The following is a 57,671-nucleotide window of genomic DNA, read 5'->3' as shown; positions in this document are numbered from 1 at the left end:
CCGTGGGCCATATCGCCGACGAACTGGTCGAGCGCCTCGCGCCGCGCGTGAAGGCGCTGCAGATCGGCAGCGGCATGGATGGCGCCTCGGAAATGGGCCCGCTCGTCACGGGCGCGCATCGCGCGAAAGTGCAGGGCTATATCGAGGCGGGCGTGGCCGCGGGCGCGAAGCTCGTCGTGGACGGGCGCGGGCACAAGGTCGATGGCCATGAGGACGGCTTCTTCCTCGGCGGCACGCTGTTCGACGACGTGAAGACCGACATGACGATCTACAAGGAAGAGATCTTCGGGCCGGTGCTTGCGGTCGTGCGTGTGCCGGACTTCGCGAGCGCCGTCGAGTTGATCAACGCTCATGAATTCGCCAACGGCGTGTCGTGCTACACGTCGGACGGCGGCGTCGCGCGCGCGTTCTCGCGCCAGATCAAGGTGGGCATGGTCGGCATCAACGTGCCGATTCCGGTGCCGATGGCGTGGCACTCGTTCGGCGGCTGGAAGCGCTCGCTGTTCGGCGATCACCATGCGTACGGCGAGGAAGGCGTGCGCTTCTACACGCGCTACAAGAGCATCATGCAACGCTGGCCCGACAGCATCGCAAAGGGCGCCGAGTTCACGATGCCGGTGGCGAAGTAGGCGAGGCGGAGCCGGGCGGCTTATCAAGCATAACGAAACAGATGGGGCCGCCCCGCGCAGCAGTGGCAGTTCAATAAAGCGCCAAAAGAACGGAAACAGCAGGAGACACATCATGCCCGCAACGAGCGAAGCCCCGGGGGCACGGGGCGCGTCCTCGCGTCGCCTCGAAGGGGAATTCGACTATGTGATCGTCGGCGCCGGCACCGCAGGCTGCGTGCTCGCCAACCGCTTGACCGAAGACGCAGACGTTTCCGTGCTGCTCATCGAGGCGGGCGGCAAGGACGACTATCACTGGATCCACATCCCCGTCGGCTACCTGTACTGCATCGGCAATCCGCGTACCGACTGGCTCTACAAGACCGCCGCCGAAAAGGGCCTCAATGGCCGCTCGCTCGCGTATCCGCGTGGGCGCGTGCTGGGTGGGTCGTCGTCGATCAACGGCATGATCTACATGCGCGGCCAGCGCGAGGATTACGACAGCTGGGCGCGCGAGACCGGCGATTCCGCGTGGTCGTGGGACAGCGTGCTGCCCGTGTTCCGGCGCAGCGAGGATCACCACGGCGGCGCGAGCGAGTTTCACGGCGCGGGCGGCGAATGGCGCGTCGAGAAGCAGCGCCTGAAGTGGCAGATTCTCGAATCGTTCGCGAGGGCGGCGCAGGAGCAGGGCATTCCCGCCACCGACGACTTCAACCGCGGCGACAACAGCGGCGTGGGCTATTTCGAGGTGAACCAGAAGCGCGGTGTGCGCTGGAACGCGTCGAAGGCATTTCTGCGCGCGGCGATGAAGCGGCCCAATCTCACCGTCGTGACCGGCGCGCTCACACAGCGCGTGATTTTCGAAGGCAAGCGCTGCGTGGGCGTGGAGTATCGCGGCGATGTCGATTACGTCGCCCGGGCGCGCTGCGAGGTCGTCCTGAGCGCGGGCGCCGTGAATTCGCCGCAATTGCTGGAGCTTTCCGGTATCGGCGATGCGGATCGCCTCGCCCGGCTCGGCATCGACGTCGTGCAGGATCTGCGCGGCGTGGGCGAAAACCTCCAGGACCATCTGCAATTGCGCATGGCGTTCCGCGTGAACGGCGTGCGCACGCTCAACACAGCTTCCGCGCATTGGTGGGGCAAGCTGATGATCGGCATGCAGTACGCGTTTTTGCAGAGCGGACCGATGTCGATGGCGCCCTCGCAGCTCGGCGCATTCGCGAAATCGGACCCCGGCGATCCGGCACTCACGCGGCCCGACCTCCAGTATCACGTGCAGCCGCTGTCGCTCGACCGCTTCGGCGAGCCGCTGCATCGTTTCAACGCGTTCACGGCCTCGGTATGCAATCTGAGGCCGACTTCGCGCGGCAGCATCCATGCCGTTTCTGCGGACCCGTCGCAGGCACCGGCGATCGCGCCGAATTATCTCTCGACCGATCACGACCTGCGCGTCGCCGCCAATGCATTGCGGCTCACACGGCGCATTGCCGCTTCGGCGGCGCTCGCGCGTTATGAGCCGCACGAGATCCTGCCGGGCCTCGCTTTTCAAACCGAGGAGGAACTGCGCGAGGCGGCCGGCAACGTGGGCACGACCATCTTTCACCCGGTGGGCACTTGCCGGATGGGCCGCGCCGACGACCCCGATGCCGTGGTCGACGCGCGCCTGCGCGTGCGCGGCGTGGCGGGCCTGCGAGTGGTCGATGCTTCGGTCATGCCGACCATCACCTCGGGCAACACGAATTCGCCGACGCTGATGATCGCGGAACGCGCCGCCGAGATGGTGCGCGCCGATCGCCGCGAGGGGCTGCGGGCAGGCAGGGAGGCCGCCGCGATGGTGACGATGACGACCGCCTGAGAGCGTTGGGGAAAGGCGCGAAGCAGCTAGAGGCACGTCGTTTTGGCGACTATGTGGGACGCACGAGAGGAACCCTCGGTGCGTATTTCTGCACGCCTGTCATTCATCGCCGTGTGCCGATTTTGCAGCTATCTTGTCCGTTTCTTTCGAGAATTTGCTGCGAACGTGCGTTTGTGTAGTGCGCTTTTCGTTGTGGCGCTCCCTTAAGTGCAAATCCCAATGATTGCGCTGCATCATTGGCGAGACAATATCTCGAAAGTGGACAGGCGCGCGTTGCGCGCATCGGGAGGCGCGCCGCAAACTCCGCGCCGGACCGCACCGTGCACTGTCACGCACGGACGGTCTGCAGTGTTACGCCCTATCACGCTCGGAAGGGGACATGATTCTCGGCGACACGATTCTGGAGACGCGCGGCCTCACGAAACAGTTCAAGGGCTTCACGGCCGTGAACGGCGTGAACCTGCGCGTGTGCCGCGGCTCGATCCATGCGCTGATCGGACCGAACGGCGCAGGCAAGACCACGTGCTTCAATCTGCTCACCAAGTTCCTCGTGCCGAGCGCGGGGCGCATCGTCTTCAACGGCATCGACATCACGCATGAGCGGCCCGCGCAGATCGCGCGGCGCGGCATCATCCGCTCGTTCCAGATCTCGGCCGTGTTTCCGCACCTCACGGCGCTGCAGAACGTGCGCGTGGGGCTGCAGCGCTCGCTCGGCACCGCGTACCACTTCTGGAAGAGCGAGCGCACGCTCGCCGAACTGAACGACCGCGCCATGGACCTGCTCACGCAGGTGGGGCTCACCGATTTCGCCGATGTGCCGACCGTCGAACTCGCCTACGGCCGCAAGCGCGCGCTGGAGATCGCCACGACGCTTGCGATGGAACCCGAACTGATGCTGCTCGACGAACCGACCCAGGGCATGGGCCACGAAGACGTGGACCGCGTGACGGCGCTCATCAAGAAGGTCTCGGCCGGCCGCACCATCCTCATGGTCGAGCACAACATGAACGTGATTGCCGGCATCTCCGACACCATCACCGTGCTCCAGCGCGGCGAGGTGCTCGCAGAAGGCACTTACGCGGAAGTCTCGAAGAACCCGCTCGTCGCCGAGGCCTATATGGGCAGCGCGGACGCGGCGCTGACGGGGGCGCACGCATGAACACGGTCACCGAACGCGAGACGGCCGCCGCCGCGGGTGCGGCCGGGGGCGAGAACGCGCTGGAAATCGCCGGGCTGCAGGCGTGGTACGGCGAGTCGCACATCCTGCACGGCGTGGACCTCACCGTCGGACGCGGCGAGGTCGTCACGCTGCTCGGACGCAACGGCGCGGGGCGCACGACGACACTGCGCGCCATCATGGGACTCACCGGACGGCGCACAGGGTCGATCCGCATCGGCGGGCGCGAGACCATCCAGATGCCCACCTATCGCATCGCGCATTGCGGCGTGGGCTATTGTCCCGAAGAGCGCGGTATTTTCGCGAGTCTCTCGTGCGAAGAGAACCTGCTGCTGCCGCCGCACATCGGCGCAAAGGGTGCGAAGCTCGCCGAAGGCATGTCGCTCGACGAGATTTACGCGATGTTCCCCAATCTAGCCGAGCGGCGACACAGCCAGGGCACGCGCCTCTCGGGCGGCGAGCAGCAGATGCTGGCCGTGGCACGCATCCTGCGCACCGGCGCCAACCTGCTGCTGCTCGACGAGATTTCCGAAGGCCTCGCGCCCGTGATCGTTCAGGCGCTCGCGCGCATGATCCTCACACTGAAGGCGCGCGGCTACACCGTCGTGATGGTCGAGCAGAACTTCCGCTTCGCGGCGCCGCTTGCCGACCGCTTCTATGTGATGGAGCACGGGCGCATCGTCGAGCATTTCGGCACTGCCGAGCTCGAAGCGAAGATGCCGGTGCTGCACGATCTGCTGGGCGTTTAATCCGACGTACACATTGCGCGCGACCCACGCGGTAAGGCGGGCGCGACGCGGATTGCCTTGCCTGAGCAGTTCATGGAGTGTTCCTGAATAACTACGCGATAACTACGCAACCAAAGAAGGAGACTGCAATGAAGAAAACCACGTTCGCGCGGCTCGCGGGCCTGTTTGCCGCCTCGGCAGCTGCGATGGCGTTCAGCGCGGGGGCAGCGCAGGCCGCCGACGACGCGGTGAAGATCGGCTTCATCACCGACATGTCGGGCCTCTATGCCGACGACGACGGTCCGGGCGGCCTCACGGCGATCAAGATGGCGGTTGCGGACTTCGGCGGCAAGGTGCTCGGCAAGCCGATCCAGGTCGTGTACGCGGACCACCAGAACAAGGCGGACATCGCCGCCTCGAAGGCGCGCGAATGGTTCGACCGTGACGGGCTCACCTTGCTGCTCGGCGGCACGAACTCGGCGACCGCGCTGGCGATGAACAAGGTCGCAGAAGAGAAGAAGCGCGTGTACTTCAACATGGGCGCGGGCACGGATGCGCTCACGAATGAGCAGTGCACGCCGTACACGGTTCACTATGGCTACGACACGGTGGCGCTCGCGAAGGGCACGGGTCTCGCGGTGCTCAAGCAGGGCGGCAAGACGTGGTTCTTCCTCACCGCCGACTACGCGTTCGGCAAGTCGCTCGAGAAGAACACGGCGGACGTCGTGAAGGCGAACGGCGGCCAGGTGCTCGGCGAAGTGCGCCATCCGCTTTCGGCGTCGGACTTCTCGTCGTTCCTGCTGCAGGCGCAGTCGTCGAAGGCGCAGATCCTCGGCCTCGCGAACGCGGGCGGCGATACGGTCAACGCGATCAAGGCCGCGAAGGAATTCGGCATCAACAAGACGATGAAGACGGCGGCACTGCTGATGTTCCTGCCCGACATCCACAGCCTCGGGCTCGACACGACCCAGGGCCTCGTGCTGACGACGGGCTGGTACTGGGATCAGAACGACGACACCCGCAAGTGGGCGCAGCGCTATTTCGACCAGACGAAGAAGATGCCTTCGGAACTGCAGGCGGCCGACTATTCGGCGGCGACCAACTACCTGAAGGCCGTGCAGGCCGCCGGCACGACGGACGCCGACAAGGTCATGGAGCAGCTGAAGAAGACGAAGATCAACGACTTCTATACGAAGGGCGGCTATATCCGCCAGGACGGCGTGCTGATCCACGACATGTATCTGGTCGAGGTGAAGAAGCCGTCGGAATCGAAGAAGCCGTGGGACTACTACAAGGTGGTGCAGACGATCCCGGGCGAGCAGGCGTACACGACCAAGCAGGAATCGAAGTGCGCGCTGTGGAAGTAAGCGCGCTCGCGTAACTGCGGCAGTCGCATGCCGCGTCTCGCGCCGGGTTCGCGCGCGGGGCGCGGCATGAATGCGTATTCCGTTAATGCGTTAATGCGTCAATGGGCGGCTTTCATGACGATTTTTGGCATTCCGCTTCCGGCAATGCTGAGCCAGTTGCTTCTAGGGCTCGTGAACGGCTCGTTCTACGCGATCCTGAGTCTTGGCCTCGCGGTGATCTTCGGCATGCTCAACGTGATCAACTTCGCCCACGGCGCGTTGTTCATGCTGGGCGCAATGCTGACCTGGATGGGGCTCGCGTACTTCGGTCTTCCGTACTGGGCGATGCTCGTCGTCGCCCCGTTGGTGGTGGGCGTATTCGGCGTCGTGATCGAGCGCTCCATGCTGCGCTGGCTCTACCGGCTCGATCATCTGTATGGACTCCTGCTCACTTTCGGTCTCACGCTCGTGGTGGAGGGCGTGTTCCGTTCGATCTACGGGTCGTCGGGGCTGCCCTATGACGTGCCCGACCTGCTCGCGGGCGCGACCAACCTCGGCTTCATGTATCTGCCCAACTATCGCGCGTGGGTGGTGGTGGCATCGCTCGCCGTGTGTTTCACCACATGGTTCGTGATCGAAAAGACACGTCTTGGCGCCTATTTGCGCGCGGGCACGGAGAACCCGAAGCTCGTCGAGGCGTTCGGCATCAACGTGCCGCTCATGATCACGCTCACGTACGGCCTCGGCGTCGCGCTCGCGGCGTTCGCGGGCGTGCTCGCGGCGCCCGTGATCCAGGTGTCGCCGCTCATGGGCCAGCCGATGATCATCACCGTGTTCGCCGTGGTCGTGATCGGCGGCATGGGCTCGATCATGGGCTCGATCCTCACGGGCCTGCTGCTTGGCGTGATCGAGGGCTTCACGCGCGTCTTCTGGCCCGAGGCCTCCGCAACGGTGGTGTTCGTGATCATGGCGATCGTGCTGCTGATTCGCCCCGCTGGCCTCTTCGGCAAGGAACGATGATGCAAAGAAAAGCGCTTTATGGTTTGTTGCTGATCGGGCTGATCGCCGCGCCGTTCATTGGCGCCTATCCGCTCTTCGTCATGAAGGTGCTGTGCTTCGCGCTGTTTGCCGCCGCCTTCAATCTGCTGATCGGCTATACGGGCCTGCTCTCGTTTGGCCACGCGATGTTCCTTGCGAGCGCGGGCTATACGGCGGGGTTTGCGATCCAGTCGCTCGGGTTCACGCCCGAGCTGGGCGTGATCGCGGGCACGGCGGTGGCTACGGTTCTCGGGCTCGTCGTGGGGCTCTTCGCGATCCGTCGGCAGGGCATCTACTTCTCGATGGTCACGCTCGCGCTCGCGCAGATGGTCTACTTCGTGTTTCTCCAGGCGCCGTTCACGCATGGTGAAGACGGCCTCCAGGGCGTGCCGCGCGGCAAGCTCTTCGGCTTGCTCGGGCTCAATTCGGATCTCGCGCTCTACTACGTCGTGCTCGTGGTGATGGTGCTCGCGTTCATGCTGATCGTGCGCATCGTGCATTCGCCGTTCGGGCAGGTGCTCATTGCGATCAAGGAGAACGAGCCGCGGGCGGTTTCGCTCGGCTATGACACCGATCGCTTCAAGCTGCTCGCCTTCGTGCTTTCGGCGGGGCTCGCGGGCCTTGCCGGCGCGCTCAAGGTGCTGGTGCTCGGCTTCGAAACGCTCGGCGACGCGTACTGGACCATGTCCGGCCTCGTGATCCTCATGACGCTCGTGGGCGGCATGGGAACGCTGTTCGGGCCGCTGCTCGGCGCGGCGTTGATCGTCGCGCTGGAGGACCGGCTGGGCGACATCGGCACGGCGCTCGCGCGAGGCACAGGCGTGGAGTGGTTCCGCTCGCTCGGTGAGTCCACGACGATCGTCACGGGCATTATCTTTATCGCCTGCGTGCTGGCGTTCCGGCGCGGCATCGTCGGCGAGATCGTGGCGCGCGTGCGCCCGTTGCGGGCGTGACGCTACGGCGCCGCGCCGCCTCGTGGCAGACGGTTCGCAGTGCCGGTTCGCACTGCGATAAAATGCCGGCGATTCGCATAAGCGTGCGGCGTTGCGGCATACCGGAGCGCCCCGCCGTGCGACAAACTCGTGGCAATCCGCCCCATTTCGGTGCCGCACTGCACCACTAGGGTAAATGCTAGTTGCCGGTCAAGGGGTCGAAGTTTAAAGTTGCACCTAGTTCTGATGCACCGAATTTGCAGGTGGAGAACGAGGAGACAACTGAGGCACCAAGTGCCCGGACAAAGAAGCGCTGTTGGATGAGAATCCAACAGCGCTTTTTACATTTCTGCGCGTGCTTTCGACGTCGATTCGGTTGTCTTTCCCCCGCCGTCGCGTGCCGCTCGACACGCGCTTTTCACTCTCTCATAAGCCGGCATTTCGCCTCCCGAATTACGCATAGTCGAGCCGCGAGGCATCGTTTGCCCGCTGCACAAGCGTTTGCGCGTTACGCAAAACGAGCGCCTGCTTCCTTGTGTTGTAAGCAGATAGAAAGCACTTGCCATCTGAATGCGCAGACCGCTACACTCGCCAATCACCGACCGCGCGGTCAGCGATTTCGCATTGATCTCCCGCAACGCTTATCGATTCACCCGGATTTACCCGGGGCGTAATCGGCGGCCATGCGCCACACAATGCTTTGCAAAAAACGAGTATCGAAGGAGTGCAGATGCAATTGGTTCGGCGTTGGATCGGGGCGGCGGGCGTCGCGACCGGGGTTTTGGCCACCGGGCCGGCCGCATTCGCTCGGCATTCCGCAGAGGAACACGGTCGCGCTGTTGCCGAAGGCGATGCTGGAAATCGTCGGCGGCAGGCGGCTCGCCGGCGAGTGGTCGTCGGTTGAACGCCACACGGAACACCAGAAAGGCACGCATTGCAGTGCCTTTTTTGTTGCGCTCGCAATGGCTTCGCGGGGCAGGCGGCAAGGCAGCAAGCAAGGCAGGGGCAGCAAGGAGTCGATAAAGCGGAGAGCGTCTGGCGGCTTGTGCAGCGCCGCAGGCAGGGAAAACCATGCATTACAGGCGCGGTCCCGATTACTACACTCAAGGGCCGGCACCGAATTTACGTAGATCGTAGTGATTTCGCGGTAAGCGGTGCAGGATCAACAGAGACAACACGCAGAAGGCGTTTGGAGACGCGCAATGAAAACGAAGAAGTGGGTTTTGAGGTCGATGAGTGCCGGACTCGCAGCGGCACTGATGGGTACGGCAGGTCTTGCCGCCGCCCAGGTGAAAATCGGCGTGACGCTCTCGGCAACGGGGCCGGCGGCGTCGCTCGGCATTCCCGAGAAGAACACCATCGCGCTGCTGCCCAAGGAGATCGCGGGCAAGAGCGTGCAGTACATCGTGCTCGACGACGCCTCGGACACGAGCAAGGCCGTGCAGAACACGCACAAGCTGATCGACGAAGACCACGTGGACGCCATCATCGGCTCCTCGGTCACGCCGAACTCGCTCGCGATGCTCGACGTCGTCATGCAGGGCAAGACGCCGATGATCTCGCTCGCCGCCTCGGCCGCGATCGTCAGTCCAATGGACGCCAAGCGTCAATGGGCCTTCAAGACGCCGCAGAACGACAGCCTGATGGCCGATGCGCTCGCGGGCTACATGGAGAAGCAGGGCGTGAAGACGGTGGGCTTCATCGGCTTCACCGACGCGTATGGCGACAGCTGGTACAAGGAGTTCGGCAACGCGGCCGCGAAGCACAACCTCAAGATCGCGGCGAGCGAGCGCTATAACCGCACCGATTCTTCGGTGACGGGCCAGGTGCTCAAGCTCATGTCGGCGAACCCCGATGCCATCCTGATCGCCGGGTCGGGCACGCCCGCCGCGTTGCCGGCGACAACGCTCAAGGAGCGCGGCTACAAGGGCAAGATCTATCAGACCCACGGCGTCGCGAACAACGACTTCCTGCGCGTTTGCGGCAAGGACTGCGAAGGCGAACTGCTGCCCGCCGGGCCGATCCTCGTGGCCGACCAGCTGCCCGATTCGAACCCCGTGAAGAAGTCGGCGTTGGCCTACAAGGCAGCCTATGAGAAGGCCTACGGCGTTGGCACGGTGGCGACCTTCGGCGGTCATGCATGGGATGCCGCCCAGTTGCTCCAGCACGCGATTCCGGTCGCGCTGAAGGCGGGCCAGCCCGGCACCGAGGCGTTCCGTGTGGCGCTGCGCGCCGCGCTCGAAAACTCGCAGGACGTGGCCGGCGCGCATGGCATCTTCAACATGAGCGCGACGGATCATGCGGGCCTCGACCAGCGCGGGCGCGTGATCGTCGAGATCGTCAACAACAAGTGGAAGCTGCAGAGCGAGTGACGCGCGAGGCACGGGAGAGCGCGGCGCGCTTTCCCGTGAAATACACGCACGTACCGCAGCGTCATTCTGGCCACTGAAAATCATGTCCGGTGTGCGGCTTCAGCGCGGCGCACCGGCTTCTCACACGCGAAGCCCAGGCTGGCGTTCGCCGGTTCTTCCCGCATTGCCGTATTTCGACGTCGCTGTTTTTCCGCGCTGTTTTTCCGGATTCTTTGCGGGCTCCATAAGGTTTCAGGAAGAGGGGAGTATGGATTTATCGATCGCCACGATCCTCGCGCAGGACGGCATCACTACCGGTGCGATCTATGCGCTGCTTGCGCTCGCCCTGGTGCTGGTGTTCTCCGTCACGCGGGTGATCTTCATTCCGCAGGGCGAATTCGTTTCTTATGGCGCGCTCACGCTCGCCGCGCTGCAAGCGCAGAAGTTTCCGGCCACCTGCTGGCTGCTCGTCGCGCTCGGCGCGGGGTGCTTCGTGGTCGAGACGGTCGCACTCGTGCGCCACGCCGAGCGGCGCCGCCACGCGGCGCGCACGCTCGTCACGCTCGCGGGCACGTATCTGCTCTTTCCCATCGCGCTCTACGCGATCACGCGCGGTGTAGCGAGCCAGCCGTTGCCGCTGCTCATACAGATTGCGCTCACGCTCGCGATCGTAGTGCCGATGGGGCCGTTCATCTATCGCCTCGCGTATGAGCCCATCGCCGAGGCGACCACGCTGCTGCTGCTGATCGTCTCCGTGGCCGTGCATTTCGCGATGGTGGGCCTCGGGCTTGTGATGTTCGGTGCGGAAGGCTCGCGCACCAACGCGTTCTCCGACGCCGCGCTCAACATCGGCAGCCTGTCGATCTCGGGCCAGAGCCTCTGGGTGATCGGCACGGCCGCCGTGCTGATCGTCGCGCTGTATCTCTATTTCGATCGCACGATTTCGGGCAAGGCGCTGCGCGCGACCTCGGTGAACCGGCTTGGCGCGCGGCTCGTCGGCATCGGCACCACGCAGGCCGGGCGCCTCGCGTTCACGCTGGCCGCGGGCCTCGGCGCGCTGTGCGGCATTCTCGTTTCGCCGCTCACCACCATCTACTACGACTCGGGCTTCCTGATTGGCCTCAAGGGCTTCGTAGGCGCCATTATCGGCGGCCTGGTGAGCTATCCGCTGGCTGCGGCAGGTTCCGTGTTCGTGGGACTGCTGGAGTCGTACTCGTCGTTCTGGGCGAGCTCTTACAAGGAAGTGATCGTGTTCACGCTGATCATCCCCGTGCTGCTCTGGCGTTCGCTCTCGACGCCGCACGCCGAAGAGGAAGAGGAGTGATGCGATGAAACGATTCGTCATGCACAACCGCTTCTTCTGGCTGTTCCTCGTGGTGATGTTCGCGCTGCCGGTGCTGCCGCACCCGCTGCGCGTCCCCGAGTACTGGATCACGCTGCTCAATTACATCGGCCTCTATTCGATCGTCGCGATCGGCCTCGTGCTGCTCACCGGCATCGGCGGGATGACGAGCTTCGGGCAGGCCGCGTTCGTCGGGCTCGGCGCCTATGCGACCGCGTATCTGACGACGCAGTACGGCGTCTCGCCATGGCTTGCACTGATCGTCGGCGTCGTGATCACGGGGCTCGTGGCGCTCGTCCTCGGGCTCGTCACGATGCGTCTGTCGGGCCACTTCCTGCCACTCGGCACGATCGCCTGGGGCCTCGCGCTGTTCTTCCTGTTCGGCAACCTCGACATGCTCGGCAAGTACGACGGCATCAACGGCATTCCCGTGCTGAACGTGCTGGGTATCGATCTGGTGTCGGGCCGCCACATCTATTACCTGATCTGGGTCGTGGTCCTCGCCTCGGTGGTGTCCGTTCAGAATCTGCTTAATAGTCGCATGGGCCGGGCGATTCGCGCGCTGCGCGGCGGCGGCATGATGGCCGAGGCAATGGGCGTGAACACCGGCTGGATGCGCGTGGTGATCTTCGTCTATGCAGCCGTCCTCGCGGCCGTTTCGGGCTTCCTGTACGCGCATTTGCAGCGTGCGGTGAACCCGACGCCGTTCGGTCTGAATCACGGCATCGAGTACCTGTTCATGGCCGTGGTGGGCGGCGTGGCGCACGTCTGGGGTGCGGTGCTGGGCGCAGCCATCCTCACCGTGCTGCAGGACTGGCTGCAGACGCTGCTGCCGAAGCTGCTCGGCGAGAACGGCAACTTCGAGATCATCGTGTTCGGCGTCCTCATGGTGCTGCTGCTGCAATACGCGCGGCGCGGCGTCTGGCCGTTCGTGGCACGCTTCTTCCCGCGCGGCCCGCGGGCGCATGTGCCCGAGCACGCCGAGGTTTTGCCGCAGCGCAGCAAGCCGGCCGCGGGCGAAATGCTCCTCACGGTGAACAAGGCGCGCAAGCAGTTCGGCGGCCTCGTGGCCGTGAACGACGTGAGCTTCGAGGTGAAGGCCGGCCAGATCATCGGCCTGATCGGGCCCAACGGCGCGGGCAAGTCGACGACTTTCAACCTCGTCACCGGCGTGCTTCAGCCGACCAGCGGCGAGATCACGTTCCGCGGCGAGCGCATCGACCGGCTCACTTCACGTGAAATCGTCGCGCGCGGGATTGGCCGCACGTTCCAGCACGTCAAGTTGTTGCCGACGATGACCGTGCTCGAGAACGTGGCCATCGGCGCGCATCTGCGGGGCCATGCGGGCGTGCTGCGCAGCGTCGCGAAGCTCAACGCGGCAGAGGAAGGGCGGCTGATGAAAGAGGCGGCAGCCCAGATTCGCCGCGTTGGGCTCGAGCAGCATATGTATGACGAAGCGGGCAGCCTCGCGCTCGGCCAGCAACGGATCCTCGAAATTGCACGCGCGCTTTGCTGCGATCCGACGTTGCTGCTGCTCGACGAGCCTGCGGCCGGCCTGCGTTACCAGGAAAAGCAACAGTTGGCGGCATTGCTGCGCAAACTACGGGAAGAGGGGATGAGTGTGCTGCTGGTCGAACACGACATGGATTTCGTGATGAATCTCACCGATCGGCTGGTGGTGATGGAATTCGGCACGCGCATCGCCGAAGGGTTGCCGGAAGCGGTGCAGAAGGACCCGGCGGTGCTGGAAGCGTATCTGGGCGGGGTGGAATGATGACGGCTCCCGTACTGGAAGTATCCGGACTCGCGGTTCGCTACGGCAAGATCGAGGCGCTCCACAAAGCGGCGATCAAGGTAGGCGCGGGGCAGATTGTCTCGGTGATCGGCCCGAACGGCGCGGGCAAGTCCACGCTCCTCAACGCCATCATGGGTGCGCTGCCCCAGACCGGGTACGCGAGCGGCCGCATCGCTTATATGGGCGAAGAGATCGGCGCGCTGCCCATCGAGCGGCGCGTGGCCCGCGGCATGTGTCTGGTGCCGGAAAAGCGCGAACTCTTCGCCTCGATGACGGTGGAGGACAACCTCGTGCTCGGCGCCTACCGCCGCAAACGCGCCGGTGAGCGTAATTTTCTCGATCAGCTCGATCCGGTGTTCGCGCTGTTTCCGCGCTTGAAGGAACGCCGCGCGCAGGCGGCTGGCACGCTCTCGGGCGGTGAACGCCAGATGCTCGCTGTCGGCCGCGCATTGATGGGCAAGCCCGATCTGTTGATGCTGGACGAACCGAGCCTCGGTCTCGCACCGCTGATCGTGAAGGAAATCTTCCACATCATCAGTGCGCTGCGGCAGACGGGGGTTGCCACGCTCCTCATCGAGCAGAACGCGCGCGCCGCGCTGCAGATCTCCGACTACGGATACGTGCTCGAGACCGGCGACCTCGCGCTTGAGGGCTCGGCGGACGCGTTGGCACATAACCCGCGCGTGATCGAAACCTATCTCGGCCTCGCGAAGAAACCGGTCTGACTTCGTCTATGGCTGTAGAAATGGGCGGCGTGTTTCACGTGAAACACGCCGCTTTTCTTTTCGGGGAGGGGCTGACCGGGACGGAACATTATTCGGGTGTGAACGGCCTAAAACCCGAAACCGTTATAATTCGTGGATACCACTTTTTCTGAGAAGGCTCGCGCGGTCATATCCGTCCATGCGTGAGGTTCCCCCATGCTTTTTCCCACAGAGTTTGACGTAATCGTCGTCGGCGGCGGTCACGCCGGTACCGAGGCTGCACTTGCCGCCGCCCGCATGGGCGTAAAGACGCTCTTGCTCACGCATAACATCGAAACGCTCGGCCAGATGAGCTGCAATCCGTCGATCGGCGGCATTGGCAAGGGCCATCTGGTCAAGGAAGTCGATGCGCTCGGCGGCGCCATGGCTGCGGCGACGGACGAGGGCGGGATTCAGTTCCGCATCCTCAATTCGTCCAAGGGGCCAGCGGTCCGGGCGACACGCGCGCAGGCAGACCGTATTCTCTATAAGGCGGCGATCCGCCGGCGTCTCGAAAATCAGCCCAATCTCTGGCTGTTCCAGCAGGCCGTGGAAGACCTGATGGTCGAAGGCGACCGCGTGGTCGGCGCGGTGACGCAGGTCGGCATTCGCTTCCGCGGCCGTGCGGTGGTGCTGACGGCGGGAACCTTCCTCGACGGCAAGATCCACGTGGGCCTGAACAACTACACAGGCGGCCGCGCGGGCGATCCCGCTGCGGTGACCCTGTCGTCGCGCCTGAAGGAGCTGAAGCTGCCGCAGGGGCGCCTCAAGACGGGTACGCCGCCGCGCATCGACGGCCGGACGATCGACTTCTCGGTGCTCGAAGAACAGCCCGGCGATCTCGATCCCGTGCCGGTATTCTCGTTCCTCGGCCGCGCGGATCAGCATCCGCGCCAGATTCCGTGCTGGGTCACGCACACGAACGAGCGCACGCACGACATCATCCGTGGCGGCCTCGACCGCTCGCCCATGTACACGGGCGTGATCGAAGGGGTGGGGCCGCGCTATTGCCCGTCGATCGAAGACAAGATTCACCGCTTCGCCTCGAAGGAATCGCATCAGATCTTCCTCGAACCGGAAGGCCTGACGACGAACGAGTTCTACCCGAACGGCATCTCGACGAGCCTGCCGTTCGACGTGCAGCTGGAACTGGTGCATTCGATGCGCGGCCTCGAGCACGCGCACATCCTGCGGCCCGGCTACGCGATCGAATACGACTATTTCGATCCGCGCGGACTCAAGGCTTCGCTCGAAACCAAGGCCATCAACGGCTTGTTCTTTGCGGGCCAGATCAATGGCACGACGGGCTATGAGGAAGCCGCTGCGCAAGGTCTGCTCGCAGGTATGAACGCGGGCCTGCAAGTGCAGGGCAAGGACGCCTGGTGCCCGCGTCGCGATCAGGCTTACCTTGGCGTGCTCGTCGACGATCTGGTCACGCGCGGTGTCTCCGAGCCTTACCGCATGTTCACGAGCCGCGCTGAATACCGCTTGAGCCTCCGCGAAGACAACGCGGATATGCGCCTCACGGAGATCGGTCGCGAGCTCGGCGTTATCGACGATGTCCGCTGGGACGCGTTCTGCCGCAAGCGCGACGCTGTTTCACGTGAAACAGAGCGCCTGAAATCGACGTGGGTGAACCCGAAGACGCTTTCGTCTGAGGAAGCGACCGCGTTGCTCGGCAAGTCGATCGACCGCGAATACAATCTGGCGGATCTGCTGCGCCGTCCCGGCGTGAGCTACGACGGCGTCTGTGGCCTACGCGCGGGCGCCTGCGCACCGGAAACCCCGCTTGCCGACGACGAGATTCTGCTTGCCCAGATCAAGGAGCAGATCGAAATCGGCATCAAATATCAGGGCTACATCGACCGTCAAGCGGACGAAATCGAGCGCAATGGCGCGCAGGAAAATACGCGCCTGCCGGAAGGCATCGACTACGCGGAAGTGCGCGGCCTCTCTTTTGAGGCGCGCCAGAAGCTGAACCAGTTCCGTCCCGAGACCATCGGTCAGGCGTCGCGCATTTCAGGCATCACGCCCGCCGCGATCTCACTGCTGATGGTGCACCTCAAGCGTGGCTTGGGCCGCCGTCGCCAGAGCACGGGGGCCGCTGACGACGCAGGCACCGACACGACGCCGGTGGCGCAATGACGGGCCGCGCAAGGCAACCCGGCATCGCGGACCGCGAAGCACTCGCATGCCTGCTGAAAGAGGGCGCTGAGGCGCTGGGCGTGGAGCTGACCGAGCGCCAGCACGAACAGCTGCTCGATTACGTCGCGCTGCTCGCGAAGTGGAACGCCGTGTATAACCTCACGGCGATCCGCGACCCGCGCCAGATGCTGATCCAGCATATTCTCGATTCGCTTTCGATCGTGCCGCATCTGCCGGCGCGCGCCGACGCGACCGTGCTCGACGTCGGCTCGGGCGGCGGTCTGCCCGGCATCGTGCTCGCGATCGTGCGGCCGGGCTGGCAGGTCACGCTCAACGATATCGTGCAGAAGAAGTCCGCGTTCCAGGCGCAGGCGAAGGCTCAGCTCGGTCTCACGAACCTCTCGGTGGTCACCGGTCGCGTCGAATCGCTACGTCCTGGCGTCGAGGTGCCGAAAAAATTTGACATGATCGTCTCTCGGGCATTCGCGGATCTCGCCGATTTCGTTACACTGGCCCGTCATCTCGTTGCGGACGGCGGCGCGATCTGGGCCATGAAGGGTGTGCGTCCGGAAGGTGAGATCGAGCGCTTGCCCGGCGGCACGAAAGTGTTGAACACCATCCGCTTGAGCGTGCCGATGCTCGATGCGGAGCGCCATCTGATCGAGGTGTCGGTTGAACCGGTTGCCGCAGCCTGAGCCGGCCACGGCGATGGCCAGTCGACCGGATGGCGGGCCCGGCGATCGAGCTGTAATGTAAGCAAACTTCTCAAGGTAGTAAAAGGGACACCCAAAAGATGGCAAAAATCTTCTGCGTTGCGAACCAGAAGGGCGGCGTCGGCAAGACGACGACAACGGTCAATCTCGCCGCGAGCCTCGCATCGCAGGGACAGCGTGTCCTTCTCATCGACCTCGATCCGCAGGGCAACGCCACGATGGGCAGCGGCATCGACAAGGCCGCGTGCGAGAACACGGTCTACGAGGTGCTCGTCGATGGGGTAGCGGTGAACGCTGCGCGTACGCGGCCGGAGCAGGTCGGCTACGACGTCGTGCCCGCCAACCGCGAGCTCGCGGGCGCCGAAGTCGAGCTGGTCCCGGTCGAGCAGCGCGAGCGGCGGTTGAAGACCGCGCTCGCCGAAGTCGACGCCGAGTACGATTTCGTGCTGATCGATTGCCCGCCGGCGTTGTCGCTGCTCACGCTCAACGGTTTGTGCGCGGCGCATGGCGTGGTGATTCCGATGCAGTGCGAATATTTCGCGCTGGAAGGGCTGTCCGATCTCGTCAATACGATCAAGCAGGTCCACGCGAACATGAATCGCGACCTCAAGGTGATTGGTCTTCTGCGCGTGATGTTCGATCCGCGCATCACGCTGCAACAGCAGGTTTCCGAGCAGTTGAAGGAACACTTCGGCGACAAGGTCTTCGACGCCGTGATCCCGCGCAACGTCCGCCTCGCCGAGGCGCCGAGCTACGGCTTGCCGGGCGTGGTGTTCGATCGCGCCTCGCGCGGCGCACAGGCCTATGTGCAGTTCGGCGCGGAAATGATCGAGCGCGTACGCGCACTCTGAAGAGAGACTGGGGAAGCACGATGAACGCAGTAGCACGGAAGAAGGGGCTGGGCCGAGGGCTGGAAGCATTGCTCGGCGGCAGCGCGGACATCACCGAGGCGGTGAAGATCGACGGCGCGCCCAACACGCTGCCGCTCACGCAGATGCAGGCGGGCAAGTACCAGCCGCGCACGCGCATGGACGAGGGCGCGCTTCAGGAACTGGCCGCGAGCATCCGCGCGCAAGGCCTGATGCAGCCCATTCTCGTGCGTCCGGTTGCGACGGGGCGCTACGAGATCATTGCGGGCGAGCGACGCTTCCGTGCGGCGCATATCGCCGGGCTGACCGAAGTGCCCGTGCTCGTGAAGGACGTGCCCGATCAGGCGGCCGCGGCGATGGCGCTGATCGAGAACATCCAGCGCGAGGACCTGAATCCGCTGGAAGAGGCGCAGGGCATCCAGCGCCTGCTCGACGAGTTCAATTTCACGCACGAGCAGGCGGCGGAGTCGGTGGGACGTTCGCGCAGCGCCGTCTCGAATCTGCTGCGTCTGCTCAATCTCGCGACGCCGGTGCAGACCATGCTGCTCGCGGGCGACCTCGACATGGGTCACGCGCGCGCGCTCCTCGCCGTGGATGCCGCGACGCAAATCACGCTCGCGAACCAGGTGGTCAACAAGCGGATGTCGGTGCGGGAAACGGAGAAGCTCGTCTCGGCGACGACCAAGGCCACGCCCGCAGTGAAGGCGAAGGCGGCGCACGACGGTGGCCGCGATACGCGCCGCCTCGAAGAAGAGCTTTCGGACCTGCTCGCCGCCTCGGTGAGGATCAAGCTTGGCCGCCGGGGGCGAGGGCAGCTCACGGTCGATTTCGGCGATCTCGACGCGCTCGACGGCATCCTGCTACGACTGCGCGGCGAAACGGCGGCATGACGCGCGCTTCGGCAAACGCGCACCTCGGCGTATAAACGGTGAGCGAATCACAGCGGGGCGCACGGCGGCCCTGGAACCAGCTGCGCCGTCTCGGCGCGATCGCCGCGTCCGAGCCGGTGCTCGCGATCCTCGTCGTCGCGTTCGTGGCGCTGCAGGTTCTCGCGCCGCGGCCTATCGCCACACTGCCTGCGCTGGTCGACTGGCAAACGGTGATGACCCTCGCCGGGCTGCTCATCCTGACCAAGGCCATCGAATATTCAGGACTGCTGACGTGGCTCGCACACAAGCTCGTCCACCATATTCACTCCGAGCGCGGGCTCGCGTTGCTGCTCGTCGGGCTGGCCGCAGCACTATCGATGATCGTGACCAATGACGTCGCGCTTTTTGTCGTGGTGCCGCTCGTGCTTTCGCTCCACAAGCTCGCGCCATTGCCGCTCAAGCGCCTCGTGATCGTCATCGCGATTGCCGTGAACGCCGGTTCGGTGCTAACGCCGATCGGCAACCCGCAGAATCTGTTTCTGTGGCAGGTGAGCGGCGTGTCGTTCGCGCGCTTCATCATCGAACTCGCACCCCTGTGCGCGTTTCTGATGACAATGCTCATCCTGCTGGCCGCATTTCTATTCAAGGCCACACCGCTGGATTTTTCGAAAGACAGCGCGCCGCAGCGTGTCGATGGCGCACTGGCGACTGTCGCGGCCGTCCTGTTCGTCGCATTCGTGCTGCTCGCCGATGCGCACCACGCAGGCGTCGCGCTGGCCGCGGTCGGCGCGGGATTCGTGATCTGGCGCATACGGATCGTGCTCAAGATCGACTGGCTGCTGTTGCTGATCTTCGTGCTGATGTTCATCGTTCTGCGCAGCGTTGCCGCGTTGCCCACGATTCATGACGCGTTGACCGCGCTCTCGCTGCAGACGCCCATGCGTGCTTTTGCCGCAGGGGCCCTGCTGTCCCAGGTCATCAGCAACGTGCCGGCCGCCATCGTCCTGGCGGGTTTCACGCACGACTGGCGCGCGCTCGCGTTCGGCGTGAGCGTGGGGGGCTTTGGTTTCGCCATCGGCTCGCTCGCGAATCTGATTGCCGTGCGTTTGTCCGGCGAACGGGGCGTTTGGCTGCCGTTTCACCTGATCGCGGTGCCGTTCTGGATCGCGGCCTTCCTGGGCGGCGCGTTGCTGTTGCGTCTGCTCTGACGCCAGCGCTTCCCGGATCGCCGGCTGCGCGACGTCCGGCCGCCATTTGCCTGGTTGTCCTGATGACTGTTCGCTCCCTTACAGTTACCGGTCGCATCTTTGCGGCCCCGCGTTTTCCGCATCATGAAGTCGCGTTTCACGGGGTTTATTGAACGGCCTAAAGTCTTGAATTGCCTGCAACTATCGCTTACAATCGCCCCGATTTATTTGGTTGGCGATGCTGTAGGCACGCTGTAATAAAGCGCGCGCACGGCGAATATCCGGAATAAGGCGATGGTGGGTCAGAGGCCAGGCAAAGCGCCAGAGGCGCATGAAGGGCTCGATGTTCCACCGGGTGCAGTCGGAGCATCCGGCCGGGGGCGGGATGCAGCGGCTAGTTCCGCGCGCATCGATCACAACGCGCGCTGGGATGAACTGGACGCCAGCCAGCAAGATAACAACGACATCGTTCCGCTCACCCGTGGCGAAGCCGAGCAGCTCTTCGGCGCACAGGTGAGTCGCCCATCGCGCGTCACGCCGTTTCGCGTCGTGGCGGCGCAAGTGGTTTTGTCCCTGGTTGCAACGCTGGTGTGGTGGCTGTTTTATAAGCAGCCTGCCGATGCTGCGCTGTCTGCGTTCCTCGGCGGAGCGATCTGCTGGTTCCCCGGTGCACTGTTCGCAGCGCGCCTGAAGCAGTTGAGCCAAGCCGGCACCGTGTTTAACTGGATGCTCGGTGAAGCATTCAAGATGGGGGCGACGATTGCGATGTTCGTCGCCATCGCGTTCTGGTATCGCGACGTGCAGTGGATTCCTTTGCTCGTCACCTACCTGATCGCACTGAAGACATACTGGATCGCGCTCGCGTGGCGCTGACCCGCCCACATCGCGCCGCCTGAACTCAAGGCGTCGAGGCGATGCAGGTGGAAGTCGGCTGGCCGATGCGAAGCAGATAAGACACGATCCACGGCGGCGCGTTCCCGCAATACAGAATTGCGGCGGGAGCGGCCGAAAACGTTTTTCGACAATTTGGGTGGCTTTAACAATATGGCAGCTAGCGAAGGCACGAGCGCTCCGGGTCCGTCCGAGTACATTGCTCACCACTTGCAGAACTTTGCGACCTCGCACCAGACGTCGATCGTCGACTTCAGCGTCTGGAACCTCGACACGTTGTTCTGGTCGATTTTTTGCGGTGTCGTGACCCTACTCATCCTGCGTCTGGCTGCGCGCAAGGCGACCCCGGGCGTGCCGGGCCGCTTCCAGTGCGCCATCGAAATGCTGGTCGAAATGGTCGAGGACCAGTCCAAGTCCATCGTCCACGGCAATCGCACTTTCATTGCACCGCTCGCGCTGACCGTGTTCATCTGGGTCGGCCTCATGAACTCCCTCGACTTCATCCCCGTCGACCTGCCGGGCCGCGTGATCGGGTGGCTCGGCCTGTCCGAAGTGCTGCCGCATCATCGCATCGTCCCGACGGCGGACCTCAACGGCACGTTCGGCATCGCGCTCGGCGTGTTCGTGCTGATGATCTACTACAACCTCAAGATCAAGGGTCCCGGCGGCTTCGCACACGAACTGCTCTCGGCCCCGTTCGGCGCGCATCCGCTGCTGTGGATCCCGAACCTTGCACTGAACATCATCGAGTTCGTCGCCAAGACGGTTTCGCTCGCCCTGCGGTTGTTCGGCAACATGTATGCAGGCGAACTGCTGTTCCTGCTGATCGCGCTGCTGGGCGGTCTGTGGAGCTTCGGCGCGGACACGACGGTGCTTGGCTTCATCGGCCACGTGATTGCGGGCAGCGTCTGGGCGATCTTCCACATCCTGATCGTTCTGCTGCAGGCGTTCATTTTCATGATGCTGACGCTGGTGTACATCGGCCAGGCACACGACAAGCACTAAGTGCGCGTCGAACCAGATTTGCAGTTTTAAATCCCCAGTTCCAAAAAATCTCACAAAGGAGTGATCATGCAAGCTTTCATCGCCAACATCCAGGGTTTCACGGCCATCGGTATCGGCATCATCATCGGCCTGGGTGCAATCGGCGCCTGTATCGGTATCGGCCTGATGGGCGGCAAGTACATCGAAGCCTGCGCACGTCAGCCTGAACTGATGAACCCGCTGCAGACGAAGATGTTCCTGCTGGCTGGTCTGATCGATGCAGCGTTCCTGATCGGCGTGGGTGTTGCAATGCTGTTCGCGTTCGCTAACCCGCTGCTCTCGAAGCTCGCGGGCTAAGTTCCCTGGAAGGTTGCGCCTGACCTATAACGGGTAGTGGGCGCATGGCGGAACGGGAGACGAGGCGCTGATCGAGTTCACAACCGATGAGCGCCTTGCCGTTTCAATTCCCCGGAATAGCAACGATTAAGGAAACACCGTGAATCTCAACGCAACCCTGTTTGCGCAAATGGTCGTGTTCCTGATCCTCGCGTGGTTCACGATGAAGTTCGTGTGGCCGCCGTTGATCAACGCCCTCGACGAGCGCTCGAAGAAGATCGCAGACGGCCTCGCCGCTGCGGAAAAGGGCAAGGCGGAACTCGAAGCGGCGCACAAGCGCGTCGGCGAAGAGCTCGCTACCGCCCGTAACGAGGGTCAAAGCCGTATCGCCGACGCTGAAAAGCGCGCGCTGGCCGTCGCAGAAGAAATCAAGGCCCAGGCACACGCCGAAGCGGCACGCATCATCGCTCAAGCGAAGGCCGACGCTGACCAGCAGGTCGTGAAGGCACGCGAAGCCCTGCGCGCCGAAGTCGCGGCCCTCGCTGTGCAAGGCGCCGAGCAGATCCTGAAGCGCGAAGTCGATCAGTCGGCCCACGCCGAACTGCTGAATCAACTGAAAGCCGAGCTCTGATCATGGCCGAACTTGCAACCATCGCCCGCCCGTACGCAGAAGCATTGTTTGGCGTGGCCGAAGCTGGTGACACCGCCGCCTGGTCCACGCTCGTCGCGGAGCTGGCACAGGTTGCGGCCTTGCCCGAGGTGCAGTCGGTCGCGACGAGCCCGAAGGTGAGTCAGCCCCAGGTCGCCGAGCTGCTGCTCGCGGCGGTGAAGTCGCCGGTCAAGGAGTCGGCCGAGGCCAAAAACCTCGTGCGGATGCTGATCGAAAATCACCGCCTGGCACTGCTGCCGGAAATCCAGTCGCAGTTCGAAGCGCTCAAGAACGCCAAAGCAGGGGCCGCAGACGCGATTATCGTCAGCGCGTTCCCGCTGGAAGGCGCGCAGTTGAACGATCTCGTCGCCAGCCTCGAACGCAGGTTCAAATGCAAGCTGAACCCGGCCGTCGAAATCGACAAGTCGCTCATCGGCGGCGTGCGCGTCACGGTCGGCGACGAAGTGCTCGATACCTCGGTCCGCGCGCGGCTCGCCAGCATGCAGGCGGCGCTTACAGCCTGAGCGCCTGAGCGCCCCGACCAAGGGCGCGGCGGCTGGCACGCAACAGAATTGAACATCAGGAGCGAATAATGCAACTCAATCCCTCTGAGATCAGCGAGCTGATCAAGAGCCGGATCCAGGGCCTTGAAGCGAGCGCAGACGTTCGCAATCAAGGTACCGTGATCTCCGTGACCGACGGTATCGTGCGTATCCACGGCCTGTCGGACGTGATGCAGGGCGAAATGCTCGAATTCCCGGGCAACACCTTCGGTCTCGCGCTGAACCTCGAGCGTGACTCGGTCGGCGCCGTGATTCTGGGCGAGTACGAGCACATCTCGGAAGGCGACATCGTCAAGACGACGGGCCGCATTCTCGACGTGCCGGTCGGCCCGGAACTGATCGGCCGCGTGGTCGATCCGCTCGGCAACCCGATCGACGGCAAGGGCCCGGTCAACGCGAAGATGACCGACGCGATCGAAAAGATCGCTCCGGGCGTGATCTGGCGTGAAGGCGTTTCGCAGCCGGTGCAAACGGGTCTGAAGTCGATCGACTCGATGGTGCCGATCGGCCGTGGCCAGCGCGAGCTGATCATCGGCGACCGTCAGTGCGGCAAGACCGCGGTGGCCGTCGACACGATCATCAACCAGAAGGGCAAGGACCTCATCTGTATCTACGTCGCCATCGGCCAGAAGGCTTCGTCGATCCAGAACGTGCTGCGCAAGCTCGAAGAAACGGGCGCGATCGAGTACACGATCGTCGTTGCCGCTTCGGCTTCGGAATCGGCCGCGCTGCAGTACCTCGCGCCGTACGCCGGTTGCACGATGGGCGAATACTTCCGCGACCGCGGTCAAGACGCCCTCATCATCTATGACGACTTGACCAAGCAAGCCTGGGCATACCGTCAGATCTCGCTGCTGCTGCGCCGTCCGCCGGGCCGTGAAGCTTACCCCGGCGACGTGTTCTATCTGCACTCGCGTCTGCTCGAGCGCGCCGCGCGCGTGTCGGCCGACTACGTCGAGAAGTTCACGAACGGCGAAGTGAAGGGCAAGACCGGTTCGCTCACCGCACTGCCGATCATCGAAACGCAAGCCGGCGACGTGACCGCGTTCGTTCCGACGAACGTGATCTCGATTACCGACGGCCAGATCTTCCTGGAAACCGACCTCTTCAACGCAGGCATCCGCCCGGCAATCAACGCCGGCGTTTCGGTGTCGCGCGTGGGTGGCGCGGCACAGACCAAGGTCGTGAAGAAGCTGTCGGGCGGTATCCGTACCGACCTCGCGCAGTACCGTGAACTGGCTGCATTCGCCCAGTTCGCATCGGACCTCGACGAAGCGACCCGCAAGCAGCTCGAGCGCGGCCGCCGCGTGACGGAACTGCTCAAGCAGCCGCAGTATCAGCCGCTGCAGGTGTGGGAACTGGCTGTTGCGCTGTTCGCGGCGAACAACGGCTATCTCGACGACATCGACGTGAAGGACGTCCTGCCGTTCGAAAAGGGCCTGCGCGAATACCTGAAGTCGAAGCACGCCGACCTGATCGGGCGCATCGAGGACAAGAAGGACCTGGCGAAGGACGACGAGAACGCGCTGCATGCGGCTCTCAAGGACTTCAAGAAGTCCGGCGCATATTGATCCGTCCGGGAATCAACCACGATAAACGGACTGGGCCCGAGTCGGCGCTTTCGCGCTAGCTCGGGCCGACAAAGGAGCAAGCTATGGCTGGAATGAAGGAAATTCGCGGCAAGATCAAGAGCGTGCAAAACACGCGCAAGATCACCAAGGCGATGGAAATGGTCGCGGCGTCGAAAATGCGCCGTGCCCAGGAGCGCATGCGCGCCGCCCGCCCGTATGCCGACAAGGTCCGCGACATCGCTGCGCACATGAGCCGTGCGAACCCCGAGTATCGTCATCCGTTCATGACGGAAAACAACGATTCGAAGGTCGCCGGCGTGATTCTCGTCACGACCGACAAGGGTCTGTGCGGCGGGATGAACACCAACGTGCTGCGCGCGACGCTGCAGAAGTTCAAGGATCTCGAAGCCTCCGGCAAGTCGATCGAAGCAACCGCGATCGGCAGCAAGGGCCTCGGTTTCCTGAACCGACTGCGCGCGAAGGTCGTTTCGAACGTCGTGCAACTCGGCGACACGCCGCACCTCGAAAAACTGATCGGCGCCGTGAAGGTGCAGCTCGACCAGTACGCGGAAGGCAAGCTCTCCGCCGTGTACCTCGCGTACACGCGCTTCGTCAACACGATGAAGCAGGAGCCGGTGATCGAGCAGTTGCTGCCGCTGTCTGCCGAGCGCCTCGAAGCGAATGACGACGGCACGACGCCGAAGTCGGCGTGGGACTACATCTACGAGCCGGACGCGCAAACCGTCGTGGACGAACTGCTGGTGCGCTATGTCGAAGCCCTGGTCTATCAGGCCGTGGCGGAAAACATGGCATCGGAGCAGTCGGCCCGCATGGTGGCGATGAAGGCGGCGTCGGACAACGCGAAGACGGTCATCAACGAGCTGCAGCTCTCGTACAACAAGAGCCGCCAGGCCGCGATTACGAAGGAACTTTCGGAAATCGTCGGCGGCGCAGCCGCTGTTTGATCGAGCGACAAGCGCGAACCGATTGCGAAACCGCGTCGGTGCCGCGCCGGTGCCGAACCGGTGGGCGAGTGAAGAATTCAGGTATCTAAAGGAAAATCGATGAGTACAACTGCTTTGGTAGAAGGCAAGATCGTACAGTGCATCGGCGCGGTGATCGACGTGGAATTCCCGCGCGAGACCATGCCGAAGATCTACGACGCGCTGATTCTCGAAGGGTCGGACCTGACCCTGGAAGTGCAGCAACAGCTGGGCGACGGCGTTGTCCGCACCATCTGTCTGGGTGCTTCCGACGGCCTGCGCCGCGGCACCGTGGTCAAGAACACGGGCAACCCCATCAGCGTGCCGGTCGGCAAGCCGACGCTCGGCCGCATCATGGACGTGCTGGGCCGCCCGATCGACGAAGCAGGCCCGATCGTCAGCGAAACGACGCGTGCGATCCACCAGAAGGCTCCGGCGTTCGACGAGCTGTCGCCTTCGGCGGAACTGCTCGAAACCGGCATCAAGGTTATCGATCTGATCTGCCCGTTCGCGAAGGGCGGCAAGGTCGGTCTGTTCGGCGGTGCTGGCGTGGGCAAGACCGTCAACATGATGGAGCTCATCAACAACATCGCGAAGGAGCACGGCGGTTTCTCCGTGTTCGCGGGCGTGGGCGAGCGTACCCGTGAGGGCAACGACTTCTACCACGAAATGAAGGACTCGAACGTTCTCGACAAGGTCGCGCTGGTGTACGGCCAGATGAACGAGCCGCCGGGCAACCGTCTGCGCGTCGCGCTGACGGGTCTCACGATGGCCGAGCACTTCCGTGACGAAGGCCTCGACGTGCTGTTCTTCGTCGACAACATCTATCGTTTCACGCTGGCTGGCACGGAAGTCTCGGCACTGCTCGGCCGTATGCCTTCGGCAGTGGGCTATCAGCCGACGCTGGCCGAAGAAATGGGCAAGCTGCAAGAGCGCATCACGTCGACCAAGAAGGGCTCGATTACGTCGGTTCAGGCCGTGTACGTCCCTGCGGACGACCTGACCGACCCGTCGCCGGCTACGACCTTCGGCCACCTGGACGCAACCGTCGTGCTGTCGCGTGACATCGCCTCGCTGGGTATCTACCCGGCAGTCGACCCGCTCGACTCGACCTCGCGCCAGATCGACCCGAACGTGATCGGCGAAGAGCACTACTCGATCACGCGCGGCGTGCAGCAAACGCTCCAGCGCTACAAGGAACTGCGCGACATCATCGCGATTCTGGGCATGGACGAACTGTCGCCGGAAGACAAGCTGACGGTGGCACGTGCGCGCAAGATCCAGCGTTTCCTGTCGCAGCCGTTCCACGTCGCGGAAGTCTTCACGGGCTCGCCGGGCAAGTACGTGCCGCTGAAGGAAACGATCCGCGGCTTCAAGATGATCGTTGGCGGCGAGTGCGATCACCTGCCGGAGCAGGCGTTCTACATGGTCGGCACGATCGACGAAGCCTTCGAAAAGGCCAAGAAGATCCAGTAAGGATCACGTTGCCGGCAACAAGGCGGGTAGCGCCTGGCGCATGCCCGCCGCCGCAACTGTTTGATCCGAGCCATGCATGGGATCGGAACAAGCGCGCAAGCGCCCACTCCGATCGACAGGAGTCGACACATATGGCAGCAACCATCAAGGTAGACGTCGTCAGCGCCGAAGAGAGCATCTTCGACGGCCAGGCGAAGTTCGTCGCGCTTCCGGGCGAGGCGGGCGAGCTGGGCATTCTGCCGGGCCACACGCCGCTCATCACGCGCATTCGTCCGGGTGCCGTGCGCATCGTGGCGGAAGACGGCGACGAGGAGTTCGTGTTCGTCGCAGGCGGCATTCTCGAAGTGCAGCCGGGCGCCGTCACGGTGCTCGCCGACACGGCGATCCGCGGCAAGGATCTCGATGAGGCGAAGGCGACGGAAGCGCGCAAGCGCGCCGAAGAGACGCTGCAGAACGCGGGCTCGAACCTCGAGTACGCCACCGCTCAGGCTGAACTGGCCTACGCGGTCGCGCAGCTCGCGGCGATCCAGCGCCTGCGCAAGATGAACCAGCACTAATTGGTTCTCGTACGCGCGCCTTCGCGGCGCGACGGCCGAAGCGAAAAGGGCTCCCCAACCGGGGAGCCCTTTTTGCATTTCGGCGCCGATCAACGGGCACGGCCCGATGGCATCGCGATGAAAAACACGGCATAAAAGGCGTGAGCAGGAGTGGTCGACAAGAATGCTCTGACATACTTGACGTTTACGGAAAGGTAATGCCAAATCATGCGTTCGCGGCCGGCTCGGAAGGCGTGGCCGCGTTCGACGGAAGTCACTGCGAGCAAGACTTGATGCCGCCGCCAGGAAAGCCGGTGGCGCAATGGTTTTCACATCGATTTCAAGAGTGGGAGTGACGCTCCCCAGGAGACAGCCATCATGGCAATCGACGCAGCAGGCGCGCGCCCCGCGCACGGTGTACCTGAGCCGCTCATCGCGCCCAAAGACGGGCTTTCGTACGTGCGAGGCACGACCGAGGTGCCGCTCAGCGACGCGACGCTCGGAACCTTCCTGCAGGACACGGCCAACCGGTTTCCCGAGCGTCCTGCCGTGGTGTTCCGTGAGCAGGGCATCCGCTGGACCTGGCGCGAGTTCGCCGCCGAGGTCGATGTGCTCGCAGCCGGTTTCGCCGAACTGGGCATCGTCAAGGGCGACCGGGTCGGCATCTGGTCGCCCAACCGTGTCGAATGGCTGCTGACCCAGTTCGCGACGGCGCGCATCGGCGCGGTGCTCGTCAATATCAATCCCGCCTATCGACTCGCCGAACTCGAATACGCGTTGAACAAGGTCGGCTGCAAGGCGATCGTCTGCGCGGAGAGCTTCAAGACGTCGAAGTATCTGGAGATGCTGCAGACGCTCGCACCCGAGCTCGCGACCGCGGCGCCAGGCCAGCTGCAGGCGGCGCGCCTGCCCGAGCTGCGTGCGGTCATCCGCATGTGCGATACGTCGACACCCGGCATGCTGTGCTTCAGCGAAATCGTCGAACTCGGCCGCGAGCGCATTGTCCGCGACGGCACGTCATGGCTCGATGCCATCGACGCGACGCTATCGTCGGGCGACCCGATCAACATCCAGTTCACGAGCGGCACGACCGGCAATCCGAAGGGCGCGACGCTCACGCACCGCAACGTGCTCAACAACGGGCGTTTCATTGCGCAGGCGATGCGCCTCACCGAAGCGGACTCGCTCTGCATTCCCGTGCCGCTCTATCACTGCTTCGGCATGGTGCTCGCGGTGCTCGCGTGCGTTTCGGTGGGCGCGAACATGGTCTTCCCGGGCGAGGCCTTCGATCCGCGCGCGACGCTCGAGGCCGTCTCGGAAGAGGGCTGCACGGCATTGCACGGGGTGCCCACGATGTTCATCGCCGAGCTCGATCATCCCGAGTTCGCGCGCTTCGATCTCTCGAAGCTGCGCACAGGCATCATGGCCGGCTCGCCGTGTCCGATCGAGACGATGAAGCGCGTCGTTTCGAAAATGCATCTCGCCGAGATCACGATCGCCTACGGCATGACGGAAACGAGCCCCGTGTCGTTCCAGAGCTCGACCACCGATCCGCTCGACAAGCGCACGACCACGGTGGGCCGTATCCAGCCGCATCTCGAAGTGAAGATCGTCGATGCGCTCGGCAATATCGTGCCGGTGGGCGAAACGGGCGAACTTTGCACGAAGGGATATTCGGTGATGCTGGGCTACTGGGGAGACGAGGCCAAAACGGCAGAGTCGATCGTCGACGGCTGGATGCACACGGGCGATCTCGCGACGATCGACGCCGAAGGCTATTGCAACATCGTCGGCCGCCTGAAGGACATGCTCATTCGCGGTGGCGAGAATATCTATCCGCGCGAGATCGAGGAGTTCCTGTTCCGCCATCCGAAGGTGCAGTCGGCCCAGGTGTTCGGCGTGCCCGATGCGAAGTACGGCGAGGAAGTCTGTGCGTGGATCGTGCTGCGTCCGGGCGAAACGGCCACGGCCGAGGAGATCCAGGCGTTCTGCCAGGGGCAGATTGCCCACTACAAGATTCCGAAGTACATCCGCTTTGTCGACGAACTGCCGATGACGGTAACAGGCAAAGTCCAGAAGTTCGTGATGCGCGCGCGCATGATCGACGAATTGAAGATCAGCGAGCAGAAGACCGCTTGAGGGTTTAGCGCCGAAGCACGACGGCCGCGGCGAACGGATCACCACGCCGCGGCGCTTTTACTCGAGCGCACGAAATTGATTGGGAAGCCGAATGATTATCTCGCGGCGCAACAGCTCGCGCAGTGGAATACACGGCGAACTCAGCAAGCATCGAGGAAAATGAGGGCGAAAAAAAAGCGGGCCTGGAGCCCGCTAAAAACCACACGCTACGGGGTTAGCGCGAGGAGACCAAAGGAGGAGCCGGGTCATGAAACGTCGTCGACGCCGGTCACGGCTCCAGCAAGGATGCCCCTCGAGAGGGCTTCGGCGCAGTGCCGACCGGCTGAGTGCTTTGTGTCCGCTCACACTTGCACCGAACCACATCCGTGTTGAAACCGTTGAAGGCATTGTGGGCGAATTAACTGGCGTTCGCGGTAACAAAGTGTTTCAGGTTGTAACGCCCGTCAGATAAGGCTTTGGCGGCTTCTTTGCATTCCTGAGCGTTTGGTGGCAGTCATTCTTACCGGTTTGTCGGACGCTATCTGACAGCGCTCATCCCGGGTTTGCAGGCGCGAATTCGTGGCGCATGAACGGAGGCCCGTTGCCCCGGTTGTTAGCGGGCGATGCGATGGGTACGGAATTACCGACTGCGCACATGCGCAATGCGTCGATGAGGCGCGCATGCATGGAATGCAAACTTTGCGCGCCTCGCGCCGCGGCGCATCGTGCAACTGATGGTAGCAATTCGAAGGGCCATAACATTGCCGCCAACGGAAGGCGCGCACGGTCGCCGTGCACTTCACTTGAGCCACTTGTCGGAGGTTGCCTGATACTCGCCGCTCGCGCGCGACAGGTGCAGCCACTGATCGACGTACTGCTGGAACACCACGTCGCCGCGCGGCACCATCCACGCTTTCTCGCCGTACTGGAAAGGCTTGTCGGGATGCACCGAGCACAGCCCCGGATTGAGCTTCTGCTGCAGCATGGTTTCGGAAGCGTCGGTGACCATCACGTCGGCCTTGCCCGCGAGGATCTGCTTGAAGATCGTGACGTTGTCCGGATAAGGGACGAGCGTCGCATGCTGCAGGAACTGTTTGGCAAAGCGCTCGTTCGTGCCGCCCGGATTCACGATCACGCGTACCGAAGGCCTGTCGATCTGCGCGACGGTCTGGTACTTGTCGACGTCGGCGCATCGCACGATCGGCGTCTTGCCGTCGACCTGATAGGCCTCTGTGAAGAACGCGCGCTTCTGGCGATCGAGCGTCGTGGAGACGCCGCCCACGGCGACATCGCACTTCGCGAGGAAGTCGTTCATGAGGTTCGGCCACGAGGTCTTCACAAACTCGGCCTTCACGCCGAGCGACTTCGCGAGCGATTCCGTCATGTCGATGTCGATGCCTTCGAACGTGCCGTCCTGCCTGTAGAACGAGTAGGGCTTGTAGTCGCCGGTCGTGCAGGCGCGCAGCGTGCCGCGCGCGAGGATATCGTCGAGTCGCGAAGGGGCGGCGGCGGCCGGTGCTCCGGCGGACGGGGCGGCGACGCATGCGCTCAGCAGCACGGCGCTCGCGATCGTCAGGCCGAGGGCGGCGTTTTTCATCGTATCTCCAGTTGGGTTCGATTGATCCAATGTTTTGAAAGCCGTCCGATCATAGCCTTCGCATACGCTGTGGATAAGCCCGGTCTTACCTGGGTATGCAGGTTCTATCGTTCAGTGGCGTTTCGCTTGCCGATTGCGCGCGTCGGCGGCGTGGCGCCGCGGCCGCTCCGGTAAAATGGCCGCTTGCTTCCGAACCTTGGCGCGACTTCGCGCAATCCGCCCGTGGCCCACACTCTCCTGAACGACACTTTCCTGCGCGCGTTGCTGCGCCAGCCGACCGAGTACACGCCGATCTGGCTGATGCGCCAGGCCGGCCGTTATCTGCCGGAGTACAACGCCACGCGCAGCCGCGCGGGCAGCTTCCTCGGTCTCGCGAAGCATCCCGACTACGCGACCGAGGTCACGCTGCAGCCGCTCGAGCGCTATCCGCTCGACGCCGCAATCCTGTTCTCCGACATCCTCACCGTTCCCGATGCGATGGGCCTCGGCCTCTCGTTCCAGGCCGGCGAAGGGCCGAAGTTCGCGCATCCCGTGCGCACCGAAGAAGACGTGGCGCGTCTCGCGGTGCCCGATATCGGCGAGACGCTCGGCTACGTGACGGACGCGGTGCGCGAGATCCGCCGCGCGCTGACCAACGCGGATGGACGCCAGCGCGTGCCACTCATCGGTTTCTCCGGCAGCCCGTGGACGCTCGCCTGCTACATGGTCGAGGGCGGCGGCTCGGACGACTTCCGTACGGTCAAATCGATGATGTACGCGCGGCCGGACCTCATGCAGCGCATTCTCGAAGTCAACGCGCAGGCCGTGGCGGCCTACCTGAACGCGCAGATCGAAGCCGGCGCGCAGGCCGTGATGATTTTCGACACCTGGGGCGGCGCGCTCGCCGACGGTGCCTACCAGCGTTTTTCGCTCGCGTATATCGCGCATGTCGTGGCGCAACTCAAGCGCGAGCACGACGGCGAGCGCGTGCCCGTGATCACGTTCACGAAGGGCGGGGGGCTCTGGCTCGACGAAATCGCGAATACGGGCGTGGATGCGGTCGGTCTCGACTGGACCGTCAATCTGGGCCGTGCGCGCGAGCGCGTGGGCAATCGCGTGGCGCTCCAGGGCAACCTGGATCCGACGGTGCTCTTCGCCTCGCCGGCTGCGATTCGCGAGCAGGCGCGCGCGGTCCTGGACAGCTTTGGCGCGCACCCCGGCCATGTGTTCAACCTCGGCCATGGCATCTCGCAGTTCACGCCTCCCGAAAATGTGGCCGAACTCGTGGACGAAGTGCACCGGCATAGCCGCGCGATTCGCGCGGCCTGCGCATGACGGTCTTGTTGCGCTGCAGCGGGCTGGGCTCCCGGCATCAGGGTAAGACCGGCCCCCGGAGTCCATCCAGACGCCATTGCGGTCCTGTCAAGACTTGACTTATGCACACTTGCCACGTTGCGGCGCGCAAGAGCGAAAGGTTGTCGCAGGTGGTCGCCCAGCCTTGGGCTGGATCAATCAGACCCTTGACAGACAAGGCTTTCGCCGCTCCACGGCGCTCTGTGCGGTATCGCACATAACGGCCCCGCGCCGGCGCGCCGCGGCGGCGCCCGGCGAGTTCTCAACAAAGTTATCCACAGGCGCAGATTCGGGGGCGCGATTGTTCTGCGGAATCCAAAACTTAGCGCGAAATTTAAAGTATTACTTTAGGTTGGCGTATCTGTGCGGTGGCGTACGGAACTTCCCTGGGAGTCGGGGATGACGGGACGGTACGTGCGGGTGGCGTTGGATCATCCGCTGGATGCGCTCTACGACTATCGCTACGGGCTCGACAGCACGCCCGAACCCGGCATGCTCGTGCGGGTGCCGTTCGGGCGGCGCGACGCGGTGGGCCTCATCTGCGAAGTGAATGCTCACAGCGACGTGCCGGCCAACAAGCTGCGCGACGTGAGTTCGATTTGCGCCGCCTGCCCGCCGCTTTCGGCGCAATGGCTCGCGCTGGCTGGCTTTGCCGCCGACTACTATCAGCGCGGACTCGGCGAAGTCGCGTTGCCGGCGCTGCCGCAGGCGCTCCGTGATCCCTCGCGCTGGGCGCGCCTCCTGGCGCCCGAAGAGCGCTACCGCTTGTTGCCAGAAGGGCGCGCCGCGCTGCCCGAAGCCTTGCCCGCGCGCGCCCAGGCGCTGCGCAGGCTCGCCGAGGCGCTCGTCGAGGCCGGCGAACTCGACGCATCCGCGGCCCGCGCGCTGCACCCCAAGGCGATAGCGACACTCGACGCCTGGTGCGAGTCGGGCTGGGTAGAGCACCAGCGCATCGAATTTGGCGCGGACGCAAGTGTGCCCCGCAAAGAGTCGCGCCGTATTTCGGACGACGGAGGCGCCGATGTGCCCCGTCTGAGCGACGAGCAGGCTGAAGCCGTCGACGCCATCGGCGCGGCGAGCGGCTTTGCGCCTTTCCTGCTGCATGGGGTGACGGGCAGCGGCAAGACCGAGGTGTATCTGCGCGCGCTCGCGGCGCTGCTCGAACGCGACCCGGGAGCCCAGGCGCTCGTGCTCGTCCCCGAAATCAATCTGACGCCGCAGTTCGAGGCCGCCTTTCGCACGCGCTTCGCCGCCACGCTGGCCGACGATGCGATCGTCACGCTCCACAGCGGGCTGGCCGAAGGCGAGCGCGCCCGCAACTGGCTCGCGGCGCACACGGGCCGCGTGCGCATCGTGCTCGGCACGCGGCTCGCGGTGCTCGCTTCGCTGCCGCGCCTCGCGATGCTCGTGATCGATGAGGAGCACGACCCCGCCTACAAGCAGCAGGAGGGGCTGCGCTATTCGGCCCGAGACCTGGCCGTTTGGCGCGCGAAGCAGCTCGGCGTGCCGGTCGTACTGGGCTCGGCCACGCCGTCGCTCGAAAGCTGGTGGCAGGCCGAGCAGGGCCGCTACACGCGGCTTACACTTTCGCGCCGCGCGATTGCCGACGCGGTGCTGCCGACCGTCAAGCTCATCGATCTCGAAGAGGAGCGGCGGCGCGGGCGCGCCTCGTTCGAAGGGCTTTCCGGGCCGCTGGTCGCGGCGATGAAGGCGCGTCTCGAGCGTGGCGAGCAAAGTCTCGTGTTCCTGAACCGGCGCGGCTATGCACCCACGCTCGCCTGCGACGCCTGCGGGTGGGTGGCAGGCTGCCCGCGTTGCAGCGCCTACGTCGTGCTCCACAAGCCGGAGCGCGCGCTGCGTTGCCACCACTGCGGCTGGGAATCGCGTATTCCACGTTCGTGCCCCGAGTGCGGCAACGTCGACATTGCGCCGATGGGGCGCGGCACGCAGCGCATCGAGGAAGCGCTCGCGAGCGCGGTGCCGGGCGCGCGCGTCCTGCGCATCGACGCCGACAGCACGCGCCGCAAGGGCAGTGCGCAGGCGCTGTTCTCCGACGTGCACGCGGGCGACGTCGATATCCTGGTCGGCACGCAGATGATCGCCAAGGGGCACGACTTCCAGCGCGTGTCGCTCGTTGGCGTGCTGAACGCCGACAATGCGCTCTTTTCGCACGATTTCCGGGCGAGCGAGCGGCTCTTCGCGCAGCTGATGCAGGTGAGCGGCCGGGCCGGGCGCGCGGGCCTGCCGGGCGAGGTGCTCGTGCAAACGCGCTATCCGCGCCATGCGCTCTATCACGCGCTGGCACGCCAGGACTATGTGGGTTTTGCGAATGCGCAGCTAGGCGAGCGGCGCGATGCGCACCTGCCGCCGTTCGTTTATCAGGCGCTGTTGCGCGCCGAAGGGCGCACGCTGGAGGCCGCGCTGGCGTTCCTCGCCCAGGCTGCCGACGCGCTCGCGGCGATTCCCGCCGCGCAGCGCGTGACGGCTTACGATGCGGTGCCGCTCACCATCGTGAAGGTGATGAACGTGCATCGCGCGCAACTCCTGGTGGAGAGCCAGTCGCGGGCCGCGCTACAGGCAACGCTGCACGCGTGGCAACCCGCGCTGCGCGCATTGCGTGGCGTGCTGCGCTGGAATCTCGAAGTCGACCCGCTGGATATCTAGCGGGCCGCGATCGGTCGGGCGGCGATCGGTCGGGCCGCGATCGGTCGGGCCGCGATCGGTCCGGCCGCGATCAGTCCGGCCGCGATCAGTCCGGCCGCGATCAGTCCGGCCGCGATCAGTCCGGCCGCGGCCCCGCAACGCGAGCGTAGACGAAGCCGCCATGGCCCAAAACCGCGGCCACGGGGCATCGAAACAACCCGCCGTGCTACTTCAGTTGCCGACCGTATCGGCCACCTCGCTGCGCGCCGCTCGCTTCAGGTTCATGCGGCGCTCGTCGGGCGCTGTCGCGCCGCGGATGAAAAACACGGCGCACAGGGCGCACATGGTCCAGATTCCCGCAATCACCAGCAGCTTTTCCATTTTTCCGGTCCCTACGCTATTTCTTGTGACCAACAACCCCCGCTCTGTTTGTATAACGGCACGGCTGCGGAATCGATTAGGGTTGTCCAGCGTGTTGCGCGACCAGGGAAAATACCGAGCGCAACCGGGGCGGCCCAGCGGACGGCCATCAGCCGCGAAGCCAGGCTCCGCAAGGCTTCGCAGAGGGTGCAACCATACTCGGAGAGTGGTTGCACCTTTTTAATTGTAGGGTTACGATTCGCCAACTTTTTAGTCACCGCCGGTGCGTTGAGCCGGCATACGAAGGAACCATGGCTAGCACCACACTTGGCGTCAAGGTCGACGATCTCCTCCGCTCCCGCCTGAAGGACGCCGCCACGCGGCTCGAGCGCACGCCGCACTGGCTCATCAAGCAAGCCATCTTTGCCTATCTCGAGAAAATCGAGCACGGTCAGTTGCCGCCGGAACTCAATGGCCACGTCGGCGCAACCGATCTCGCCGATGGCGCTAACTCCGACGACGACGAAGCCGCCTCGCACCCGTTCCTCGAATTCGCGCAGAACGTGCAACCGCAGTCGGTGCTGCGCGCGGCCATCACGGCCGCGTACCGCCGCCCCGAGCCGGAGTGCGTGCCGTTCCTGATCGGCGAGGCGCGCCTGCCGGCCAACCTCACCGGCGACGTGACGAAGCTCGCCACGCGTCTCGTGGAAACGCTGCGCGCGAAGCGCTCGGGCGGGGGCGTGGAAGGCCTGATCCACGAGTTCTCGCTTTCGAGCCAGGAAGGCGTCGCGCTGATGTGCCTCGCCGAGGCGCTGCTGCGTATTCCCGACCGCGCCACGCGCGACGCGCTCATTCGCGACAAGATCAGCAAGGGCGACTGGAAGTCGCACGTCGGCCATGCGCCGTCGCTGTTCGTGAACGCCGCGACGTGGGGCCTCATGATCACCGGCAAGCTCGTCACGACGAACAGCGAAGCCGGCCTTTCGTCGGCGCTCACGCGCATGATCGGCAAGGGCGGCGAGCCGCTGATCCGCAAGGGCGTCGATATGGCGATGCGCTTGATGGGCGAGCAGTTCGTCACGGGCGAGACGATCTCCGAAGCCCTCGCCAACAGCCGCAAGTTCGAAGCGCGCGGGTTCCGCTACTCGTACGACATGCTCGGCGAAGCCGCGACGACGGAAGCCGATGCTCAGCGCTACTACGCATCGTACGAGCAGGCGATCCACGCCATCGGCAAGGCCGCGGGCGGCCGCGGCATCTACGAAGGCCCCGGCATCTCGATCAAGCTCTCCGCGCTGCATCCGCGCTATTCGCGCGCGCAGCAGGAACGCACGATGAACGAGCTGCTGCCGCGCGTGCGCGCGCTCGCCGTGCTGGCGCGTCGCTATGACATCGGCCTCAATATCGACGCCGAAGAAGCCGACCGCCTCGAACTCTCGCTCGACCTGCTCGAAGCGCTGTGTTTCGACCCGGAACTCGCGGGCTGGAACGGCATTGGCTTCGTGGTGCAGGCTTACCAGAAGCGCTGCCCGTTCGTGATCGACTACATCGTCGATCTCGCGCGCCGCAGCCGTCACCGCATCATGGTGCGCCTCGTGAAGGGCGCGTACTGGGATACGGAAATCAAGCGCGCCCAGGTCGATGGCCTCGAAGGCTACCCCGTGTACACGCGCAAGATCTACACCGATGTGTCGTACCTCGCCTGCGCGAAGAAGCTGCTCGGCGCGCCGGACGCGGTGTATCCGCAGTTCGCCACGCACAACGCGTACACGCTCTCGGCGATCTATCACCTCGCGGGGCAGAACTACTATCCCGGCCAGTACGAATTCCAGTGCCTGCACGGCATGGGCGAGCCGCTGTACGAAGAAGTCACGGGCCCGCTCTCGCAGGGCAAGCTCAACCGTCCGTGCCGCGTCTACGCGCCGGTCGGCACGCATGAAACGCTGCTCGCGTACCTCGTGCGCCGCCTGCTCGAAAACGGCGCGAACACGTCGTTCGTGAACCGCATCGCCGATGAAAGCGTGCCCGTCGCCGAGCTGGTCGCGAACCCCATCGACGAAGCTGCGAAGGTCGTGCCGCTGGGCGCGCCGCACGCGAAGATTCCGCTGCCGCGCGAGCTGTACGGCAAGGAGCGCTTCAACTCGATGGGCCTCGACCTCTCGAACGAACATCGCCTCGCGTCGCTTTCGTCGGCGCTGCTCGCGAGCGCGCATCATCCGTGGCGCGCCGCGCCGATGCTCGAAGGCGACGAAATCATCGCGGGCGTCGCGCGCGACGTGCGCAATCCGGCCGATCATCGCGATCTCGTCGGCACCGTTGTGGAGGCAACGAGCGAGCACGTGAGCGCCGCGCTCTCGCACGCCGTGGCCGCCGCGCCGATCTGGCAGGCAACGCCCGTCGAAGCGCGCGCCGACTGCCTCGCACGCGCCGCCGACCTGCTCGAAGCGCAGATGCACACGCTCATGGGCCTGATCGTGCGCGAAGCGGGCAAGTCGCTGCCGAACGCGGTGGCCGAGATTCGCGAAGCGATCGATTTTCTGCGCTACTACTCCACGCAGATTCGCCAGGAGTTCTCGAACGACACGCATCGCCCGCTCGGTCCCGTGGTGTGTATCAGCCCGTGGAACTTCCCGCTCGCGATCTTCATGGGCCAGGTGGCCGCCGCCCTCGCCGCGGGCAATACGGTGCTCGCGAAGCCCGCTGAACAAACGCCGCTGATCGCCGCGCAAGCGGTGCGCATTCTGCGCGATGCCGGCGTGCCGGCGGGCGCGGTGCAATTGCTGCCGGGCAACGGCGAAACCGTGGGTGCGGCGCTGGTCGCCGATGCGCGCACGCGCGCCGTCATGTTCACGGGCTCGACCGAAGTCGCGCGCCTCATCAACAAGACGCTTTCCGAGCGCCTCGACTCCGAAGGCCGCCCGATTCCGCTGATCGCCGAAACCGGCGGCCAGAACGCGATGATCGTCGATTCGTCGGCGCTCGCAGAGCAGGTGGTGGCCGACGTGCTGCAAAGCGCGTTCGATTCGGCGGGCCAGCGCTGCTCGGCGCTGCGGGTGCTGTGCCTGCAGGACGACGTGGCCGACCGCACGCTCGAGATGCTCACGGGCGCGATGAAGGAACTCGCGGTGGGCAACCCCGACCGCCTCTCGACCGACGTCGGCCCTGTGATCGACGTCGACGCGAAGCGCGGCATCGATGCGCACGTCGCCGCCATGCGTGAAAAGGGACGCACGGTCCAGCAGATGCCGATGCCCGAGAGCTGCGCGCAAGGCACGTTCGTGCCGCCGACGCTCATCGAGCTCGACAGCCTCGACGAACTCAAGCGCGAAGTGTTCGGCCCGGTGCTGCACGTGGTGCGTTATCGCCGCAGCCAGCTCGACCGCCTGCTCGAACAGATCCGCGCGACGGGCTATGGCCTCACGCTCGGCATTCACACACGCATCGACGAAACGATCGCGCATGTGGTCGGCCGCGCGCACGTGGGCAACATCTACGTGAACCGCAACGTGATCGGCGCGGTGGTGGGCGTGCAGCCGTTCGGCGGCGAAGGGCTTTCGGGCACGGGTCCGAAGGCCGGTGGCGCGCTGTATCTCTCGCGCCTGCTCGCGAAGCGTCCGGCCGGCCTGCCGAAGTCGCTCGCCGATGCACTCGTGGTCGACGTACCGCAAGGTGAGAGCGCACCGCAGTCGGCACAATCGGCGCTCACGACGCTGCGCGACTGGCTCATTGCCGAGCGCCAGCCCGCACTCGCGGCACGCTGCGAAGGCTACCTCGAATACGTGCTCGCGGGCGCCACGGCCGTTCTGCCGGGCCCGACGGGCGAGCGCAACACGTACACGCTTTCGGCGCGCGGCACGGTGCTGTGCGTGCCCTCGACGGCAACCGGCGCACGCGCGCAACTGGCCGTTGCGCTCGCAACGGGCAACCGCGCGCTGTTCCAGGGCGCGGCGGGCGAGGCGCTGGTGAACGCGCTCCCGGCGCCACTGAAGGCGCACGTGGCGATCAGGAAGACGGCGGACGCCGACTTCGACGCCGTCCTCTTCGAAGGCGACAGCGACGAGCTGCTCGCGCTCGTGAAGGACGTGGCAAAACGTCCCGGCCCGATCGTTTCGGTCCAGGGAGTGGCGGCGCACGCGCTCGCCAACGGCGATGAGGATTACGCGCTCGAACGTCTGCTCGCGGAACGTTCGGTCAGCGTGAATACGGCCGCAGCAGGCGGTAACGCGAATTTGATGACGATCGGCTAAGCAGCAGCCATACTGTCGGTCGTCTCAAGACAAGGAAGCGGCAAGGCTCATTCAATCCGAAGCCGCTCGTTTGATACCTGGTACCAAGGAGAAGCAATGCAACACACGATGAAGCAGCTGGCAGGTGCAACGCTCGTTGCGGCCGTGTCGCTGGTGGGGACTGCGCACGCACAGCAAGTCGAAGAAGTGAAGGTGGGTTTCGCCGGCCCGATGACGGGCGCGCAGGCGCACTACGGCAAGGATTTCCAGAACGGCATCACGCTCGCCGTCGAGGACATCAACGCGACGAAGCCCGTGATCGGCGGCAAGCCGGTGCGCTTCGTGCTCGACTCGGCCGACGACCAGGCCGACCCCCGCACGGGCACGACGGTCGCGCAGAAGCTCGTCGACGACGGCATCAAGGGCATGCTCGGTCACTTCAACTCGGGCACGACGATTCCGGCTTCGCGCATCTACGCGAACGCGGGCATCCCGCAGATCGCCATGGCGACCGCGCCTGAGTACACGCAGCAAGGCTTCAAGACGACGTTCCGCATGATGACCTCGGACACGCAGCAAGGTTCGGTGGCAGGCACGTTCGCGGTGAAGAACCTCGGCATGAAGAAGATCGTCGTGATCGACGACCGCACGGCCTATGGCCAGGGTCTCGCCGACGAGTTCTCGAAGGCAGCCAAGGCGGCCGGCGGCAACATCATCGATCGCGAGTACACCAACGACAAGGCCGTCGACTTCAAGTCGGTCCTGACGAAGGCGAAGGCGATGAACCCCGACCTCGTCTACTTCGGCGGCGCCGATTCGCAGGCCGCGCCGATGGTCAAGCAGATGAAGTCGCTGGGCATCAAGGCTCCGCTGATGGGCGGCGAAATGGTGCACACGCCGACTTTCCTGCAGATCGCCGGTGACGCGGCGAACGGCACGGTGGCTTCGCTCGCAGGCCTGCCGCTCGACCAGATGCCGGGTGGCAAGGACTACGTCGAGAAGTACAAGAAGCGTTTCGGCGAAGACGTGCAGACGTACTCGCCGTACGCCTATGACGGCGCGATGGCGATGTTCACGGCAATGAAGAAGGCCAACTCGACGGATCCGGCGAAGTATCTGCCGTTCCTCGCGAAGACCAGCATGCCGGCTGTCACGACGTCGGACCTCGCGTACGACACGCGCGGCGACCTGAAGAACGGCGGCATCACGCTGTACAAGGTCGTCGACGGCAAGTGGACGACGCTGCAGAGCGTGGGCGGCAAGTAAGCGCCTGACGCTGCAACGAGTAGAAAAGCCCCGCGGGTGTCGAGCCTGCGGGGCTTTTTGTTTGTTTGCACGCTTGCCATCGCCCACAGGGCCAAAGGTGAGCTTCTTCAGGATTCCTCTTCAGTCACGCTCCGCGCATCTTCCGGCCCGCTTCACGAACCTGTTCGAGCGTCGCCGCGGGCGTGCTCGCTTCCTTCGTCACGCGAATCTCGATCAGCGCCGGCTTTCCAGCCGTGAGCGCGCGCTCCAGCGCAGGCGCGAACTGTGCCGTGGCGGTGACGACTTCGCCGTGCGCGCCGAACGACTGCGCAAACGCCGCGAAGTCGGGATTCGTGAGCTGTGTGCCGTGCACGCGGTTCGGATAGTGGCGCTCCTGGTGCATGCGGATCGTGCCGTAGTGCGCGTTGTTCACGACGATAAAAACGACATTGAGGCCGTACTGCATCGCCGTCGCGAGTTCCGATGAGGCCATCATGAAACAGCCGTCGCCCGCGAGCGCGACCACGGTGCGCGACGGATAGAGCGACTTCGCGGCGATCGCGGCGGGCACGCCGTAGCCCATCGCGCCGCTCGTGGGCGCGAGTTGCGAGCGGAAGTGGCGGTATGCGAAGTGCCGGTGCAGCCAGGTCGCGTAGTTGCCCGCGCCGTTCGTGACGATCGCGTCGTCGGGCAAACGGGCGCGCAGTTGCTCCATCACTTCGCCCAGTTGCACGTCGCCGGGCATCGGCAGCGGCTTGCGCCATGCCTGCCACGCCTCGTGCGCCTGCGCGGCGCTCCCGGCCCACGCAGGTTGAGCGGGTGCGGGAAGCCCGGCGAGCAGCGCCGCGATTTCCGCGAGACCGGAGACGATGGGCAGGTCGGCCGCATATACGCGCCCCAGTTCTTCCGCGCCCTGGTGCACGTGAATGAGCGTCTGTTTCGTTTTGGGGATGTCCAGGAGCGTGTAGCCGCCCGTCGTGGCTTCGCCCAGACGCGGCCCGAGCGCGAGCAGCACATCGGCTTCGCGAATGCGTTTGGCCAACGCGGGATTCACGCCGAGGCCCACGTCGCCCGCGTAGTTCGGGTGGTCGTTGTTGAGCGTGTCCTGAAAGCGGAACGCGAGACCCACGGGCAACTGCCAGTTTTCGACGAAGCGCTGAAAGTCCGCGCAGGCCTGGGTGTTCCAGCCGTTTCCGCCCGCGATCACGAACGGCTTCTTCGCGCCCGCGAGCAGTTCGCGCAGCCGCGCCATCTGGGCCGTGGAAGGCGAGGCCTGCACACGCTGCGCGGGTGGGGCGATGGGCTGCGCTTCGGCTGCGGGAATCGCGCCGCTCAGCATGTCCTCGGGCAGCGCGAGCACGACCGGACCCGGCCGGCCCGACATTGCGACGTGGAACGCGTGGCTCATGTACTCCGGCACGCGGCGCGCATCGTCGATCTGCGCGACCCACTTCGCCATCTGGCCGAACATGCGGCGATAGTCGATCTCCTGGAACGCCTCGCGGTCCGTCTGGTCGCGCGCGACCTGGCCGATCAGCAGGATCATCGGCGTGGAGTCCTGGAACGCCGTGTGCACGCCGATCGACGCGTGGGTGGCGCCCGGCCCGCGCGTGACGAGCGCGATGCCGGGCTTGCCCGTGAGTTTGCCGATCGCCTCCGCCATGTTCGCCGCGGCCGCTTCGTGACGGCAGACCACGGTCTCGATGCGCGCGGTTTCGTCGGACAACGAATCGAGCACAGCGAGATAGCTCTCGCCGGGTACGCAGAAAACGCGCTCGACGCCATTGGCAACGAGCGTATCGACGAGGAGGCGAGCCCCGGTGGTGGTGGCGGAATCGTTCGGCTGCTGCATGGCGTTCAAGTCTCCTTCAATCGTTACGTGAGTCCGTCCGGATACTTCGGGCAACGCGTCGGGCAAGGCGACACCGCATCAAACGATCAGCACTCCACGATATTCACCGCGAGGCCGCCGCGCGAGGTCTCCTTGTACTTCGTCTTCATGTCGGCGCCAGTCTCGCGCATCGTCTTGATGACGGAGTCGAGCGAAACATAGTGCGCGCCGTCGCCGCGCAGCGCCATGCGCGCGGCGTTCACGGCCTTCACCGAGGCCATGGCGTTGCGCTCGATGCAGGGAATCTGCACCATGCCGCCCACGGGGTCGCAGGTGAGGCCGAGGTTGTGCTCCATGCCGATTTCGGCGGCGTTCTCGACCTGCTGGGGCGTGCCGCCCAGCACGGCGGCGAGCGCGCCCGCGGCCATCGAGCAGGCCACGCCCACTTCGCCCTGGCAGCCCACTTCCGCGCCGGAAATCGACGCGTTGAGCTTATAGAGAATGCCGATGGCGGCGGCGGTGAGCAGGAAGTCGATCACACCTTGCTCGTTCGCGCCGGGCGTGAAGCGCACGTAGTAGTGGAGCACGGCGGGGATGATGCCGGCCGCGCCGTTGGTCGGCGCGGTCACGACGCGCCCGCCTGCGGCATTCTCCTCGTTCACGGCGATCGCATAGAGGTTGATCCAGTCGATCATCGAGAGCGGGTCCTGCAGCGCGCGCTCGGGGTTGCCGGTGAGCGCGCGATAGAGCTGCGACGCGCGGCGCTTCACGGCGAACGGGCCGGGCAAGGTGCCGTCGGCGTCGGGATTGTTGATGCCGCAACCACGCGAGACGCACGACTGCATCACGTCCCAGATGCGCAGGAGACCGGAGCGAATCTGCTCGTCGCTGTGCCAGACGCGCTCGTTCTCGAGCATCATCTGGGCGATGCTCTTGCCCGTCGCGGCGCACTGCGCGAGCATTTCCGCGCCCGTGTGGAACGGATGTGGCAGTTGCTGCGCGGCGGCGAGCACCTTGGTGTTCGGCGCGCCGGCCGTGACGACGAAGCCGCCGCCCACCGAGAGATAGGTGCTTTCGCGCAGGGTTTCGCCGCCGGCGGCCAGCGCGCGCAGCTTCATGCCGTTGGGGTGCTCGGGCAGCGCCTGGCGATAGAACGCCACGTGCTCCTTCGGCACGAACGCAATGGGGTGGCGCCCGAGTAGCGCGAGCTGGCGCGAGCTGCGCACGGCTTCGAGGCGCTCGTTGATGGTGTCGGGATCGACGGTGTCGGGCGCATCGCCCATCAGGCCGAGCATGACGCCGCGGTCGGTGCCGTGGCCCTTGCCGGTGGCGCCGAGCGAGCCGTACAGCTCGACTTTCACGGCGGCGGTGCTCGCGAGCAGTCCGTCGCGCTCGAGTCCTTCGGCGAACATCAATGCCGCGCGCATGGGCCCGACCGTGTGGGAGCTGGAAGGCCCGATGCCGACTTTGAACAGATCGAAAACGCTTACTGCCATGGGTGCTGCTCCTGCTTGTCTGACGTTGGTTGGTAAGGATGCGGCGCTATCGCGGCATCGTTGTTTGCGTGCCGCCGCCGCCACCCTCGGGCGCGTTTAGCGCGCCGGCAACGGCAGACAGACGGCGAGCCACGCGGGCGGCGTGGGCGCGAGTTGCAGGGCGACTCGTGCAAAGCGGCCGTCGAGCCGCGCCGCCAGGTGAAAGAGTTCCGCGGCGTTTTTCGGGTCCCACTCCCCGGTGTAGCCGGGCAGGCCCGCTTCGCGCCGCGTCGCGTCGAACGGCACGTTCGAGTGCACGAATTCCTCGTGCGTTTTCTGGCCGAGCGCGAAAGGCGTGAGCCAGTCGAGCGCGGCGGCGAGCGTGGCGCCGTTGGCCGCGCGCTCGGTCAGCCAGTTGCGGTTGTGGCGCCGTGCGGCGAGCGCGGCGGTCACGAGCGGCTGCAGATCGTAGGTCACGTAGTGCAGCGCGTCGCGTTCGGTGAAGTCGAGCGTGGAGCCGTCGGGGGCCACGTTGTCGCCGATATGCTCCACGAAGAGCCGCTGCGCCGTCGCGATCATCTTCCGGTTGTCGAGCGTGAACGCGATCATCGCTACCAGTTTGACCCGATGGCTCTGCCAGTTGTTCGCGAAATTGCCCTTGAGCGGGCGCGGCTGCGCGTCGATCTGCGCGATATAGCCGTTCGCGAAGCTGTTCAGGAATTGCATCGTCGCGTTGCGAGTTTTCACGGGCAGCGCGCTCGCGGTCATGTCGTAGGCGAGGATCAGCCCCTCGAAGCGCGTTTCGTCGATGGGATTGAAGCTGGGTTTGTAGGTGGTGACCCATGCAAAGAGAAACCGGTCCACGAGCTTCAGGAAGCGCTCGTCGCTCGTCGCGCGCCACGCGAGCGCCGCGTTGCGCATGAGGTCGAGCTCCTTCGCGGCCTCGACGCTCTGGTCGTAGATGCCCTCGTGCGGCAGCGTGCCCTCGGTATGCAGGCGCGCCGGCGGATGCGGCACGTCGTTGACATGCGCGAGTACCTCGGCCACGAGTGCCTTCACGCCCGGGTCGGCGTTGGTCCGTTCGCTCGATTGCAGCGCGGGAGCCGCGCAGAAGTTCATGGCCGCATGGGCCGTGCCGCCGAAGGCGGCGCAGGCGAGCGCCAGTGCGGCCGCGAGGCGCTGCGGGCCGCGACGCGCGAGGCCGCGCGCCTGCCGGGTCGTGGTTCGCGCGGGCTGGCAGATCGCGTTGCGCGTCGAGACCCGCAGTGCATCCCGAAGTGATTCCCGCAGTGAATCCCGCAGTGAATCCATTCCCACCTTCCGCGCCATGCGCGACTCCCTGATTCAAGGCTGACAGGTGTGTGATGTTAGCGGTTTGCGGCGGCAAATGTGAGGGGGAAGACCGCCGCTGCGTGAGCCGGAAGATCACGCAGCGGCCTCGCGTGGCTTATTCGCCGGCGGCCTGGTTGTCCTGATCCGCGTATTCGGCCATTGGCACGCACGAGCAGAACAGGTTGCGGTCGCCATAAGCGTTGTCGGCGCGGCCGACCGGCGGCCAGTACTTGCGCGCGACGAGCGACGCGACCGGGTAGGCGGCCTGCTCGCGCGAGTAGGCGTGCTTCCAGTCGTCGGCGACCACGACGGCGGCCGTGTGCGGCGCGTGGCGCAGCGGGTTGTCCTCCTTGTCCGCGCGGCCTTCTTCCACGGCGCGGATTTCCTCACGGATTGCAACCATCGCGTCGACGAAGCGGTCCAGCTCCTCCTTCGACTCCGACTCGGTCGGCTCGACCATCAGCGTGCCCGGCACCGGGAAGCTCATGGTGGGCGCGTGGAAACCGTAGTCCATCAGGCGCTTGGCGACGTCGTCCACGGTGATGCCACTTGCATCCTTGATGGGGCGCAGATCGAGAATGCATTCGTGCGCGACGAGCCCGCCCGGGCCGCTATAGAGCACCGGATAGTGCGGCGCGAGCTTCTTCGCCACGTAGTTCGCATTGAGGATCGCGTTTTCGGTCGCGGCGGTGAGGTTGGCCGCGCCCATCATCGCGATGTACATCCACGAGATCGGCAGGATCGAGGCCGAGCCGTAAGGCGCCGCGCTCACCGCGCCGATGCCGTGATCGTCGCGCTTGTAGCCCGACGAAAGCTGGTTCGGCAGGAACTGCGCGAGGTGCGCGCCCACGGCAACGGGACCGACGCCCGGGCCGCCGCCGCCGTGCGGAATGCAGAAGGTCTTGTGCAGGTTCAGGTGCGAGACGTCGCCGCCGAACTGGCCCGGGGCCGCGAGGCCGACCATCGCGTTCATGTTCGCGCCGTCGACATAAACCTGGCCGCCGTGCGCGTGCACGATCTCGCAGACTTCGCGGACGTTCTCTTCGAACACGCCGTGCGTGGACGGGTACGTGATCATGATCGCCGCGAGCTTCGCCGCGTGTTGTTCGGCCTTGGCCTTGAGGTCGGCGAGGTCGATGTTGCCTTGTGCGTCGCACGCCACGACCACGACCTGCATGCCGGCCATTTGCGCCGACGCGGGGTTCGTGCCGTGCGCCGAAGCGGGGATCAGGCAGACGTTGCGATCGCCTTCGCCGCGCGAGGCATGGTACGCATGGATGATGAGCAGGCCTGCGTACTCGCCCTGGGAGCCCGCGTTGGGCTGCAGCGAGACGGCGGCGTAACCGGTCGCGGCCACGAGCATCTGCTCGAGCTGGTCGACCATCTCACGGTAGCCGACGGTCTGCTCGGCGGGCGCGAACGGGTGGATGCGGCCGAACTCGGGCCACGTGACCGGCAGCATTTCCGAGGTCGCGTTCAGCTTCATCGTGCACGAGCCGAGCGGGATCATCGAGCGGTCGAGCGCGAGATCCTTGTCGGAGAGGCTGCGCAGGTAGCGCAGCATTTCCGTTTCCGAATGATGACGGTTGAAGACCGGATGCGTGAGGTATGCGCTTTCGCGCACGAGCGCGGCCGGGAACGTTGCCGTGGCGCTCGCGGCGAGTTCGGCGTCGAGCTTGTCGACCGAGGGCGCTTCCTCCGCGAAGGCGCCTTGCGCGAACACGGCGAGCAGATCGGCGAGATCGGCGCGCGTCGTGGTTTCGTCGACGGACACGCCCACGCGCGTCTCGCTCACGTGGCGCAGGTTCATGCCGCGCGCGAGGGCGGCGTCGTGCAGCGCCTGGGTGCGCGGGCCGGCTTCGAACGTGAGCGTGTCGAAGAACGACTCGTTGACGAGCGTGTAGCCCAACTGCTTCGCACCGGCGGCGAGGATCGCGGCGACGCGGTTCACGCGCTGCGCGATGCGCTTGAGGCCTTGCGGGCCGTGATAGACGGCGTACATGCTCGCCATGATCGCGAGCAGCGCCTGCGCCGTGCAGACGTTCGAGGTGGCCTTCTCGCGGCGGATGTGCTGTTCGCGAGTTTGCAGCGCGAGGCGCAGCGCCGGGTTGCCTTGCGCATCGACGGTCACGCCGACGAGGCGCCCCGGCATCTGGCGCTTGAATTCGTCCTTCACCGCGAGATACGCGGCGTGTGGGCCGCCGAAGCCCATCGGCACGCCGAAACGCTGCGAATTGCCCACGGCCACATCTGCGCCCCATTCGCCCGGGGGCGTGAGCACGGTGAGGGCGAGCAGGTCGGCGGCGGCGATCACCGAGCCGCCGGCTGCATGCACGGCTTGCGCGAGCGCGCGGTAGTCGCGCACGTCGCCGTTCACGCCCGGATATTGCAGCAGCACGCCAAAGGCGCCTGCACTGGGGGCCTCAGCGGCGGGACCGACCTTCACCTCGATGCCGATCGGCTTCGCGCGCGTCTTGACGACCTCGATCGTCTGCGCCAGCACGTCGTCGGCGACGAAGAACACGTTCGACTTCGACTTGCACACGCGCTGCACGAGCGTCATGGCTTCGGCGGCGGCGGTGGCTTCGTCGAGCAGCGAGGCGTTCGAGATCGCGAGGCCCGTGAGGTCGGTGATCATCTGCTGGAAGTTCAGGAGGGCTTCGAGGCGGCCCTGCGAGATTTCCGGCTGGTAGGGCGTGTACGCGGTGTACCACGCCGGGTTTTCGAGCACGTTGCGCAGGATGACGGCTGGCGTGTGCGTGTCGTAGTAGCCCTGCCCGATGTACGAGCGGAACACCTGGTTCTTGTCCGCGAGCGCGCGCAGGGCGGCGAGCGCCTCGGCTTCCGAGCGCGGCTGCGAGAACGGCCCGAGCGGGAGCGTCTCCTTGCGGCGGATCTTCGCCGGAATCACCGCATCGATCAGCGCGGCGCGCGAGGCGAAGCCGAGCGCGTCTAGCATCGCCTGCTGGTCGGCCGTGTCAGGGCCGATGTGGCGGGCGGCGAAAGCGTCGTGCGCTTCGAGCGCAGCAAGCGAGAGCGGGGAGTTCATCAGACGATCCGGGTGTTCGAGCTTCATGGGGGTTCCTGCGGGCGCGGGCGGTGCGCGTGGCGAGCGCGCCGCCGCGCCGTTGCGGTTACGGGAGTTAAGCGCCGATGGCCTTTTCGTAGGCTGCGGCGTCGATCAGCGCATCGAGCTTGGCGTCGGCGGCGGGCTTGATCTTGAAGAGCCACGATTCGTACGGCGCACCGTTGACCTGGTCGGGCGTATCGACGAGCGACGTATTCGACTCGATGATCTCGCCTGCGACCGGCGCGTAGATGTCCGAGGCGGCCTTGACCGACTCGATCACGGCGACGGCGTCGCCGGCGGCGACCGCGCGGCCCGCGTCAGGCAGCTCGAGGAAGACGATGTCGCCCAGCGCTTCCTGCGCATGGTCGGTAATGCCGACGGTCAGCGTGCCGTCGGCTTCGGTGCGGATCCACTCGTGCGATTCGGTGTATTTCAGATCGGCCGGGATGCTCATGGGTTGCTCCAGTGCGTGGTTCGGCGAATTTTGGTTCGCTTGTTGCTTGAAAAAGGGGAGGGCGTGCGCGGCTTAAATCCTTGCGGATCAGGCGACGAGCACCTTGCCGTTGCGCACGAACGGCAGTTTTACCACGCTTGCGGGAAGGGCCTTGTCACGGATCTGCACCTGCACGACGTCGCCCGGCTGCACGCCCTTCGGCACGCGCGCGAAGGCGATGGATTCCTGCATGGTCGGCGAGAACGTGCCGCTCGTGATCTCGCCCTCGCCGTGCGGCGTGAGCACCTTCTGGTGCGCGCGCAGCACGCCGCCCGCCTTGCCGTTTTCCTTCTGCAGGATCAGGCCGACGAAGGCCATGCGCGAGCCGTTCGCCTCCAGCGCCGGGCGGCCGACGAAATCGCGCGGCTCTTTCATGTCGACGGTCCAGGCGAGGCCCGCGTCGAGCGGCGAGACGCCGTCGTCCATGTCCTGGCCGTAGAGGTTCATGCCCGCTTCGAGGCGCAGCGTGTCGCGCGCGCCGAGGCCGCAGGGCTTCACGCCCTGGCGCTGGAGGGCGTCCCAGAACTCGCACACGGCGGTGGCGGGCAGCACGACTTCGAAGCCGTCTTCGCCGGTGTAGCCGGTGCGCGCGATCATCAGCTCGCCGAACGGCGTCGCCTCGATCTTCGCGGCGTTGAAGGGTTTGAGAACTTCCGTGGCGCTGCGCGAGGAGGGCGCGACCTGCCAGACCTTTTCGCGCGCGTTGGGGCCCTGCACGGCGACGATCGCGAGATCGCGGCGCGGCGTGATGGCGAGGCCGAAGCCGCCTTCGGCATTGAGCTTTTCGAACCAGGCGATGTCTTTTTCGGCCGTGCCCGCGTTCACGACGGTGCGGAACTGGTCGTCGGCGAAGTAGTAGACAATCAGGTCGTCGATCACGCCGCCTTCGGGGTTCAGCATGCAGGAGTAGAGCGCCTTGCCCGGCGTGATGAGTTTCGCGACGTTGTTGGCGAGCGCGCGCGAGAAGAATTCGCGTGCCTTCGGGCCCGAAAACTCGACGACGCACATGTGCGAGACGTCGAACATGCCCGCGTCGGTGCGCACGGCGCGATGCTCGTCGATCTGCGAGCCGTAGTTGACGGGCATGTCCCAGCCGCCGAAATCGACCATGCGGGCGTTGAGCGCGCGGTGAGTGTCGTTCAGCGGGGTGCGTTTGAGTTCGGTCATGGGGCCTCGGGCAGTCGCGAAAAATCGCGCGAAAACGAAAAAGGCCATGCAGGAAGCGCCGCAGGCACGATGCCCGTGGTCGATTCTTGCATGGCCCCTCTGTCCTCGGTACCTGAGAGATTGCGCCCTTTATTGCGGCGCGCGCCCCTTCGGTGGGCAGCCTGAACGCGGGGCGGTTAGTTTTGCGCCACCGCCCGTTCTACTGCCGCTCTCCAGAGTTGCGGACCTTCTGCTGCTTCGTTGGCTTCGCGCAGAAAGCGCAGAAGCGGCGAAGCAGCGGTCCGGCGCGCACGGTCCTTTTGCCTGAGAGTTTGTGGGTTGCCCCTTCGGCGGCGCCGGTTGCACTAGTGAAGGCAAACGGCGCGCTCTCCCGGCGCGCGCAGCGATTGTGCGCGACGCGTCGGGGCTGTGTCAATGCGGAAAAATTCGGCGCGCGGCGCGGCGAAACCGCTGGAAGCTTTGCGGGCATTGGCTCGCGCGGATCGGCGGTGCGACCTGCGCGGCGGCGGCGAAAAACGGGGGCGGTTCGGTTGGCGGCGAACCGAACGCGAGCCGGGCGGCGCCTCGACCCGCGCGGCGACGCTCAGGACTCGCGCACGAACGCCAGCGTGCGGCCTTCTTGCGCGCTTTGCATCGCAAGCTCGATGAGCGCCATGACGTCGATGGCGTCCTGAGGGCTCACCGGGAACGCCTTGCCCTCGCGAATCGCAGCGGCGAGTGCGCGGTACAGATCCGCGTAGTTGCCGGCCGCGTTGGGCACCTCGAGATCGGCTTCCTGGCCGTCGTCGCGCAGCACGTGCAGCCGGCCCGCCTCGTTGCCCGCGCCGAACCCCGGCTGCCCCGGGCGCAGCCCGTCCTTGAGCTGATCCTCCTGGGTGTCGAGGCCCTTCTTCAGATAGCTGCCGCGTGTGCCGTGAATCGCGAAGCGCGGCGCATACGCGGCGAGCGCGCTGGCGTGCAGCACGGCGTCGTGGTGCGCATAGCGCAGCACGAGGTGCGCGTAATCCGGCGCGCTCGCGTTGTCCCGGCGCGTGTGGACGAAGGCGGTGATCGATTCGGGCGCGCCGAAGAGCGCGAGCGTCTGGTCGATCAGATGCGGCCCGAGGTCGTAGAGCAGGCCGCCGCCGCGCGTGGCATCCTCGCGCCAGCGCTGCTTCACTTGCGGGCGGAAGCGGTCGAAGTGCGATTCGTAGTGCGTGACGCGCCCGAGCTGGCCGCCCGCGATCAGTTCGCGCACGGTGAGGAAATCGCCGTCCCAGCGGCGGTTGTGGAACGGCGCGAAAACGAGGCCGCGCTGCTTCGCGATGGCCGCCAGCGTGCGCGCTTCTTCGGCCGTGAGCGTGACCGGCTTGTCGACGAGCACATGTTTGCCGCGCTCGAGCGTGCGGCGTGCGAGGTCGTAGTGCGTGTCGTTGGGCGTGGCGATCACGACGCACTCGATCGCGTCGATCGAGAGCAGGGCGTCGAGGTCGGGGACGATCGCTGCGTCCGGGTAGTCGGCCTGGGCGCGCTCGCCCTGGCTCGTCGCGATGGCGGCAAGCTGCGCGGCGCCGCTATGGGCGATCACCGGGGCATGGAAGGTCTGGCCGGCGAAGCCGTAGCCCATCAGGCCGATTTGCAGCGGTGCAGTCTGCGTTGCAGTCATTTGGCGCTTCCTCTTTTTCAGCGACGGAACCGGAGGGCCCCGCTGAATGAGCGGCGCGGCGCGAGCCACGGCCGCGGGTGACGGAAGGGCGTTATTGTGGCACGGCGCGCCCGCGGGAGCGGGGTGAGGCGAGGGCCGCGAGGCGCGTGAAGATCGGGGGCGACATCGGCGCAGCGCCGCGCCGTGTTAACATCGCACCTCCCGCGCGAGGGCGAGATGTCCGCATGCCTCGCGCCGTGCGGATTGCCGGGCGTCGGCGTTCTCAGCCGACGCCGCAGCGCCACGAAAATCCGCACGCGTCCCAGCCGTACCACCCGTTTTTCCAATCCAGCAACGATGTCCGCAGGCCTGAATCCCGCCCAAAGCGAAGCGGTGCGCTATCTCGACGGTCCCTGTCTCGTGCTCGCCGGCGCGGGCAGCGGCAAGACGCGCGTCATCACGCAAAAAATCGCGCACCTCATCGAAGCGAAAGGCTTCGAGCCGCGCCATATCGCGGCCGTCACGTTCACCAACAAGGCCGCCGCCGAAATGCGCGAGCGCGTGGGCAAGCTGCTCGAAGGCAAGACGCTCACGACGCCCGGCAAGGAAGGCCGCAAGGTGCCGACCAACCAGCTGACGGTCTGCACGTTCCACTCGCTGGGCGTGCAGATCCTGCGCCAGGAAGCCGAGCACCTGGGGCTCAAGCCCCAGTTCTCGATCATGGACTCGGACGACTGCTTCGCCATGATCCAGGAGCAGGTGGGTTCGACCGACAAGGGTTTCATCCGCAAGATCCAGTCGATCATCTCGCTCTGGAAGAACGGCCTCGTGATGCCGGAGCAGGCGCTCGCGAGCGCGTCGAATGAGGACGAGCACCAGGCCGCCATCGTCTATCGCAACTACGTAGCGACGCTGCACGCCTACCAGGCCGTCGATTTCGACGACCTGATCCGCCTGCCGACCGAGCTGTTCGCGAAAAACGAGCCGGTGCGCGAGCGCTGGCAGAACAAGCTGCGCTATCTGCTGATCGACGAGTACCAGGACACCAATACCTGCCAGTACGAACTGCTCAAGCTGCTGGCGGGCCCACGCGCCGCGTTCACGGCCGTGGGCGACGACGACCAGGCGATCTACGGCTGGCGCGGGGCCACGATCGAGAATCTCGCGCAGCTCGGCAAGGACTACCCGAAGCTGCACGTCATCAAGCTCGAGCAAAACTACCGCTCGACCGTGCGGATTCTCACGGCGGCGAACAACGTCATTGCGAACAACCCGAAGCTGTTCGAAAAGAAGCTGTGGTCCGAGCACGGCATGGGCGACACGATCACGGTCACGCCCTGCAACGACGAAGAGCACGAAGCCGAATCGGTCGTGTTTCGCCTCTCGGCGCACAAGTTCGAGCGGCGCGCGCAGTTTCGCGACTACGCGATCCTCTATCGCGGCAACTTCCAGGCGCGCATATTCGAGCAGGTGCTGCGCCGGGAGCGCATTCCCTATGTGCTCTCGGGCGGCCAGTCGTTCTTCGACAAGGCCGAGATCAAGGACATCTGCGCGTACCTGCGCCTGATCGCCAACCATGACGACGACCCCGCGTTCATTCGCGCGATCACCACGCCGCGGCGCGGCGTGGGGAACACCACGCTCGAAGCGCTGGGCTCGTTCGCGGGGCAGGCGAAGGTGTCGCTGTTCGAGGCCGTGTACATGGGCGGCATCGAGGCGCGGCTTTCGGCGCGCCAGGTGGAGCCGATGCGCGTGTTCTGCGACTTCATGCAGCGCCTGGCCGAGCGCGCGCTGAAGGACCCGGCGACCGTCGTGCTCGACGATCTGATGGACGCGATCCATTACGAGGCATATCTCTACGACGCCTTCGACGAGCGCCAGGCGCAGTCGAAGTGGCAGAACGTGCTCGAATTCCTGGAGTGGCTCAAGCGCAAGGGCACGAAGCCGGAGCAGGAGCCCGGCGAGGACAGCGAGGCGACCGGCTACGACAACGCCGACGGCCTCGCGGACACCGGCAAGAACCTCATGGGCCTGATTCAGACCGTAGCCCTGATGTCGATGCTCGAAGGCAAGGAAGACGACCCGGACGCGGTTCGCCTTTCGACCGTGCACGCGTCGAAGGGGCTGGAGTATCCGCACGTGTTCCTGGTGGGCGTGGAGGAAGGGATCATGCCGCACCGCGGCGGCTCGGAGGACGACGTGATCGACGACGCGCGCATCGAGGAAGAGCGCCGCCTCATGTACGTGGCGATCACGCGCGCGCAGCGCAGCCTGCATCTGAACTGGTGCAAGAAGCGCAAGCGGGCGCGCGAGACGGTGGTGTGCGAAGCGTCGCGCTTCATCCCGGAGATGGGGCTGGACGACGCGCCGCCTCCCACGGCCGAGGAAGCGCCGATGACGCCGAAGGACCGGCTGGCGAGCCTCAAGGCGTTGTTGCAGAAGGGCTAGGCGCTTGTGTGCGCGGGTTGAAAAGCGAAGGGCCGCGTCGGCGTCGATGCGGCCCTTCGTGATTTCTGCGTAGTGCGCGTGCGGCGGCTTACTTCGCTGCGCTCACCATATAATCGACGGCGGCCTTCACGTCGGCGTCGGGTGCGTTGGAACCGCCCTTGGGGGGCATCGCGCCCTTGCCGTGCAGCGCGTAGTTGTAGATCGTGTCCATCGGGTCTTTGAGGCGCGGCGCCCAGTCGGCCTTGTTGCCGAACTTCGGCGCATTGAGCACGCCCGCCGCGTGACATGCCTGGCAGACCTGCTGATAGAGCGCCTTGCCGGCCTGTGAAGCGTCCGCGCTCTGCTCGCCGCCGCCTGCCGCAGGTGCGGAAGAAGCCTGGGGAATGGCCGAGATTGCCGCCGCGGCCGCTTGCGCCTGGGCGGCGTTCGCGTCGGCGCCGGAGGCCGGCGCAGCGGCGGCTGCGCCCGAAGCCGCGTTGGCTGCATTGGCCGCGCCCGGTGCGGGCTTGGGCGGATCCTGGAAATTCGCGCCGCCGTGGTTCGCCATATAGGCGACGGCGAGGCCGATTTCGTAATCGCTGTAGTCGTCGGGGCTCGTGCCGCCGCGCGGGGGCATTGCGCCCTTGCCGGAGAGTGCCGTTTTCCAGAGCGTGTCGTAGCCTTGGGCGATGCGCGGCGCCCAGTCGCCAGAGTTGCCGAACTTCGGCGCGCCGGCTGTGCCCGAGGCGTGACACGCCGAGCAGACGGCCTGGTACACCTGCTCGCCCGTCTTGAAGACGCGCGGCGCATTCGCGTCGCGCACGTTCACCTGGGCGACCGGCGCGATGCGCGCGGCGACCTGCTGGGTGGAAAGTTCTTCGGTGCCCGCGCCGGTGCGCGTCGTATTGTCGACGTAATAGGCGAGCAAAATGATGATGACGATGGGGACGGCAAACCCGGCGATGACAGCGGCGATCAACTGGCCGGGCGTTTTGATCGGGGCTCCGTGAGGTGCTTCGCTCATGCTTGTCTCGACTCCCGTTGGTTTTTTGGTGAGCGGTACAGCAGGACGGCAATGGCCATGCGGCGGATCAAACACGGACGATTATAGACGGAAGGTTTTGCGGCTGGTGGGCGCCCGCGGACGGAGTTCAGCGGGCGTTTACCCGGAGCGCGAGGGCTGGCGGCGCGTCTTGTCGTTGTCTCATGGCGATGCCACCCCTAATAATCCGCGCGGTGGACGGTTTGACCGAAACCGGTTATTCTCTCGGTCTCTCTCCGGCACTGCCTTCCTCGTGTTCTTCGACCGATGGCCGTGCCCGCAAGTCAAGGCGCCCGTAGCTCAATGGATAGAGTACTGCCCTCCGAAGGCAGGGGTTGCTGGTTCGATCCCAGCCGGGCGCGCCAAGTCTGATAAGGCTTTCAGCGATTTCCCCCTCTTCGTCGGCTTCCGCATTGCAGCTAGATTGCAGCTAACTTCGGTCCAGGCAGCTCCGTCAGCGGGGTCACCCAATGCGCTAGGTGGTCAGCCGACAGGTGGGCGTACCGTTGCACCATCTCCAGCGTTTCCCATCCTCCCAGCTCCTTCAACACCTGTAACGGCGTGCCGCGCTGCACATGCCAACTTGCCCAGGTGTGCCGCAGATCGTGCCAGCGGAAATCGCGAATGCCGGCACGCGTGAGCGCCTTGGTCCACGCCGCCGTGACCGTCTGGTAGACCGGCTTGCCGTGATACACGAACACGCTGTCGACGCCTTTGCGCCTCCCTTTGATGGACCCACGGCATCGCTCGCGCGCGAGGCGATGCTCAGGTCCGAAAACGTTTGCCTGACGCGCGCTCGCTGCAAATATTTAATCGAAAACGTTTGCGGTAGACAAAATGCCAAATGCGCTCGCGTCTTTCAAATCAACACAAAAAGATAAATAAGCAATTTGAAAGCGAATTTAATTCTATCCATTACATCAAGTTTCAAAAAATCGCGCCGATATCTGAAATCGACTGGGAATGCTTTCCACGGCTGCCGGTCACGCGGACCGGAGACCTTTCGGGAAACCGCTGCACTACTTGCAGGGGTGATTGGGTCGCGACGCCGTTGCCAAAGAACGTGGGTGCCTTGGCGGCCGGAAGGGCAGTAGCCGCGCCGGGAATAAAACTTGAAAGGACCTAAAAAATGACGTCTGTCGTATCGGTAATGAGTTCATCGCAAATCGGGCTCTTGTCAACCAAGCAAATTGGACAGCTCTCAACTTCTGACATCGCCGGACTTACTACGGCGCAGACTGTCGGGCTGACATCGACCCAGATCGCTTCAATGTCGTCGGCAGACATCGTTTCGCTGAGTTCGGCCGCGCTTGCCCTCTTCACTCAGAGCCAGACCCAAGGACTGAGCAGTACCGATATTCAGGCGCTGGGCGCCAGCGTGGCTTCGCTGAGTGTCGGCTTTCTGACCACGGTGCAGGTCGCGGCGCTCTCGACTGCGCAGATCGAGGCGATGAGCGGCTTCAACACAGCCCAGACCCAAGCGCTCTCGACCAAGACGATTCAGGCGCTCGGCACCGCGATCGCCTCGCTGAATGTCGCGATGCTGTCGACCACGCAAGTAGCCGCGCTCTCGACGATTCAGATCGAGTCGCTGTCGGGCTTCAGCACCGCCCAGACGCAAGCGATCTCGACGACGAACATCCAGGCGTTGGGCACCAACGTCGCAGCGCTGACAGCCGGCATGTTCTCCAATACCCAGGTGGGTGCGCTCACGTCGGTCCAGGTGGGTTCGCTGACGTCGAACGCGGTGTCGCCGCTGTCGTCCACGCAGATCGGCGCGCTCAGCAGCGCGGCGGTCACCGGTCTCCCGCTCTCGGGCCTGAGCACGGCGCAGTCGCAGGCGCTGACCACCAAGGACATCCAGGCACTGGGTACGAGCGTCGCGTCGCTGAGCACGGCGATGCTGACGACGGCGCAGGTTGCGGCAATGTCCACGGCGCAGCTTGAAAGCCTGACGGGCACGCTGAGCTCGGTGCAGACGCAGGCGATCTCGACGGCGACCATC

Annotated in this window: 42 protein-coding genes, 1 tRNA gene, 2 pseudogenes and 2 riboswitches (1 of these 47 running past the window's edge); of the genes and pseudogenes, 33 read left to right on the top strand and 12 right to left on the bottom strand. The window is 65.1% G+C overall.

The genetic code is table 11. The features are described 5' to 3' along the window. The 7 genes from VSR34_RS11570 to VSR34_RS11540 form a co-directional block, all read left to right on the top strand. Positions 1-629, top strand: partial view of a CoA-acylating methylmalonate-semialdehyde dehydrogenase gene (locus VSR34_RS11570; protein ID WP_342962533.1) — the end only. The gene continues 895 nt to the left of window position 1, outside the view; 629 of the gene's 1,524 nt are visible here — the last part of the coding sequence; its start codon lies off the left edge, out of view; its stop codon occupies positions 627-629. 112 nt (positions 630-741) lie between these two features. After that, a complete protein-coding gene (locus tag VSR34_RS11565; RefSeq protein WP_342962532.1) occupies positions 742-2,460 on the top strand; it encodes a GMC family oxidoreductase N-terminal domain-containing protein in 1,719 nt (572 codons plus the stop codon). Positions 2,461-2,839: 379 nt separating this feature from the next. Then, positions 2,840-3,619, top strand: coding sequence for an ABC transporter ATP-binding protein (locus VSR34_RS11560; RefSeq protein WP_028213245.1), 780 nt, complete (start codon positions 2,840-2,842; stop codon positions 3,617-3,619). Next, the gene (locus VSR34_RS11555; protein WP_028213244.1) at positions 3,616-4,386 is read left to right on the top strand and encodes an ABC transporter ATP-binding protein; all 771 of its coding nucleotides are present in this window, start codon (positions 3,616-3,618) and stop codon (positions 4,384-4,386) included. Before VSR34_RS11560 ends, VSR34_RS11555 begins: the two co-directional genes overlap by 4 nt. A 128-nt stretch (positions 4,387-4,514) precedes the next feature. Further along, entirely contained in the window at positions 4,515-5,732 is a 1,218-nt protein-coding gene (locus VSR34_RS11550; RefSeq protein ID WP_028213243.1) for an ABC transporter substrate-binding protein, read from the top strand. A gap of 114 nt (positions 5,733-5,846) precedes the next feature. Further along, positions 5,847-6,731, top strand: a complete 885-nt coding sequence (locus tag VSR34_RS11545; protein WP_028213242.1) for a branched-chain amino acid ABC transporter permease — start codon at positions 5,847-5,849, stop codon at positions 6,729-6,731. Beyond that, positions 6,731-7,702, top strand: coding sequence for a branched-chain amino acid ABC transporter permease (locus VSR34_RS11540; protein WP_028213241.1), 972 nt, complete (start codon positions 6,731-6,733; stop codon positions 7,700-7,702). Before VSR34_RS11545 ends, VSR34_RS11540 begins: the two co-directional genes overlap by 1 nt. 628 nt (positions 7,703-8,330) lie before the next feature. Here VSR34_RS11540 and VSR34_RS11535 read toward each other — a convergent pair. Further along, positions 8,331-8,594, bottom strand: coding sequence for a hypothetical protein (locus VSR34_RS11535; protein ID WP_028213240.1), 264 nt, complete (start codon positions 8,592-8,594; stop codon positions 8,331-8,333). Between the two features lie 289 nt (positions 8,595-8,883). On the opposite strand from VSR34_RS11535, the gene VSR34_RS11530 reads away from it, so the two are divergent. The 19 genes from VSR34_RS11530 (at position 8,884) to VSR34_RS11440 (ending at position 29,823) form a co-directional block, all read left to right on the top strand. After that, positions 8,884-10,053, top strand: a complete 1,170-nt coding sequence (locus VSR34_RS11530) for an ABC transporter substrate-binding protein (RefSeq protein ID WP_028213239.1) — start codon at positions 8,884-8,886, stop codon at positions 10,051-10,053. A 247-nt stretch (positions 10,054-10,300) separates the two neighbouring features. Beyond that, a complete protein-coding gene (locus VSR34_RS11525) occupies positions 10,301-11,356 on the top strand; it encodes a branched-chain amino acid ABC transporter permease (RefSeq protein WP_342962531.1) in 1,056 nt (351 codons plus the stop codon). Between the two features lie 4 nt (positions 11,357-11,360). Further along, a complete protein-coding gene (locus VSR34_RS11520; protein ID WP_342962530.1) occupies positions 11,361-13,148 on the top strand; it encodes a branched-chain amino acid ABC transporter ATP-binding protein/permease in 1,788 nt (595 codons plus the stop codon). Then, on the top strand, positions 13,145-13,894 hold the full coding sequence (locus VSR34_RS11515) for an ABC transporter ATP-binding protein (RefSeq protein WP_342962529.1): 750 nt from the start codon (positions 13,145-13,147) through the stop codon (positions 13,892-13,894). The genes VSR34_RS11520 and VSR34_RS11515 overlap by 4 nt, the downstream gene beginning before the upstream one ends. 195 nt (positions 13,895-14,089) lie before the next feature. After that, positions 14,090-16,057: a tRNA uridine-5-carboxymethylaminomethyl(34) synthesis enzyme MnmG gene (gene mnmG / locus VSR34_RS11510; protein ID WP_028213235.1), complete on the top strand. Its 1,968-nt coding sequence runs from the start codon at positions 14,090-14,092 to the stop codon at positions 16,055-16,057. Continuing rightward, positions 16,054-16,752: a 16S rRNA (guanine(527)-N(7))-methyltransferase RsmG gene (gene rsmG, locus VSR34_RS11505; protein ID WP_342962528.1), complete on the top strand. Its 699-nt coding sequence runs from the start codon at positions 16,054-16,056 to the stop codon at positions 16,750-16,752. Before mnmG ends, rsmG begins: the two co-directional genes overlap by 4 nt. A gap of 98 nt (positions 16,753-16,850) precedes the next feature. After that, complete coding sequence (locus tag VSR34_RS11500; RefSeq protein WP_028213233.1) at positions 16,851-17,621, top strand: ParA family protein; 771 nt, start codon at positions 16,851-16,853, stop codon at positions 17,619-17,621. 20 nt (positions 17,622-17,641) lie between these two features. Continuing rightward, positions 17,642-18,529, top strand: a complete 888-nt coding sequence (locus tag VSR34_RS11495; protein ID WP_028213232.1) for a ParB/RepB/Spo0J family partition protein — start codon at positions 17,642-17,644, stop codon at positions 18,527-18,529. A gap of 80 nt (positions 18,530-18,609) precedes the next feature. After that, complete coding sequence (locus tag VSR34_RS11490) at positions 18,610-19,716, top strand: SLC13 family permease (RefSeq protein ID WP_028213231.1); 1,107 nt, start codon at positions 18,610-18,612, stop codon at positions 19,714-19,716. Between the two features lie 273 nt (positions 19,717-19,989). After that, positions 19,990-20,568, top strand: a complete 579-nt coding sequence (locus tag VSR34_RS11485; protein ID WP_081716113.1) for an ATP synthase subunit I — start codon at positions 19,990-19,992, stop codon at positions 20,566-20,568. 171 nt (positions 20,569-20,739) lie between these two features. Next, a complete protein-coding gene (gene atpB, locus VSR34_RS11480; protein WP_342962527.1) occupies positions 20,740-21,591 on the top strand; it encodes a F0F1 ATP synthase subunit A in 852 nt (283 codons plus the stop codon). 66 nt (positions 21,592-21,657) lie between these two features. After that, the gene (gene atpE / locus VSR34_RS11475; RefSeq protein ID WP_028203308.1) at positions 21,658-21,927 is read left to right on the top strand and encodes a F0F1 ATP synthase subunit C; all 270 of its coding nucleotides are present in this window, start codon (positions 21,658-21,660) and stop codon (positions 21,925-21,927) included. Between the two features lie 139 nt (positions 21,928-22,066). Then, positions 22,067-22,537, top strand: a complete 471-nt coding sequence (locus VSR34_RS11470) for a F0F1 ATP synthase subunit B (protein WP_028213229.1) — start codon at positions 22,067-22,069, stop codon at positions 22,535-22,537. A gap of 2 nt (positions 22,538-22,539) precedes the next feature. Continuing rightward, positions 22,540-23,079 (top strand): F0F1 ATP synthase subunit delta, encoded by a 540-nt coding sequence (locus tag VSR34_RS11465; RefSeq protein ID WP_028213228.1) that lies wholly within the window; start codon positions 22,540-22,542, stop codon positions 23,077-23,079. Between the two features lie 68 nt (positions 23,080-23,147). Continuing rightward, complete coding sequence (atpA, locus tag VSR34_RS11460) at positions 23,148-24,689, top strand: F0F1 ATP synthase subunit alpha (protein WP_342962526.1); 1,542 nt, start codon at positions 23,148-23,150, stop codon at positions 24,687-24,689. 83 nt (positions 24,690-24,772) lie between these two features. Next, the gene (gene atpG, locus VSR34_RS11455; RefSeq protein WP_028213226.1) at positions 24,773-25,654 is read left to right on the top strand and encodes a F0F1 ATP synthase subunit gamma; all 882 of its coding nucleotides are present in this window, start codon (positions 24,773-24,775) and stop codon (positions 25,652-25,654) included. A 99-nt stretch (positions 25,655-25,753) separates the two neighbouring features. Next, complete coding sequence (gene atpD / locus VSR34_RS11450) at positions 25,754-27,148, top strand: F0F1 ATP synthase subunit beta (RefSeq protein WP_028213225.1); 1,395 nt, start codon at positions 25,754-25,756, stop codon at positions 27,146-27,148. A gap of 131 nt (positions 27,149-27,279) precedes the next feature. Then, positions 27,280-27,705, top strand: a complete 426-nt coding sequence (locus tag VSR34_RS11445; RefSeq protein WP_028213224.1) for a F0F1 ATP synthase subunit epsilon — start codon at positions 27,280-27,282, stop codon at positions 27,703-27,705. Between the two features lie 357 nt (positions 27,706-28,062). After that, positions 28,063-29,823: an AMP-binding protein gene (locus VSR34_RS11440; protein WP_342962525.1), complete on the top strand. Its 1,761-nt coding sequence runs from the start codon at positions 28,063-28,065 to the stop codon at positions 29,821-29,823. Between the two features lie 778 nt (positions 29,824-30,601). Here VSR34_RS11440 and VSR34_RS11435 read toward each other — a convergent pair. Then, complete coding sequence (locus VSR34_RS11435) at positions 30,602-31,399, bottom strand: transporter substrate-binding domain-containing protein (protein ID WP_342962524.1); 798 nt, start codon at positions 31,397-31,399, stop codon at positions 30,602-30,604. Positions 31,400-31,621: 222 nt separating this feature from the next. Here VSR34_RS11435 and hemE point away from each other — a divergent pair, with 222 nt between their 5' ends. Both hemE and VSR34_RS11425 read left to right on the top strand, forming a co-directional pair. Continuing rightward, positions 31,622-32,713: a uroporphyrinogen decarboxylase gene (gene hemE, locus VSR34_RS11430; RefSeq protein ID WP_028230508.1), complete on the top strand. Its 1,092-nt coding sequence runs from the start codon at positions 31,622-31,624 to the stop codon at positions 32,711-32,713. A gap of 417 nt (positions 32,714-33,130) precedes the next feature. Continuing rightward, complete coding sequence (locus VSR34_RS11425) at positions 33,131-35,395, top strand: primosomal protein N' (protein WP_342962523.1); 2,265 nt, start codon at positions 33,131-33,133, stop codon at positions 35,393-35,395. Between the two features lie 210 nt (positions 35,396-35,605). On the opposite strand, the gene VSR34_RS11420 is transcribed toward VSR34_RS11425, so the two are convergent. Then, entirely contained in the window at positions 35,606-35,755 is a 150-nt protein-coding gene (locus VSR34_RS11420; RefSeq protein WP_167334411.1) for a hypothetical protein, read from the bottom strand. A 290-nt stretch (positions 35,756-36,045) separates the two neighbouring features. On the opposite strand from VSR34_RS11420, the gene putA reads away from it, so the two are divergent. Continuing rightward, on the top strand, positions 36,046-39,981 hold the full coding sequence (gene putA, locus VSR34_RS11415) for a trifunctional transcriptional regulator/proline dehydrogenase/L-glutamate gamma-semialdehyde dehydrogenase (protein WP_342962522.1): 3,936 nt from the start codon (positions 36,046-36,048) through the stop codon (positions 39,979-39,981). A 96-nt stretch (positions 39,982-40,077) separates the two neighbouring features. Then, complete coding sequence (locus VSR34_RS11410) at positions 40,078-41,226, top strand: branched-chain amino acid ABC transporter substrate-binding protein (RefSeq protein WP_028213218.1); 1,149 nt, start codon at positions 40,078-40,080, stop codon at positions 41,224-41,226. 124 nt (positions 41,227-41,350) lie between these two features. Here the strand turns inward: VSR34_RS11410 and VSR34_RS11405 are convergent, their stop codons facing one another. The 7 genes from VSR34_RS11405 to VSR34_RS11375 form a co-directional block, all read right to left on the bottom strand. Further along, entirely contained in the window at positions 41,351-43,057 is a 1,707-nt protein-coding gene (locus VSR34_RS11405) for a thiamine pyrophosphate-binding protein (protein ID WP_342962521.1), read from the bottom strand. Positions 43,058-43,143: 86 nt separating this feature from the next. Next, positions 43,144-44,532 carry an L-serine ammonia-lyase gene (locus VSR34_RS11400; RefSeq protein WP_342962520.1) on the bottom strand — a complete coding sequence of 463 codons (1,389 nt, stop codon included), beginning with the start codon at positions 44,530-44,532 and terminating at the stop codon, positions 43,144-43,146. Between the two features lie 96 nt (positions 44,533-44,628). After that, positions 44,629-45,630 carry an alginate lyase family protein gene (locus VSR34_RS11395; RefSeq protein ID WP_238327965.1) on the bottom strand — a complete coding sequence of 334 codons (1,002 nt, stop codon included), beginning with the start codon at positions 45,628-45,630 and terminating at the stop codon, positions 44,629-44,631. A 328-nt stretch (positions 45,631-45,958) separates the two neighbouring features. Next, positions 45,959-48,919 carry an aminomethyl-transferring glycine dehydrogenase gene (gene gcvP, locus VSR34_RS11390; protein ID WP_342962519.1) on the bottom strand — a complete coding sequence of 987 codons (2,961 nt, stop codon included), beginning with the start codon at positions 48,917-48,919 and terminating at the stop codon, positions 45,959-45,961. 67 nt (positions 48,920-48,986) lie between these two features. Further along, entirely contained in the window at positions 48,987-49,367 is a 381-nt protein-coding gene (gene gcvH, locus VSR34_RS11385) for a glycine cleavage system protein GcvH (RefSeq protein ID WP_028213213.1), read from the bottom strand. 87 nt (positions 49,368-49,454) lie between these two features. Then, positions 49,455-50,573 (bottom strand): glycine cleavage system aminomethyltransferase GcvT, encoded by a 1,119-nt coding sequence (gene gcvT, locus VSR34_RS11380; protein ID WP_342962518.1) that lies wholly within the window; start codon positions 50,571-50,573, stop codon positions 49,455-49,457. A gap of 89 nt (positions 50,574-50,662) precedes the next feature. Next, positions 50,663-50,799, bottom strand: a riboswitch (glycine riboswitch). Between the two features lie 56 nt (positions 50,800-50,855). Then, positions 50,856-50,956, bottom strand: a riboswitch (glycine riboswitch). A 200-nt stretch (positions 50,957-51,156) separates the two neighbouring features. Beyond that, positions 51,157-52,218 carry an oxidoreductase gene (locus VSR34_RS11375; RefSeq protein WP_342962517.1) on the bottom strand — a complete coding sequence of 354 codons (1,062 nt, stop codon included), beginning with the start codon at positions 52,216-52,218 and terminating at the stop codon, positions 51,157-51,159. 336 nt (positions 52,219-52,554) lie between these two features. On the opposite strand from VSR34_RS11375, the gene VSR34_RS11370 reads away from it, so the two are divergent. Beyond that, positions 52,555-54,645: a UvrD-helicase domain-containing protein gene (locus VSR34_RS11370; protein WP_342962516.1), complete on the top strand. Its 2,091-nt coding sequence runs from the start codon at positions 52,555-52,557 to the stop codon at positions 54,643-54,645. 88 nt (positions 54,646-54,733) lie between these two features. Here the strand turns inward: VSR34_RS11370 and VSR34_RS11365 are convergent, their stop codons facing one another. After that, a complete protein-coding gene (locus VSR34_RS11365; protein WP_342962515.1) occupies positions 54,734-55,648 on the bottom strand; it encodes a c-type cytochrome in 915 nt (304 codons plus the stop codon). A gap of 307 nt (positions 55,649-55,955) precedes the next feature. Between VSR34_RS11365 and VSR34_RS11360 the strand changes: the two genes are divergently transcribed. Next, positions 55,956-56,031, top strand: a tRNA-Arg gene (locus VSR34_RS11360). A 54-nt stretch (positions 56,032-56,085) separates the two neighbouring features. Here VSR34_RS11360 and VSR34_RS11355 read toward each other — a convergent pair. Beyond that, positions 56,086-56,376 (bottom strand): annotated as a pseudogene (locus VSR34_RS11355) (tyrosine-type recombinase/integrase); the annotation flags it as partial. A 560-nt stretch (positions 56,377-56,936) separates the two neighbouring features. Between VSR34_RS11355 and VSR34_RS11350 the strand changes: the two are divergent. Continuing rightward, positions 56,937-57,671 (top strand): annotated as a pseudogene (locus tag VSR34_RS11350) (heme utilization protein); the annotation flags it as partial.

This window comes from Paraburkholderia sp. JHI2823, from assembly GCF_038900695.1.
In the GTDB taxonomy this organism is placed as follows: domain Bacteria; phylum Pseudomonadota; class Gammaproteobacteria; order Burkholderiales; family Burkholderiaceae; genus Paraburkholderia; species Paraburkholderia mimosarum.
The sequence above is the reverse complement of the archived record's forward strand: the minus strand, read 5'-3'. Positions and strand labels throughout refer to the sequence as shown.

Bases quoted from the DNA above. Each gene is read 5' to 3' on its own strand.
- VSR34_RS11485 (WP_081716113.1), top strand. From the start codon at position 19,990: ATGGTGGGTCAGAGGCCAGGCAAAGCGCCAGAGGCGCATGAAGGGCTC.
- VSR34_RS11375 (WP_342962517.1), bottom strand. From the start codon at position 52,218: ATGACTGCAACGCAGACTGCACCGCTGCAAATCGGCCTGATGGGCTAC.
- VSR34_RS11440 (WP_342962525.1), top strand. From the start codon at position 28,063: ATGGCAATCGACGCAGCAGGCGCGCGCCCCGCGCACGGTGTACCTGAG.
- VSR34_RS11530 (WP_028213239.1), top strand. From the start codon at position 8,884: ATGAAAACGAAGAAGTGGGTTTTGAGGTCGATGAGTGCCGGACTCGCA.
- atpB (WP_342962527.1), top strand. From the start codon at position 20,740: ATGGCAGCTAGCGAAGGCACGAGCGCTCCGGGTCCGTCCGAGTACATT.
- VSR34_RS11445 (WP_028213224.1), top strand. From the start codon at position 27,280: ATGGCAGCAACCATCAAGGTAGACGTCGTCAGCGCCGAAGAGAGCATC.
- VSR34_RS11540 (WP_028213241.1), top strand. From the start codon at position 6,731: ATGCAAAGAAAAGCGCTTTATGGTTTGTTGCTGATCGGGCTGATCGCC.
- VSR34_RS11425 (WP_342962523.1), top strand. From the start codon at position 33,131: ATGACGGGACGGTACGTGCGGGTGGCGTTGGATCATCCGCTGGATGCG.
- VSR34_RS11370 (WP_342962516.1), top strand. From the start codon at position 52,555: ATGTCCGCAGGCCTGAATCCCGCCCAAAGCGAAGCGGTGCGCTATCTC.
- VSR34_RS11395 (WP_238327965.1), bottom strand. From the start codon at position 45,630: ATGAACTTCTGCGCGGCTCCCGCGCTGCAATCGAGCGAACGGACCAAC.
- VSR34_RS11495 (WP_028213232.1), top strand. From the start codon at position 17,642: ATGAACGCAGTAGCACGGAAGAAGGGGCTGGGCCGAGGGCTGGAAGCA.
- atpD (WP_028213225.1), top strand. From the start codon at position 25,754: ATGAGTACAACTGCTTTGGTAGAAGGCAAGATCGTACAGTGCATCGGC.
- atpA (WP_342962526.1), top strand. From the start codon at position 23,148: ATGCAACTCAATCCCTCTGAGATCAGCGAGCTGATCAAGAGCCGGATC.
- atpE (WP_028203308.1), top strand. From the start codon at position 21,658: ATGCAAGCTTTCATCGCCAACATCCAGGGTTTCACGGCCATCGGTATC.
- VSR34_RS11420 (WP_167334411.1), bottom strand. From the start codon at position 35,755: ATGGAAAAGCTGCTGGTGATTGCGGGAATCTGGACCATGTGCGCCCTG.
- VSR34_RS11525 (WP_342962531.1), top strand. From the start codon at position 10,301: ATGGATTTATCGATCGCCACGATCCTCGCGCAGGACGGCATCACTACC.
- VSR34_RS11400 (WP_342962520.1), bottom strand. From the start codon at position 44,532: ATGGCAGTAAGCGTTTTCGATCTGTTCAAAGTCGGCATCGGGCCTTCC.
- gcvH (WP_028213213.1), bottom strand. From the start codon at position 49,367: ATGAGCATCCCGGCCGATCTGAAATACACCGAATCGCACGAGTGGATC.
- VSR34_RS11465 (WP_028213228.1), top strand. From the start codon at position 22,540: ATGGCCGAACTTGCAACCATCGCCCGCCCGTACGCAGAAGCATTGTTT.
- putA (WP_342962522.1), top strand. From the start codon at position 36,046: ATGGCTAGCACCACACTTGGCGTCAAGGTCGACGATCTCCTCCGCTCC.
- atpG (WP_028213226.1), top strand. From the start codon at position 24,773: ATGGCTGGAATGAAGGAAATTCGCGGCAAGATCAAGAGCGTGCAAAAC.
- VSR34_RS11560 (WP_028213245.1), top strand. From the start codon at position 2,840: ATGATTCTCGGCGACACGATTCTGGAGACGCGCGGCCTCACGAAACAG.
- VSR34_RS11410 (WP_028213218.1), top strand. From the start codon at position 40,078: ATGCAACACACGATGAAGCAGCTGGCAGGTGCAACGCTCGTTGCGGCC.
- gcvP (WP_342962519.1), bottom strand. From the start codon at position 48,919: ATGAAGCTCGAACACCCGGATCGTCTGATGAACTCCCCGCTCTCGCTT.
- VSR34_RS11545 (WP_028213242.1), top strand. From the start codon at position 5,847: ATGACGATTTTTGGCATTCCGCTTCCGGCAATGCTGAGCCAGTTGCTT.
- gcvT (WP_342962518.1), bottom strand. From the start codon at position 50,573: ATGACCGAACTCAAACGCACCCCGCTGAACGACACTCACCGCGCGCTC.
- VSR34_RS11515 (WP_342962529.1), top strand. From the start codon at position 13,145: ATGATGACGGCTCCCGTACTGGAAGTATCCGGACTCGCGGTTCGCTAC.
- VSR34_RS11555 (WP_028213244.1), top strand. From the start codon at position 3,616: ATGAACACGGTCACCGAACGCGAGACGGCCGCCGCCGCGGGTGCGGCC.
- VSR34_RS11550 (WP_028213243.1), top strand. From the start codon at position 4,515: ATGAAGAAAACCACGTTCGCGCGGCTCGCGGGCCTGTTTGCCGCCTCG.
- rsmG (WP_342962528.1), top strand. From the start codon at position 16,054: ATGACGGGCCGCGCAAGGCAACCCGGCATCGCGGACCGCGAAGCACTC.
- VSR34_RS11405 (WP_342962521.1), bottom strand. From the start codon at position 43,057: ATGCAGCAGCCGAACGATTCCGCCACCACCACCGGGGCTCGCCTCCTC.
- VSR34_RS11435 (WP_342962524.1), bottom strand. From the start codon at position 31,399: ATGAAAAACGCCGCCCTCGGCCTGACGATCGCGAGCGCCGTGCTGCTG.
- VSR34_RS11365 (WP_342962515.1), bottom strand. From the start codon at position 55,648: ATGAGCGAAGCACCTCACGGAGCCCCGATCAAAACGCCCGGCCAGTTG.
- VSR34_RS11500 (WP_028213233.1), top strand. From the start codon at position 16,851: ATGGCAAAAATCTTCTGCGTTGCGAACCAGAAGGGCGGCGTCGGCAAG.
- mnmG (WP_028213235.1), top strand. From the start codon at position 14,090: ATGCTTTTTCCCACAGAGTTTGACGTAATCGTCGTCGGCGGCGGTCAC.
- VSR34_RS11565 (WP_342962532.1), top strand. From the start codon at position 742: ATGCCCGCAACGAGCGAAGCCCCGGGGGCACGGGGCGCGTCCTCGCGT.
- VSR34_RS11520 (WP_342962530.1), top strand. From the start codon at position 11,361: ATGAAACGATTCGTCATGCACAACCGCTTCTTCTGGCTGTTCCTCGTG.